At 73.1% G+C, this 52,812-nt stretch carries 54 protein-coding genes, 1 rRNA gene, 1 pseudogene and 1 riboswitch (1 of these 57 running past the window's edge); of the genes and pseudogenes, 20 read left to right on the forward strand and 36 right to left on the reverse strand.

What is annotated here, in order from left to right:
* Positions 1–225, reverse strand: the start of a protein-coding gene (locus E4U92_RS10740; protein WP_137300075.1) for a DNA alkylation repair protein. It extends 516 nt beyond the left edge of the window; the window shows 225 of its 741 coding nt (coding positions 1–225); it begins with the start codon at positions 223–225; the stop codon falls past the left edge of the window.
* 49 nt (positions 226–274) lie between these two features.
* Between E4U92_RS10740 and E4U92_RS10745 the strand changes: the two genes are divergently transcribed.
* Positions 275–1,084, forward strand: a complete 810-nt coding sequence (locus E4U92_RS10745) for a TVP38/TMEM64 family protein (RefSeq protein WP_137300076.1) — start codon at positions 275–277, stop codon at positions 1,082–1,084.
* Between the two features lie 58 nt (positions 1,085–1,142).
* On the opposite strand, the gene E4U92_RS10750 is transcribed toward E4U92_RS10745, so the two are convergent.
* The gene (locus E4U92_RS10750; RefSeq protein ID WP_137300077.1) at positions 1,143–2,312 is read right to left on the reverse strand and encodes a thiolase family protein; all 1,170 of its coding nucleotides are present in this window, start codon (positions 2,310–2,312) and stop codon (positions 1,143–1,145) included.
* A 105-nt stretch (positions 2,313–2,417) separates the two neighbouring features.
* Between E4U92_RS10750 and E4U92_RS10755 the strand changes: the two genes are divergently transcribed.
* From E4U92_RS10755 to E4U92_RS10770, 4 genes are all read left to right on the forward strand, one after another.
* Complete coding sequence (locus E4U92_RS10755) at positions 2,418–2,888, forward strand: winged helix-turn-helix transcriptional regulator (RefSeq protein WP_137300078.1); 471 nt, start codon at positions 2,418–2,420, stop codon at positions 2,886–2,888.
* A gap of 256 nt (positions 2,889–3,144) precedes the next feature.
* Positions 3,145–4,020 carry an undecaprenyl-diphosphate phosphatase gene (locus E4U92_RS10760; protein ID WP_137300079.1) on the forward strand — a complete coding sequence of 292 codons (876 nt, stop codon included), beginning with the start codon at positions 3,145–3,147 and terminating at the stop codon, positions 4,018–4,020.
* 127 nt (positions 4,021–4,147) lie between these two features.
* Positions 4,148–4,327, forward strand: a complete 180-nt coding sequence (locus E4U92_RS10765) for a hypothetical protein (protein WP_137300080.1) — start codon at positions 4,148–4,150, stop codon at positions 4,325–4,327.
* A gap of 50 nt (positions 4,328–4,377) precedes the next feature.
* Positions 4,378–5,013 (forward strand): chloramphenicol phosphotransferase CPT family protein, encoded by a 636-nt coding sequence (locus E4U92_RS10770; protein ID WP_137300081.1) that lies wholly within the window; start codon positions 4,378–4,380, stop codon positions 5,011–5,013.
* Here E4U92_RS10770 and E4U92_RS37220 read toward each other — a convergent pair.
* Both E4U92_RS37220 and E4U92_RS10780 read right to left on the reverse strand, forming a co-directional pair.
* Complete coding sequence (locus E4U92_RS37220) at positions 4,958–5,122, reverse strand: LuxR C-terminal-related transcriptional regulator (RefSeq protein WP_137300082.1); 165 nt, start codon at positions 5,120–5,122, stop codon at positions 4,958–4,960. The genes E4U92_RS10770 and E4U92_RS37220 overlap by 56 nt on opposite strands.
* Positions 5,123–5,204: 82 nt before the next feature.
* On the reverse strand, positions 5,205–5,837 hold the full coding sequence (locus E4U92_RS10780; protein ID WP_137300083.1) for a DUF4291 domain-containing protein: 633 nt from the start codon (positions 5,835–5,837) through the stop codon (positions 5,205–5,207).
* A gap of 99 nt (positions 5,838–5,936) precedes the next feature.
* Between E4U92_RS10780 and E4U92_RS10785 the strand changes: the two genes are divergently transcribed.
* Together E4U92_RS10785 and lnt are read left to right on the forward strand one after the other, a co-directional pair.
* Entirely contained in the window at positions 5,937–6,416 is a 480-nt protein-coding gene (locus E4U92_RS10785; RefSeq protein WP_137300084.1) for a nuclear transport factor 2 family protein, read from the forward strand.
* Positions 6,417–6,564: 148 nt separating this feature from the next.
* On the forward strand, positions 6,565–8,136 hold the full coding sequence (gene lnt / locus E4U92_RS10790) for an apolipoprotein N-acyltransferase (protein WP_137300085.1): 1,572 nt from the start codon (positions 6,565–6,567) through the stop codon (positions 8,134–8,136).
* Here lnt and E4U92_RS10795 read toward each other — a convergent pair.
* Entirely contained in the window at positions 8,054–8,965 is a 912-nt protein-coding gene (locus E4U92_RS10795; protein WP_137300086.1) for a Gfo/Idh/MocA family protein, read from the reverse strand. The genes lnt and E4U92_RS10795 overlap by 83 nt on opposite strands.
* Before the next feature lie 130 nt (positions 8,966–9,095).
* Here E4U92_RS10795 and E4U92_RS10800 point away from each other — a divergent pair, with 130 nt between their 5' ends.
* The gene (locus E4U92_RS10800; protein WP_137300087.1) at positions 9,096–9,614 is read left to right on the forward strand and encodes a DinB family protein; all 519 of its coding nucleotides are present in this window, start codon (positions 9,096–9,098) and stop codon (positions 9,612–9,614) included.
* A 253-nt stretch (positions 9,615–9,867) separates the two neighbouring features.
* Positions 9,868–10,188, forward strand: a complete 321-nt coding sequence (locus E4U92_RS10805; RefSeq protein ID WP_308433295.1) for a hypothetical protein — start codon at positions 9,868–9,870, stop codon at positions 10,186–10,188.
* A gap of 58 nt (positions 10,189–10,246) precedes the next feature.
* Here E4U92_RS10805 and E4U92_RS10810 read toward each other — a convergent pair whose 3' ends face one another.
* The 5 genes from E4U92_RS10810 to fabG form a co-directional block, all read right to left on the reverse strand.
* Positions 10,247–10,741 (reverse strand): hypothetical protein, encoded by a 495-nt coding sequence (locus tag E4U92_RS10810; RefSeq protein WP_137300088.1) that lies wholly within the window; start codon positions 10,739–10,741, stop codon positions 10,247–10,249.
* A 149-nt stretch (positions 10,742–10,890) separates the two neighbouring features.
* Positions 10,891–11,574: a uracil-DNA glycosylase gene (gene ung / locus E4U92_RS10815; protein WP_137300089.1), complete on the reverse strand. Its 684-nt coding sequence runs from the start codon at positions 11,572–11,574 to the stop codon at positions 10,891–10,893.
* A 78-nt stretch (positions 11,575–11,652) separates the two neighbouring features.
* The gene (locus E4U92_RS10820) at positions 11,653–13,236 is read right to left on the reverse strand and encodes an ABC transporter substrate-binding protein (protein WP_137300090.1); all 1,584 of its coding nucleotides are present in this window, start codon (positions 13,234–13,236) and stop codon (positions 11,653–11,655) included.
* 220 nt (positions 13,237–13,456) lie between these two features.
* Entirely contained in the window at positions 13,457–14,209 is a 753-nt protein-coding gene (locus tag E4U92_RS10825; protein ID WP_137300091.1) for an SDR family oxidoreductase, read from the reverse strand.
* Positions 14,210–14,221: 12 nt separating this feature from the next.
* Positions 14,222–14,983, reverse strand: coding sequence for a 3-oxoacyl-ACP reductase FabG (gene fabG, locus E4U92_RS10830; protein WP_137300092.1), 762 nt, complete (start codon positions 14,981–14,983; stop codon positions 14,222–14,224).
* Positions 14,984–15,293: 310 nt separating this feature from the next.
* On the opposite strand from fabG, the gene E4U92_RS10835 reads away from it, so the two are divergent.
* Positions 15,294–15,764, forward strand: a complete 471-nt coding sequence (locus E4U92_RS10835; protein ID WP_137300093.1) for an excalibur calcium-binding protein — start codon at positions 15,294–15,296, stop codon at positions 15,762–15,764.
* A 232-nt stretch (positions 15,765–15,996) separates the two neighbouring features.
* Here E4U92_RS10835 and E4U92_RS10840 read toward each other — a convergent pair whose 3' ends face one another.
* A complete protein-coding gene (locus tag E4U92_RS10840; protein WP_137300094.1) occupies positions 15,997–16,446 on the reverse strand; it encodes a DUF3037 domain-containing protein in 450 nt (149 codons plus the stop codon).
* Positions 16,443–17,207, reverse strand: coding sequence for a HipA family kinase (locus E4U92_RS10845; RefSeq protein ID WP_137300095.1), 765 nt, complete (start codon positions 17,205–17,207; stop codon positions 16,443–16,445). Before E4U92_RS10845 ends, E4U92_RS10840 begins: the two co-directional genes overlap by 4 nt.
* A gap of 209 nt (positions 17,208–17,416) precedes the next feature.
* Here E4U92_RS10845 and E4U92_RS10850 point away from each other — a divergent pair, with 209 nt between their 5' ends.
* Positions 17,417–17,899, forward strand: coding sequence for a Rieske (2Fe-2S) protein (locus tag E4U92_RS10850; RefSeq protein WP_137300096.1), 483 nt, complete (start codon positions 17,417–17,419; stop codon positions 17,897–17,899).
* A 117-nt stretch (positions 17,900–18,016) separates the two neighbouring features.
* Positions 18,017–18,484, forward strand: a complete 468-nt coding sequence (locus E4U92_RS10855; protein ID WP_137300097.1) for a pyridoxamine 5'-phosphate oxidase family protein — start codon at positions 18,017–18,019, stop codon at positions 18,482–18,484.
* Positions 18,485–18,521: 37 nt separating this feature from the next.
* Here the strand turns inward: E4U92_RS10855 and E4U92_RS10860 are convergent, their stop codons facing one another.
* Positions 18,522–19,424, reverse strand: coding sequence for a LysR family transcriptional regulator (locus E4U92_RS10860; protein WP_137300098.1), 903 nt, complete (start codon positions 19,422–19,424; stop codon positions 18,522–18,524).
* Between the two features lie 38 nt (positions 19,425–19,462).
* Here E4U92_RS10860 and E4U92_RS10870 point away from each other — a divergent pair, with 38 nt between their 5' ends.
* Positions 19,463–20,578: a DMT family transporter gene (locus E4U92_RS10870; RefSeq protein ID WP_373311478.1), complete on the forward strand. Its 1,116-nt coding sequence runs from the start codon at positions 19,463–19,465 to the stop codon at positions 20,576–20,578.
* Positions 20,579–20,635: 57 nt separating this feature from the next.
* Here E4U92_RS10870 and E4U92_RS10875 read toward each other — a convergent pair whose 3' ends face one another.
* Positions 20,636–21,967 (reverse strand): aminotransferase class I/II-fold pyridoxal phosphate-dependent enzyme, encoded by a 1,332-nt coding sequence (locus E4U92_RS10875; RefSeq protein WP_137300099.1) that lies wholly within the window; start codon positions 21,965–21,967, stop codon positions 20,636–20,638.
* 35 nt (positions 21,968–22,002) lie between these two features.
* Between E4U92_RS10875 and E4U92_RS10880 the strand changes: the two genes are divergently transcribed.
* A complete protein-coding gene (locus E4U92_RS10880) occupies positions 22,003–22,701 on the forward strand; it encodes a pyridoxamine 5'-phosphate oxidase family protein (RefSeq protein WP_137300100.1) in 699 nt (232 codons plus the stop codon).
* 32 nt (positions 22,702–22,733) lie between these two features.
* Here the strand turns inward: E4U92_RS10880 and E4U92_RS10885 are convergent, their stop codons facing one another.
* The 4 genes from E4U92_RS10885 to E4U92_RS10900 form a co-directional block, all read right to left on the reverse strand.
* The gene (locus E4U92_RS10885) at positions 22,734–23,732 is read right to left on the reverse strand and encodes an EamA family transporter (protein ID WP_229862373.1); all 999 of its coding nucleotides are present in this window, start codon (positions 23,730–23,732) and stop codon (positions 22,734–22,736) included.
* Positions 23,733–23,866: 134 nt separating this feature from the next.
* Positions 23,867–24,499 (reverse strand): Clp protease N-terminal domain-containing protein, encoded by a 633-nt coding sequence (locus tag E4U92_RS10890; protein WP_137300101.1) that lies wholly within the window; start codon positions 24,497–24,499, stop codon positions 23,867–23,869.
* 185 nt (positions 24,500–24,684) lie between these two features.
* Positions 24,685–25,326 (reverse strand): PadR family transcriptional regulator, encoded by a 642-nt coding sequence (locus tag E4U92_RS10895; protein WP_137300102.1) that lies wholly within the window; start codon positions 25,324–25,326, stop codon positions 24,685–24,687.
* A gap of 148 nt (positions 25,327–25,474) precedes the next feature.
* Positions 25,475–26,452, reverse strand: coding sequence for an NAD-dependent epimerase/dehydratase family protein (locus E4U92_RS10900; protein WP_137300103.1), 978 nt, complete (start codon positions 26,450–26,452; stop codon positions 25,475–25,477).
* A 185-nt stretch (positions 26,453–26,637) separates the two neighbouring features.
* Here E4U92_RS10900 and E4U92_RS10905 point away from each other — a divergent pair, with 185 nt between their 5' ends.
* A complete protein-coding gene (locus tag E4U92_RS10905) occupies positions 26,638–27,450 on the forward strand; it encodes a PhzF family phenazine biosynthesis protein (RefSeq protein WP_137300104.1) in 813 nt (270 codons plus the stop codon).
* A 70-nt stretch (positions 27,451–27,520) separates the two neighbouring features.
* Here E4U92_RS10905 and E4U92_RS10910 read toward each other — a convergent pair whose 3' ends face one another.
* Both E4U92_RS10910 and E4U92_RS10915 read right to left on the reverse strand, forming a co-directional pair.
* Positions 27,521–28,324, reverse strand: a complete 804-nt coding sequence (locus tag E4U92_RS10910; RefSeq protein WP_229862369.1) for a CPBP family intramembrane glutamic endopeptidase — start codon at positions 28,322–28,324, stop codon at positions 27,521–27,523.
* 208 nt (positions 28,325–28,532) lie between these two features.
* Entirely contained in the window at positions 28,533–30,050 is a 1,518-nt protein-coding gene (locus tag E4U92_RS10915) for a glutamate-cysteine ligase family protein (protein ID WP_137300105.1), read from the reverse strand.
* A gap of 550 nt (positions 30,051–30,600) precedes the next feature.
* Between E4U92_RS10915 and E4U92_RS10920 the strand changes: the two genes are divergently transcribed.
* From E4U92_RS10920 to E4U92_RS10930, 3 genes are all read left to right on the forward strand, one after another.
* The gene (locus E4U92_RS10920) at positions 30,601–31,179 is read left to right on the forward strand and encodes a hypothetical protein (RefSeq protein ID WP_137300106.1); all 579 of its coding nucleotides are present in this window, start codon (positions 30,601–30,603) and stop codon (positions 31,177–31,179) included.
* 381 nt (positions 31,180–31,560) lie between these two features.
* Positions 31,561–31,767, forward strand: a complete 207-nt coding sequence (locus E4U92_RS10925) for a DUF5999 family protein (RefSeq protein ID WP_137300107.1) — start codon at positions 31,561–31,563, stop codon at positions 31,765–31,767.
* A 344-nt stretch (positions 31,768–32,111) separates the two neighbouring features.
* Positions 32,112–33,125, forward strand: coding sequence for a LacI family DNA-binding transcriptional regulator (locus E4U92_RS10930; protein WP_229862472.1), 1,014 nt, complete (start codon positions 32,112–32,114; stop codon positions 33,123–33,125).
* On the opposite strand, the gene E4U92_RS10935 is transcribed toward E4U92_RS10930, so the two are convergent.
* From E4U92_RS10935 to E4U92_RS10950, 4 genes are all read right to left on the reverse strand, one after another.
* Entirely contained in the window at positions 33,098–34,159 is a 1,062-nt protein-coding gene (locus E4U92_RS10935; protein WP_137300109.1) for an endo-1,4-beta-xylanase, read from the reverse strand. The genes E4U92_RS10930 and E4U92_RS10935 overlap by 28 nt on opposite strands.
* A gap of 55 nt (positions 34,160–34,214) precedes the next feature.
* Entirely contained in the window at positions 34,215–34,979 is a 765-nt protein-coding gene (locus E4U92_RS10940; protein ID WP_229862471.1) for a carbohydrate ABC transporter permease, read from the reverse strand.
* 62 nt (positions 34,980–35,041) lie between these two features.
* A complete protein-coding gene (locus tag E4U92_RS10945) occupies positions 35,042–36,040 on the reverse strand; it encodes a carbohydrate ABC transporter permease (protein WP_137300110.1) in 999 nt (332 codons plus the stop codon).
* Positions 36,041–36,046: 6 nt separating this feature from the next.
* Positions 36,047–37,342 (reverse strand): extracellular solute-binding protein, encoded by a 1,296-nt coding sequence (locus tag E4U92_RS10950; protein WP_137300111.1) that lies wholly within the window; start codon positions 37,340–37,342, stop codon positions 36,047–36,049.
* Between the two features lie 193 nt (positions 37,343–37,535).
* On the opposite strand from E4U92_RS10950, the pseudogene E4U92_RS10955 reads away from it, so the two are divergent.
* Positions 37,536–38,493: pseudogene (locus tag E4U92_RS10955) on the forward strand (hypothetical protein).
* A gap of 89 nt (positions 38,494–38,582) precedes the next feature.
* Here the strand turns inward: E4U92_RS10955 and gcvP are convergent.
* Positions 38,583–41,468, reverse strand: coding sequence for an aminomethyl-transferring glycine dehydrogenase (gcvP, locus tag E4U92_RS10960; RefSeq protein ID WP_137300112.1), 2,886 nt, complete (start codon positions 41,466–41,468; stop codon positions 38,583–38,585).
* A gap of 176 nt (positions 41,469–41,644) precedes the next feature.
* Positions 41,645–41,739: riboswitch (glycine riboswitch) on the reverse strand.
* 122 nt (positions 41,740–41,861) lie between these two features.
* On the opposite strand from gcvP, the gene E4U92_RS10965 reads away from it, so the two are divergent.
* A complete protein-coding gene (locus tag E4U92_RS10965; RefSeq protein ID WP_174863783.1) occupies positions 41,862–42,236 on the forward strand; it encodes a PRC-barrel domain-containing protein in 375 nt (124 codons plus the stop codon).
* Between the two features lie 186 nt (positions 42,237–42,422).
* Here the strand turns inward: E4U92_RS10965 and E4U92_RS10970 are convergent, their stop codons facing one another.
* The 11 genes from E4U92_RS10970 to rrf all read right to left on the reverse strand — a co-directional run bounded on the left by E4U92_RS10970 (position 42,423) and on the right by rrf (position 52,802).
* A complete protein-coding gene (locus tag E4U92_RS10970; RefSeq protein ID WP_137300113.1) occupies positions 42,423–43,838 on the reverse strand; it encodes a DNA polymerase IV in 1,416 nt (471 codons plus the stop codon).
* Between the two features lie 100 nt (positions 43,839–43,938).
* Complete coding sequence (locus E4U92_RS10975; protein ID WP_137300114.1) at positions 43,939–44,583, reverse strand: MerR family transcriptional regulator; 645 nt, start codon at positions 44,581–44,583, stop codon at positions 43,939–43,941.
* Positions 44,584–44,862: 279 nt separating this feature from the next.
* Entirely contained in the window at positions 44,863–45,336 is a 474-nt protein-coding gene (locus tag E4U92_RS10980; protein ID WP_026253112.1) for a bifunctional nuclease family protein, read from the reverse strand.
* A 102-nt stretch (positions 45,337–45,438) separates the two neighbouring features.
* Positions 45,439–46,179 (reverse strand): transcriptional regulator FtsR, encoded by a 741-nt coding sequence (gene ftsR / locus E4U92_RS10985; RefSeq protein WP_137300115.1) that lies wholly within the window; start codon positions 46,177–46,179, stop codon positions 45,439–45,441.
* A 44-nt stretch (positions 46,180–46,223) separates the two neighbouring features.
* A complete protein-coding gene (locus E4U92_RS10990) occupies positions 46,224–47,099 on the reverse strand; it encodes an FHA domain-containing protein (RefSeq protein ID WP_137300116.1) in 876 nt (291 codons plus the stop codon).
* Between the two features lie 82 nt (positions 47,100–47,181).
* Positions 47,182–48,021, reverse strand: coding sequence for a DUF881 domain-containing protein (locus E4U92_RS10995; protein WP_137300117.1), 840 nt, complete (start codon positions 48,019–48,021; stop codon positions 47,182–47,184).
* A 5-nt stretch (positions 48,022–48,026) separates the two neighbouring features.
* Positions 48,027–48,359, reverse strand: coding sequence for a small basic family protein (locus tag E4U92_RS11000; protein ID WP_029384100.1), 333 nt, complete (start codon positions 48,357–48,359; stop codon positions 48,027–48,029).
* Positions 48,356–49,261: a DUF881 domain-containing protein gene (locus E4U92_RS11005; protein ID WP_137300118.1), complete on the reverse strand. Its 906-nt coding sequence runs from the start codon at positions 49,259–49,261 to the stop codon at positions 48,356–48,358. Before E4U92_RS11005 ends, E4U92_RS11000 begins: the two co-directional genes overlap by 4 nt.
* 99 nt (positions 49,262–49,360) lie before the next feature.
* Positions 49,361–51,856, reverse strand: coding sequence for a mannose-1-phosphate guanyltransferase (locus tag E4U92_RS11010; protein ID WP_067227379.1), 2,496 nt, complete (start codon positions 51,854–51,856; stop codon positions 49,361–49,363).
* A gap of 113 nt (positions 51,857–51,969) precedes the next feature.
* A complete protein-coding gene (clsA, locus tag E4U92_RS11015; protein ID WP_137300119.1) occupies positions 51,970–52,578 on the reverse strand; it encodes a cardiolipin synthase ClsA in 609 nt (202 codons plus the stop codon).
* 107 nt (positions 52,579–52,685) lie between these two features.
* Positions 52,686–52,802 (reverse strand): 5S ribosomal RNA (rrf, locus tag E4U92_RS11020).
* Positions 52,803–52,812: the final 10 nt, after the last annotated feature.

A 52,812-nucleotide genomic window follows, 5' to 3' on the forward strand; every position in this document is an offset into this window, starting at 1 on the left:
GGCCTCGTCGGGGCGCGGGGTGCCCGCGAGCACGGTGCGGGTGAGGGCGCGGCGCTGCGGCGCGGGGATGCCCAGGAAGGGCGCCACGTCTTTCATGTAGGCCCGCATCACCGCACCTTGGGCGGGGTCGGCCGCCGCGCCGAAGGCGCTGGTCAGCCGCTCCAACAGGGTGTCGGCCAGGGCGCTGTGCGGGACGTCGGGCGGACCGGCGGCTGTCACCGTCATGAGACGAACCATACGGCGATCACACCTGTCCTTCGGTTAGGGTCGCCGGATGCTCGATGCCACCACCCGCTCTGGGGGCACCATGACCGCCACGGCCCTTCCCCAGGCCCTGGCCACGGAGCTCACCGTCCCGTCGGCGGCCGTCGTCCCCCCGGCCACCGTCCGTTCCGCGCGAGCCCGGGGAGGTCTCGCCGCGCGCTGCACGCGCGTGCTGCTGTCCCCCTGGTCGCGCTTCGCCCTGCTGGTCGCGCTGCTCGCGGGCGCCGCGTCCTGCGTGCTGCTGTTCCAGCCGCAGCGGCTGCTCGCCGACGGCTGGCCGCCCCAGCTCGGCGGGGCCGCCGCGACCCTGGCGTTCGCCGTGGCCTACGGCCTGTGCACCGTGGCGTTCGTGCCGCGGCCGCTGCTGAACCTGGCGGCGGGCGCGCTGTTCGGCTCGCAGTTCGGTCTGGCCGCGGCGCTGGCCGGCACGGTGCTGGGTGCCGGTGCCGCGTTCGGACTGGGCCGCCTCCTGGGGCAGGACGCGCTGCGCCCGCTGCTGCGGGGGCGCTGGCTGAAGGCGGCCGACGGCCAGCTCAGCCGGCACGGCTTCCGCTCGATGCTGGCGGCGCGGCTGTTCCCGGGCGTGCCGTTCTGGGCCGCGAACTACTGCGCCGCCGTCTCCCGGATGCGCTGGCCGGCGTTCCTGCTCGCGACCGCGCTGGGCTCGGTGCCCAACACGGCCGCGTACGTCGTCGCCGGCGCCCGCGCCGCGTCGCCGACGTCGCCGGTCTTCCTGGTCGCGGTGGCCGCGATCGCCCTGCCGGCGCTGGCGGGCACCGTACTGGCCTGGCGCAAGCGCCACCACCTGCGCGCCCGGTAGCGCCCGGGCGGGCGCCGGCGGCGCCCGGACCGTGACCCGGGGACGGCCCGACAGGGTGTCAGACCGTCTCCAGGATCATCGCGTTGGCCAGCCCGCCCGCCTCGCACATGGTCTGCAGGCCGTAACGCGCGCCGCGGTGGCGCAGGGCGTGGACCAGGGTCGTCGTCAGCCGCGTCCCGCTCGCGCCGAGCGGGTGGCCGAGGGCTATGGCGCCGCCGTGCACGTTGACTCTGGCGAGGTCCGCGCCCGTCTCCTGCTGCCAGGCCAGGACGACGCTGGAGAACGCCTCGTTGACCTCGAACAGATCGATGTCGTCCAGGCGCAGCCCGGCCCGGCGCAGCACCCTCTCGGTGGCCGGCACGACGCCGGTGAGCATCAGCAGCGGGTCGGAGCCGGTGACGGCGAAGCTGTGCAGCCGGGCGAGCGGGCGCAGCCCGAGGCGGGCGGCGGTCTCGCTGGAGGTGATGAGCACGGCGGAGGCGCCGTCGTTGATGGGGCTGGCGTTGCCGGCGGTGATGTTCCACTCGATCTGCGGGAAGCGCTCGGCGAACACGGGGTCGTGGTAGGCGGGCCGCAGGCCGGCGAGGACCTCGGGGGTGGTGTCCGGGCGGACGCACTCGTCGCGCGAGACGCCCTCCAGGGGTGCGACCTCGGCGTCGAACAGCCCCTGCCGCCAGGCGGCGTCGGCCCGGTGGTGGGAGGCGACGGCGAAGTCGTCCAACTGGGCCCGGCCCAGTGACCACTTGGCGGCGATCAGCTCGGCGCTGATGCCCTGCGGGACGAGCCCCTCCGGGTAGCGCGCGGCGACGCCGGGGCCGAACGGGTCCGCGCCGGGCGGCACGTTTGACCACATCGGCACACGGCTCATCGACTCCACCCCGCAGGCGACGACCAGGTCGTAGGCGCCGGCCAGGACGCCCTGGGCGGCGAAGTGCACGGCCTGCTGGGAGGAGCCGCACTGGCGGTCCACGGTGGTCGCGGGCACCGACTCGGGGAAGCCCGCGGACAGGGCGGCGTAGCGGGTGGTGTTCATCGCCTGCTCGCCGACCTGGTCGACGGTGCCGCCGATGACGTCGTCGATGAGCGCCGGGTCGATACCGGAGCGCTCGACCAGGGTGCGCAGGGTGTGGGCGAGGAGCTCGACGGGGTGGACGTGCGCGAGGGACCCGTGGGGCTTGCCCTTGCCGATGGGGGTGCGTACGGCTTCGACGATGACTGCGTCACGCATGTGCGGGCCTCCTTGGCCGCCGGGGCGATTACCAGTGAGTAGGAAATCTGGATCCACCATAGTCGCGTGGGTTGGAAAAACAAACCCTCGCCTAGACTGGACGTCATGGCCGCCACCAAGGACCCGCGCCCCTGTTCGATCGCCGACGCCCTCGCCGTCGTCGGCGAGAAGTACTCCCTGCTCGTGCTGCGCGAGGTCTGCCTGGGCAACAGCCGCTTCGACCAGCTCGTGCGCAACATCGGCGCCCCGCGCGACGTCCTGGCCACCCGGCTGCGGCGCCTGGTCGACGCCGGGCTGCTCACCAAGCGGGCCTACCAGGACCGGCCGCAGCGCTTCGAGTACCGGGCCACGCAGGCGGGACTCGACCTGGAACCGGTCCTGATGAGCCTGATGGCCTGGGGCGACCGCCACCTGCGCGGCGACGACGACCGCCCGATGGTGATCGAGCACTCCTGCGGCAACGAGCTGCTCCCCGTGGTCACCTGCGCGGCGTGCGGGGCGGAGGTCCGCCACGAGGACCTGACCGCCCACCCCCAGGCCCCGGGGTGGACGGTGAAGGGACCGACGGCGGCCTGAGCGGGCAGGCGCGGGGCGCCGCGCCACGAGGGCCCGGCGGCTCCCCGGGTCGAGGCACGGCCGAGGCGTCCGGGTCAAGGCACGGCCAAAGCGGCTCCAAGGGCCGCCCAAGGGTCCGCCAAGGCTTCGGCCGAACCCCTGTGGCGGGCTTGTCGTACCCGGGCGCTAGGCTGCCCCCGACACACGTGATCACCGCCGCGGGCGGCCGTCGTGTCCGTCGCCCCTGTCCCGATCGGCACTTGGACTCCTTAACTCCATGTCTTGGTTTGAATCCCTCGTCCTCGGACTCGTCCAGGGGCTGACCGAGTTCCTCCCCGTCTCCTCCAGTGCGCACCTGCGGCTCACCGCGGCGTTCTCCGGCTGGAAGGACCCGGGGGCCGCGTTCACGGCGATCACCCAGATCGGCACGGAGGCGGCGGTGCTGATCTACTTCCGCAAGGACATCGGGCGGATCATCGCCGCGTGGAGCCGTTCCCTGGTCGACAAGGCCATGCGCGAGGACCACGACGCCCAGATGGGCTGGCTGGTGATCGTCGGCTCCATCCCGATCGGCGTGCTCGGCGTGACCCTCAAGGACCAGATCGAGGGCCCGTTCCGCGACCTGCGGGTCACCGCCACCATGCTGGTGGTGGTCGGCATCGTCATCGGCATCGCCGACCGGCTGGCGGCCCGCGACGAGAAGGGCGGCCGCCACCGGGCGCCCAAGCAGCGCAAGACGCTGGAGCACCTGGGCGTCAAGGACGGCCTGATCTACGGCCTGTGCCAGGCCTGCGCGCTGATCCCGGGCGTCTCCCGCTCCGGTGCGACCATCAGCGGCGGTCTGTTCATGGGCTACCGGCGCGAGGCGGCCGCCCGTTACTCGTTCCTGCTCGCCATCCCGGCGGTACTGGCCTCCGGCGTCTTCGAGTTGAAGGACGCGATGGAGAGCGACCACGTGGCGTGGGGTCCGACGCTGTTCGCGACGGTGATCGCCTTCGCGTCCGGGTACGCCGTCATCGCGTGGTTCATGAAGTACATCAGCACCAAGTCCTTCATGCCGTTCGTCTGGTACCGCGTCGCGCTGGGCATCGTGATCATCGCGCTGGTGGCGACGGGCACGCTGAGCCCGCACGCGGCGGAGTCGGCGGGCTGACCTGCGGTCACTGCGGAACGTGAGCACCGGCACGGACGGTCACCCGGGTGCGGCCGTGACCGACCCCATACGGTCTGCGTAGCCGTCCGGTAGCGCGCTGTCAGCTCTTGGCCCTACGCTGGTGCGCATGTTCCCCGATTCTGCCGACCCTGGTTCCGTGCGGTCTGCTGCCGAGTTGAACGAGCGGATCAGGGCCCTGTGGCTGCGTGCGGGCGGTTCCCTGTCCGCCGCGGAGCGCGCCGAGTACGAACTCCTGGTGGTCGAGTGGGCCGCGGCCATCCGCGGCGGCGTCGTAGAAGCAGCCTGACCGCGCCCGCTCCTCGGGACGGTCCCGTCGGGCGGAGCACACACCCACGCATGCGGCACCTCAGCACCGTCCCGCCCCGCCGGGGGACCGTCATCTTCCTGAACGGCACGTCCAGCTCCGGCAAGTCCACGATCGCGGCCGCCCTGACCCGCGTGCTCGACGAACCCTGCTTCCACATGGCGGTCGACGCCTTCCACGCGATGCGCTCGCCCGCCCCGGTCCCCGCCGACCGGCTGGACGCCGTGCTCCACCGCACCTGGCAGGGTTTCCACCGGGCGGTGGCCGGCATGGCGGCCGCCGGCAACGACGTCGTCGTCGACCACGTCCTGAGCGCCGAGTGGCGACTGCGCGACTGCCTCGCCCTGTTCGACCCCCGCGACGTCGTCCTCGTCGGCGTGCACTGCCCGTTGGCGGAACTCGAGCGCCGCGAGCGGGCGCGCGGCGACCGCCCCACGGGGCTCGCGGCCCGTCAACTCCCCCAGGTGCACGCCCACGGGCTCTACGACCTGGAGTGCGACACCGCCCGCGAGGACGCCGACGTCATCGCCCACCGCATCAAGGACTTCCTCCCCCGGCGCCCCTCCCCCACCGCCTTCGAGCAACTGGCCGACCCCGCCGTAAGGGCACGCCTCAGCCGAGGATCCCGCGGTCGTACGCCACCGCCACCGCCGCCGCACGGTCGTTGACGCCGAGCTTGGCGTACAGGTGCGTGAGGTGGGTCTTGACCGTGGCCTTGGCACCAGCGTCCCGGCCCGGCGGCACGCACCGCATCGGCCGTCGCGCTGGACACGGCATCAGCCGATCGGTTGATGCGGGGGCACGACGTCGCCGGGCACACGGGCGCTACGTGGCCGGGCAGCGCTCTGCCCGACGGGGCTCAACGCCGCAGGTGCCGCAGCGCCTCGTCGTCCGCCTCGTACGGCCGTTCCTCAGGCAACAGCGAGCGGGCACGGTCGAGTTCACCGGCCCGCACGTGCGCGTGGACCCGCCGGGCGAGGGGTGTCACGTCCGAGATGCCGACGACCCACTCGTCGGCGTAGCGGGCCGTCGCCTCACCGGCGAGGCCGAGCTGCAGGGAGCGGTGCGGGAGCGGACGCAGGTGCAGGTCCCGCTCCGGGTCCCACTGCACGCGGGCCGGGGACCGCCGCAGCTCCCGCTTCCAGGCGGCCGCGTCCCCGTGCAACTCGGGCACGTGGTGGGACAGGCACGCGTGGCGCAGCGCCCACGCGAAGCCCTCCCGGGTGATCTCCACAGCGAGGACCGTCTCCTGGCCCTCCTTGGTGCCCCAGCCGCAGCGGTACATCATCCACAGGAACGACGGCTTGATCCACGTCATCCGCTCCCGGCTCCAGGAGGACGGGAACCGGCCCGTGCGGGCGGCGGCGGTGCCGATCTCCGGGCGGTACGCCTGGTAGACGGTGATCGTGGACGCGGAGTACCGCGCACGGATGCCGAACGTCGGCTCCCGCTCGGCGAGTTGCTCCACCTGTTCGACTGACTGATCGTTCACGCCTCCAGCCTCCCCCGGGTGCGGGCGCACGGCCACCGAATAACGCGCGCCCGGCGCACGCCTCTTGGCTGTGCCGTCCCCATGCCCAACACTCGGCGCATGACGCAGCGTGCGGAACTCGCCACCGTGCTGGACCGGCTGGCCGTCGACGGACTGATCACCGACTACGCCGTGGCGGTCGACGACGGCGACTGGACGGCGTACCGGAACCTCTTCACCCCCGACGGACGCGCGGACTACCGCTCGGCGGGCGGTATCGAGGGCGGTGCCCGGGACGTCGCCGACTGGCTCGCCGGCAGCCTGCGGCCGTTCGCCGTGCGCCAGCACCTGATCGTCAACCGCCGGGTGCGGTTCGGCGTCCTGGAGCAGGACACCGGCGACACCGCGCGCGTCCGGGCCGACTACCTCATCCCGCTGGGCCGCGCGGGGGACGACGGGCGGGACGGGGGCGTGCGGGCACCCGACGTCGTGAGCGGCGGCCGGTACGCCTTCGCGCTGCTGCGCACGGACGACGGCTGGCGGGTGAGGGAGCTGGTCGTGCAGGAGAAGTGGCGCCGCCCGCCGGACCGCACGGGCTGAACCGTGCGGTGACGGACAGCGTGGCACCGCCCGCCCGCACGGGACGCCCGCCCCACCACCCCCTCCATGCCCGGGCCGGCCCGACGTCCCCTGTCGGAGATCGTCCGCAGCACGCACACTGGAGGCACGACGGGGTAGGGAGCCGCCCATGAAGACGCTCGACCGCCGGCTCGCCTCCCCCTGGCGCCGCTCGGCCCTCGCCGCCCTCGCCGGCGCCCTGCCCGTGCTGGCCTACCCCGCCCCCGCCCTGTGGTGGTGGGCGTACGTCGCGCTGGTCCCCTGGCTCCTGCTGGCCCGGGCCGCGCCGACCGGGCGCCGCGCCCTGTACGACGGCTGGAGCGGCGGCTTCGGCTTCATGCTGGCCCTGCACCACTGGCTGCTGCCGGACCTGAACGTGTTCACCCTGGTCATCGCCGCCCTGCTGGGCGTGCTGTGGGCGCCGTGGGCCTGGCTGGCGCACCGGTACCTGACCGTCGGGGCGGGCGCCTCGCGGGCGCGGGTCGGGGTGGCGCTGCTGGTGCTGCCGTCGGCGTGGCTGGCCGTGGAACTGGTCCGCTCCTGGCAGGGCCTGGGCGGGCCGTGGGGCATGCTGGGCTCCACCCAGTGGCAGGTGGCGCCCGCGCTGCGGCTCGCCTCGATCGGCGGGGTGTGGCTGCTGAGCTTCCTGGTCGTCGCCGTGAACGTCGCGGCGGCGGTGCTCGTCGCCGTGCCGTCCTCCCGGGCGCCCGCCGTCGCCGGCCTGGTCGCCACCGCGGCCGCTACCTCCGCGGCCTGGGTGTGGGCGCCGCGCCCGGACGGTGCCGGACGCACCCGGATCGCCGTCGTGCAGCCCGGTGTGATCGACGGTGTCGACCGCCGCTTCGACCGGGAGGAGCAGCTCACCCGCCGTCTGGCCGGCCAGGGCGTCGACCTGGTCGTGTGGGGCGAGAGCAGCGTCGGGTACGACCTGGCGGCCCGCCCCGACCTGGCCGGCCGGCTCGCCGCCCTGTCCCGCTCGACCGGCGCGGACATCCTGGTCAACGTGGACGCCCGCCGCTCGGACCGGCCCGGCATCTACAAGAGCTCGATCCTCGTCGGACCGCAGGGGCCCACCGGCGACCGGTACGACAAGATGCGCCTGGTGCCGTTCGGGGAGTACATACCGGCCCGCTCCCTGCTCGGCTGGGCCACCTCGGTCGGCAAGGCGGCCGGTGAGGACCGCCGGCGCGGCACCGAGCAGGTGGTGATGCACGCCGGGCCCGGGCTGCGGATCGGCCCGATGGTGTGCTTCGAGACGGCGTTCCCCGACATGAGCCGGCGCCTCGCGGACGACGGCGCCGACGTGCTGGTCGCGCAGTCGTCGACGTCGTCGTTCCAGCGGAGCTGGGCGCCCGCGCAGCACGCCTCGCTGGGCGCGCTGCGCGCCGCCGAGACGGGCCGCCCGTTCGTGCACGCGACTCTGACGGGTGTCTCCGCGGTCTACGACGCGAGCGGGCGACGGCTCGGGTCCCGGGTGGGCACCGGCGCGAGCACCGCGGCGGTGTACGAGGTGCCGCTCGCGCACGGTGTCACGCCGTACGTGCGGTTCGGCGACTGGCCCGTGCACGGGAGCCTGCTGGTGCTGGTCGCGCTGGGCCTCACGGAGGGGGCCCGGGCGCTCAGGCCGCGTCGGAGCGCTCCTGGACCGCTCGCACCACCCGCTCGCACAGTTCGTGAGTCGCCAGCGCGTCCCGGGCGCTGAGCGTCCGGCCGGCGCGCACGGCGTCGAGGAAGGCGAGCGCGGCCTGTTCGATGCCGCGCTGCCGGGCCACCGGCACCCAGTCGCCGCGCCGGCGCACCGTGGGCTGCCCCTTGTGGTCGATCACCTCGGCGAGGTTGACGACCTGGCGCTTGGAGTCCTGCCCGGACACCTCCAGCACCTCCTCGGTGGAGCCGCTGAGCCGGTTCATCACGCCGAGCGCGGTGAAGCCGTCGCCGGCGAGCTGCAGCACGACGTGGTGCAGCAGCCCGTCCTCGACCCGCGCCCGCACGGTCACGTCGTCGACCGGACCGGGCACCAGGAAGCGCAGGGTGTCGACGACGTGGATGAAGTCGTCGAGGACCATCGTGCGGGGCTCCTCGGGCAGCCCGACCCGGTTCTTCTGGAGCAGGATCAGCTCGCGCGGGTGGTCGGCGCACTGCGCGTACCCCGGGGCGTGCCGCCGGTTGAAGCCGACGGCGAGGGAGGTGCCGCGCGCCTCGGCGAGCTCCACCAGCCGCTGGGAGTCCGCGAGGTGGTAGGCCAGCGGCTTGTCCACGTACGTCGGGACGCCCGCCACCAGCAGCCGGGCGACGATCTCCGGGTGGGCGGCGGTCGGCGCGTGCACGAAGGCCGCGTCCAGGCCGGCGGCGAGCAGCGCGTCCAGGTCGCGGTGGCGCTGCGCCGGGGGCAGGTGGAGGGAGTCGGCGACCCGGTCGAGGGTGGCCGGGGTGCGGGTCTGCAGGTGCAGTTCGACCCCGGGCTGCACGCCGAGGACCGGCAGGTACGCCTTCTGCGCGATGTCACCGAGTCCGATGCAGCCGACCTTCACGGGAGCCCCTTCCCTGCTGTGTGCGGATGCGTGTTCGCATGCCTGCACCGCAGCATACGGTGCCGGTCCGGCCGGCCCCACGGGAGGAAAAGGCGTGATGGACCGGCCCCCGGCACGCCACGATGCCCGCATGACCAAGACGACGCAACGCACCATGCCCGCCCAGAACGCCGACGAGCGCGCCATGCTGGAGGGCTGGCTGGAGTACCACCGCCAGACCCTGGCCGCGAAGTGCGAGGGCCTCACCGACGCCCAGCTCAGGACCGCCGCCGTAGCACCGTCCGAACTGTCCCTGCTGGGGCTCGTGCGGCACATGGCGGAGGTCGAGCGCCACTGGTTCCGCAGGATCCTCGTGGGCGAGACCCGCGACCCGATCTACTACGACGAAGCCGACCCCGACGGCGACTTCCACACCGGCGAACAGGACACGTACGCCGAGGCGCACGGCACCTGGCAGGAGGAGGTCGAGGAAGCCCGGAAGAACGCCGCCCGGCACGCGCTGGACGACCTCTCCGTCGGCAAGGGCCGCTCCACCGGCGAGCCGTTCAACCTGCGGTGGATCTACACCCACATGATCGAGGAGTACGCCCGCCACAACGGCCACGCCGACCTCCTGCGCGAACGCATCGACGGCACGACCGGCGACTGAACCCGGCCGGCGGGACGGGCGATCACCCGTGCGGGGCAACCTGCGCCCGTCCGCTGTCGCGCGGGACGGCGCAGGCACCAGAGTGGCGCGGGTGCAGCGAACGACGACTACCGCAACGCTCCTGGTCGCGACGGCCCTCACGGCCCTCACCGGGTGTATGACCGTGCAGGACCATCCGTCGGCGCCCGGCGCCCCGCCCTCGGCGTCCTCGCGGCCCTCGCTGCCGCGGTCGGACGGCCCGGCCGGAGCCTAGGTGGCGCAGGCACCCGCACGGGAGGCGCTGGAGAGGGTCGGTCCGTCGGACCCCTCCCACCCGGCGTCCGGCGGGCCGCGGCGGGCGGCGGGCGGACAGGACAGCGCCGGGCGCCCCGCCCCGCACCCCCGTCCACCCCGTCCGGCACCGCACCGGACCGGCCGGTCCCGCGCGGAGGTCCCCGACGCCCGGAAGGCCGCGAAGAGCGCCTCCGACGCGGTGCGCCGCAGCACCGACGTGTGCGCGCTGGGCAAGCGGTACGGGGGCTGGCGCGCGGACAGCCCGCAGGCGGTGATCTGCGAGCGGACGTACGGCCGTTAGAGGGGGGCGGCGACGGCTGCGTCCGGGGGCACGTCGACGCCGCGCGCGCCCGACCGGCTCAGCCGCCTCGGCGGGACGGGATGCCGTGCTCCCCGTCCGGGCCCTCGTCGCCGAGCCGCAGCTCCAGGCGTCCGATCGCCGCGCGCACCCCGGCGCCGTAGCCGTCGTCGGCGAGGACGTCCGCCGCGGCGCGGGCCCGGCGCACATGGGTGCGGGCGGCGGCCACGCGGCCCAGCTTGGCGTAGTCCGCGGCGAGACTGAGGTGCAGCGAGGGGTACAGGGCGCGCACCGCGACCGACTCCCGGTGCTCCTCGGCCGCCGTCAGCGCCCTGAGGTCCCAGGCCAGCTCGTCCTCGGGGTCGTCGTGGGTGTCGGCCAGGTAGTGGGCGAGGGTGCAGCGGTGGAGCGGCTCGCCGTGCTCGCCCAGCTCGGTCCACAGGTCGAGGAGGCGGCGGCGGGCCTCCTCGCGGTCGCCCCCGTGGTGCAGCATCACGACCTGGCCGATCCGTGTGGGCACGCTGTCCGGCGCCGCCCGTTCCCGTTGCTCCGCCACCGCGTCCTCCGCGTCCTCGTCGGCCGTCGCACCGCTGCTGCCACCGACGCTAGCCCCAGCCGTGGGAGGGCGCGCCCGGGCGGCGGGCCGGCGCGGGGCCGGCCCGGAGGGTGCCCGGGCGCCGGACGCGGGCCGGCGCGGCCGGGGGATCAGCCGAGGTCGGGGATCGTCCAGTCGATCGGCTCGTGCCCCTGGCGGGCCACCGCCTCGTTGATCTGCGTGAACGGGCGCGAGCCGAAGAACTTCTTCGCCGACAGCGGGGAGGGGTGCGCGCCCTTGACGACCGCGTGGCGCGTCTCGTCGATCAGCGGGAGCTTCTTCTGCGCGTAGTTGCCCCACAGGACGAAGACGGCCGGGTCGGGCCGGTCGGCGACGGCGCGGATCACCGCGTCCGTGAACTTCTCCCAGCCCTTGCCCTTGTGCGAGTTGGCCTCGCCGGCGCGGACGGTGAGGACCGCGTTGAGCAGCAGGACGCCCTGGCGGGCCCACGGCATCAGGTAGCCGTTGTCGGGGACGGGAGTGCCCAGCTCCTCGTGCATCTCCTTGTAGATGTTCCGCAGGGACGGCGGGATCTTCACCCCGGGCCGCACCGAGAAGCACAGCCCGTGGCCCTGGCCCTCGCCGTGGTAGGGGTCCTGACCCAGGATCAGGACCTTCACCCGGTCGTAGGGCGTGGCGTCGAGCGCGGCGAAGACCTCCTCGCGCGGCGGGTAGACCGGACCCCTCGCCCGCTCGTCCTCGACGAACTCCGTCAGCTCCTTGAAGTAGGGCTGCTGCAGCTCGTCGCCCAGCACCCCGCGCCAGGAATCGGGCAGCATGGCGGTGTCGGTCACGTCAACGTCCTTCGGTCGTACGGTCGCTCCGGTCCTCAGAACCTACAGGCGACCACTGACAGCGGGCGGGCCCGTCCGCTACCAGCTGGTCTTGCGGGACAGTTCCCACATCATCATGATCGTCGAGGGGTCGAGGGCCCGCTCGCCGCCGGAGATGTCCTCGCTGGCGGCCACGTACGCCTTGCCCTGCCACAGCGGGAGCAGCCGGGCGTCGTCGACGAGGACCCGCTGGGCCTGCTCGAAGTCCTTCACCACCTGGCCGCGGTCGCTCTCCTGGCGGGAGCGGGGCAGCAGGGTGGCGGTGATCTCCTTGGCCGGGTAGGGCGTGCCGAGGGCGTTCTGCTCGCCGACGAAGGGGGCGATGAAGTTGTCGGCGTCGGGGAAGTCGGGGAACCAGCCGCGGCCGAACACCGGGTACTCGCCCTTCTGGTAGCCCACCACGTACGTCTTCCACGGGCGGCTCTTGAGGGTGATGCGGAACAGTCCGGAGTTCTCGAGCTGGCGCTTGAGCTCCTTGAACTCCAGGGCGGTCTCGGAGCCGTAGCGGTCGGTGGTGTACCAGAGGGTCAGCGGCACCGGCCCGTTGATGCCGGCGCTCGTGAGGATTTGCTTCGCCTTCGCGGGGTCGGGGTCGCCGAAGGTGTCGAAGTACGGCGTGGTGTGCCCGGTCAGGCCCTGCGGGACCATGGAGTACAGCGGCTCCACGGTGTCCTTGTAGATGGTGTGCGCGAGGGCGGTGCGGTCGACGAGCTGGGCGATCGCCCGGCGCACGGCGCGCTTGGCGGCCCACGGGTCCTTGGGGTTGAACACCAGGTAGTTGATGTCGGTGCCGGCGCCCTCGACGAGCTGCAGCCCCTTGTTGGCGGCGTCCTTGCGCCCGAGGGAGACGATGTCGTCGGCGGCCAGGCCGCGGTAGGTGACGTCGATCTTCTTGCTCCGCAGCGCCTTGACCATGGGGGCCGAGTCCTGGAAGTACCGGATGGTGACCGCGCCGTTGCGCCGGTCGGCGAAGCCCTTGTAGCGCTCGTTGCGGACCAGTTCGGCGCGCTTGCCCTCCTGGTAGTCCTGGAGCTTGTACGGCCCGGAGCCGACGACGCCGGAGTCCTTGCGCAGCGCGTCGGCGGGGTAGCCCTTGGGGTCGACGAGGGACATGGCGGGCGTGGCGAGCACGAACGGGAACGTGGCGTCGGCCTTGTTGAGCCGGAAGACGACCTCGCGGTCACCGAGCGCCTGCACGTGGTCGAGGCTGCCGAGCAGACCGGCCGGGCCGCTGGGCGCGTTGATCTCGCGGATGCGGTCGAAGGAGTGCTTCACGGCCTGCGCGTCGAGCTTGTCGCCGTTGGAGAAGGTCAGGCCCGGGCGCAGTTCGCAGCGGTAGGCGCGGTTGGTGGTGTCGGTGAACGCGCAGCTCTTGGCGGCGTCGGGCTCGGGCGTGGACGCGCCGCTGGGGTAGGCCAGCAGGGTCTGGTAGATGTTGCGGAACAGCTCCCAGGAGCCGTCCCAGGAGGCGGCGGGGTCCAGCGTGCTCGGGGCGCTGGTGGTGCCGACGACGATCGGCCCCTGGTCGTCGGAGCCGCTGCCGGAGAAGTAACCGCACCCGGCGACCATGCCTATGGATGCGATCGCCGCCACTGGCCGAAGGCTTCGCTTCCGGTTGAACACGCGCACGCTCCTCGATCTGCCGTACCAAGGGTCGGCCGACCATACCGCAGTGCCACGGGGGTTGAACCTGGTTCGGGAGGGGGTCTTGATCCACCCGTTGCCGACTACGTTGTCAGGCCCCCGCGGGCCTTGCGGGACATGACGAAGGCGCCGTTCCCGTCAAGGAAACGGCGCCCTTCGTGAGCCCTTCGTGACCGCTCGGCGGGCGGGCCCGGGACGGTCAGCCGACGCCGGCGTTGAGGAAGATGCCGCCGTCGACGACGAGGGTCTGACCGGTGACCCAGTCGGACTGCCCGGACGTCAGGAAGGCCGCGGCGCCGCCGATGTCGGAGGGCACCCCGAGGCGGCCCAGCGGGTAGGCCGCGGCGGCCTCCTCCTCGCGGCCCTCGTACAGGGCCTGGGCGAACTTCGTCTTCACCACGGCCGGCGCGATCGCGTTGACCCGCACCTTGGGCGCGAACTCGTGGGCGAGCTGCTGGGTGAGGTTGATCAGCGCGGCCTTGCTCACGCCGTAGGCGGCGATGAACGGCGAGGGCGCGATGCCCGCGACGGAGGCGATGTTGACGATGGCGCCGCCGTTGTCCTTCTGCCAGGCGTGCCAGGTCCGCTGCGCGAAGCCGAGCGCGGAGATCACGTTGGTCTCGAACACCTTGCGCGCCACGTTCAGGTCGAGGTCGGCGATCGGCCCGAACACCGGGTTGGTACCGGCGTTGTTGACCAGGTAGTCGACGCGCCCGAAGGCTTCCATCACGCGGTCGACGGCCTCGGCCTGGTGCGCCTCGTCGTGGGCCTTGCCGGCGACGCCGATGACCCGGTCGGCGCCGAGCTTGTCGACGGCCTCCTTGAGGGCGTCCTCGTTGCGGCCGGTGATGCAGACCCGGTCGCCGCGGGCCACGAGGGCCTCCGCGACGCCGTAGCCGATGCCGCGGCTGGCGCCCGTGACCAGGGCGACCTTGCCGGAGAGTTCAGTCATGTCCGTCTACCTTCAGTTGAGCGGGCCGCCGGCCACGTACAGCACCTGGCCGGAGACGAAGCCGGCCGCCTCGCCGGTGAAGAACGCGATGGCGTTGGCGATGTCCTCGGGCTCGCCGACGCGCTGCACCGGGATCTGCGTGGCGGCGGCCTTCTTGAAGTCGTCGAAGCCCATGCCGACGCGCTCGGCGGTCGCGGCGGTCATGTCGGTGGCGATGAAGCCGGGGGCGACGGCGTTGGCGGTGATGCCGAACTTGCCCAGCTCGATGGCGAGGGTCTTGGTGAAGCCCTGCAGACCCGCCTTGGCGGCCGAGTAGTTGGCCTGGCCGCGGTTGCCGAGCGCGGAGGACGAGGAGAGGTTGACGATCCGGCCGAAGCCGGCGTCCACCATGTGCTTCTGGACCGCCTTGGTCATCAGGAACGAGCCGCGCAGGTGCACGTTCAGGACGGTGTCCCAGTCGGAGGCGCTCATCTTGAACAGCAGGTTGTCGCGCAGCACGCCCGCGTTGTTGACCAGGATGGTCGGGGCCCCGAGCTCCTCGACGATCCGGGCGACGGCCGCCTCGACCTGCGCCTCGTCGGAGACGTCCGCGCCGACCGCGACCGCCCTGCCGCCGGCCGCCGTGATCTTCTCCACGGTGTCCTTGCAGGCCGCCTCGTCGAGGTCGATCACCGCGACCGCGCGCCCCTCGGCGGCCAGCCGTACGGCGGTGGCGGCACCGATGCCGCGCGCCGCACCGGTGACTACTGCGACCCGCTGTTCTGTGGTGGACATGTGCTGGATCTCCTCGCCGTCGAGAACGCCTGGGAACACCTGGGAAGGTCCGGCACCGGCACCCGGCCGGGGCCGCGGCCCCGACGGTACGCCCCTCGGTGAGCGACCGCTTAGTACCTTCCGCAGAGCGACGCTAGAAGCCCTGGCACGCGGTGTCAACGGGACGCCCTGCGGTGTGACCGATCACCCGCCCGCCGGAGTCGTCCCGCACCGCGTCCGCGCACCCGATCGGCCTACCGCTGCGCGCGGTGGGGGGATCGCGCTCCTAGCGTCGAAGAGCGGCCCGCCCGGGCCGGGAAGGAGGCACCCCGTGCTCCGCAGAACCGGTGCCGTCGGCACGTTGTTCGCCCTCGCCGCGCTCGTGCCGTCGGCCGTCCCCGCTCACGCGCAGGACCTGGACTGCCACGACTTCGTGTACCAGGAGGACGCCCAGGCGGTCTTCGACGCGGACCGCACCGACCGCAACCGCCTGGACGAGGACCAGGGGCCGGACGACGGCATCGCCTGCGAGGCGCTGCCGCGGCGGGCCGGCGCGACGACGTCCTCCACCTCCCGCCCGAAGCCCACCCCCACGGCCGTCCCCACCGCGCTCCCCACCCGGACGGTCGCCCCCACCGCGACGGTCCGGCCCACGTCGGTCGTGCCGACCCGGGGCGTGCAGGGCGGCCTGGGCGGCAGCTCCGCAACCGGCCCGACCGGCTGGGACCTGGCCATCGGCGCGACCTTCGTCGCGGGAGCGGCCGTCGCGACCGGGTTCGTAGTACGCCGCCGGCGCGGCTGACGACCCGCCGCCGGGCCGCGCCCGGGGGCTGGGCCCGACCGCGCCCCTTGCCCGGCCGCCCCCGGCAGCTCGGCCCCGCCGTGCCCTGGGCCCGCGCCCGACCGCAGCCCGGGGGCCGAGCCCAGCCCGGCCGGGCGAAGGGGCCGAGCCCGCCCGAGCCCAGTGGCAGAGCCTGCCCGAGCGCGGACGCCGAGCCCGGCCGCGTGCCGAGGCCGAGCCCCGCCAGGGGAAGTCAGCGCACCAGCAGGTCCAGCAGGCGTTCCGTCTCCGCCGACGGGTCCGTGGTCAGACCGGTGTGCACCGGGCCGGGCTGGACGACCGCCGAGCGGGGGGCGACCAGCCAGCGGAAGCGGCGGCCGGGGTCGTCGCCCGCCGCCTGACCCGCCGCGTCTCCCCCGCCGCACACCGCCTCCACCGCGCCGAGCGCGGCCCGGACCGCGGCGACGTCCGCCCCCGGGTCCAGGGCCAGCAGCCGCGCCTCGTCGAGGTGGGTGCGGGCGCCGACGTACCCCCGGGCCCGGCAGTAGACCAGCACGCCCGCGTTGACGCACTCGCCGCGCTCCACGCGCGGGACGACGCGCAGCAGGGCGTACTCGAAGACGTCCCGGCCGCCGCCCTGCCCGGCCCGGGTGATGTGCCGTTCGGTCAGGTGACCGGCGACGTTGATGTGGTTCCGGGTCATGCTGCCCCCTCGATCCCCGTGATGCGGTCCTGGATGACGGCGGCCCGCGCCAGGAGCGGCCGGGCGTAGCTGCGGCGCAGGTCGTCCGGGTGGTCGAAGCCGGGCTCGTCGGCCAGCCAGACGTCCGGGACCGCGGCGGTGACCTCGGCGAGCAGCTCCTCGGTGACGAGCGGTGCGAGGTCCGCGGCGGCGCCGCGCACGTCCGGTGCGAAGCGCGCCAGGGCGTGGTCGCGGGCGTCGTAGGGGCGGGCGGCGGAGGTCTCGGCGGACGGCCAGTTGTGCTGCCAGATCATGGTCGCGCCGTGGTCGATGAGCCACAGGTCGCCGTGGTGCACCAGCAGGTTGGGGTTGCGCCAGGACCGGTCGACGTTGTTGGTCAGCGCGTCGAACCAGACGATCCGGCCGGCCTCCCCGGCGTCCACGGGGAAGGCGAGCGGGTCGTAGCCGAGGGCGCCGGAGAGGAAGTCCATGCCGAGGTTGGTGCCGCCGCTGGACCGCAGCAGGTCCTGCACCTGCTGGTCGGGCTCGCCGAGGCCCAGTACCGGGTCCAGCTCGACGGTGACCAGCCGGGGCACGCGCAGGCCCAGCCGGCGGGCGAGCTCCCCGCAGACGACCTCCGCGACGAGCGTCTTGCGGCCCTGTCCCGCGCCGGTGAACTTCACGACGTAGGTCCCGAAGTCGTCGGCCTCGACGAGCCCGGGGAGCGAACCGCCCTCGCGCAGGGGCGTGATGTAGCGCGTCGCGATGACGTCCTTGAGCATCGCCCCAGGTTACTGGTGGTGCGCGGGCGGCCCCGACCGGGCCGACAGCTCCGCGACAGCTCCGGCTTACGCCCCGCTCATGCCGCGGCGGCCAAGCTCTGGAGGTCGCCCGGGGCCGGGCCGCGGCCCGCTGAACGCGCGGCGCCCGCGGCGCGTACCTCCTGGCACATCACGATCACGTCATCCTCCCCCGGAAGGGAAGCGTCAGCATGACCAGCGCATCGCTCAACCCCGCGTCGGGTCCGGCCCGTCGTACCGTCGTGGCGGCCGCCGGAGCGGCCGGGCTCGCCGTCGCGCTGACCGCCTGCGGAGGCTCCGGCGACGACTCGTCGGACGCGCAGAGCGCGACCGGCGGCGGGTCCGCGAGCAGCGGCGGCACGGGCGGCGGGGACAACGCCGCGGCCGGTGCCGCCCTGACCACGACGGCCGACATCCCCGAGGGCGGCGGGAAGGTCTTCGGCGACGAGAAGGTCGTCGTGACCCAGCCGGCCGCGGGTGACTTCAAGGCGTTCTCGGCGGTGTGCACCCACCAGGGCTGTGCCGTGAAGAGCGTCCAGGACGGGGTGATCCACTGCCCCTGCCACAACAGCAACTTCTCCATCACGGACGGCAGTGTGAAGTCCGGTCCCGCGACCAAGGCGCTGCCGTCGGTGCCGATCAAGGTGAGCGGGGACTCGATCACCCTGGCCTGAGCCGGGTGGCCGCCGGCCGGTCGCGGACCGTTCAGGGACGCGCCGGCCTGGACACCGCCGTGCCCGGGCGGCGAGAGTGCCCCGGGACGTCACCAGCAGACGAGGAACGGGGGCCGTATGACGGTCGGTCAGCGCCGGGGCCGCAGGATCATGATGACGCCCGGTGAGGTGGACGCGTTCCTCACCACGCAGCGCACCTGCCGGGTCGCCACCGTGTCCGCCGGGGGCGCCCCGCACGTCAGCGCGCTGTGGTTCCTGTGGGACGGCACCGCGCTGTGGCTGTACTCGGTCGTCCGCAGCAGGCGCTTCGCCGACCTGCGCCGCGACCCCCGGGTGGCGGTCGTGGTCGACACGGGCGAGGAGTACGGCCAGCTGCGCGGTGTCGAGCTGTCCGGCGCCGTGGAGTTCGTCGGCGAGGTGCCGCGGACCGGGGAGCTGTGCGCCGAGCTGGACGCCGTGGAGACGCTGTTCGCCCGCAAGAACTTCGGCCTGGACGCGATCCCGCACGACGGCCGGCACGCGTGGGTGCGGCTGAGGCCGGAGAAGGTGGTCTCCTGGGACTTCCGCAAGCTGGGAGACGCCTGACACCGGCGCCCCGGCGGCGGCCGCGGCCCGCCCGGCCTCAGCGGATCTTCTCCGCGGCCTCCTGCAGCGCCCGCACCGCCGCGCGGATCGAGGGCCGGCGGTCGGCGTCGGCCCGCCAGACGACGTAGACGTGCCGTCGCACCCGCTGTCTGAGGGGCACCATGACCACGCCCTCGGGCACCGGGTGCCGGCCCAGCAGCGGGGCGATGCACACGCCCAGTCCCGCCTGCACCAGGTTGAGCTGGGTGTGCGTCTCGGCGGCGCGGTGGCCGACGATCGGCTCGACGCCCCGGGAGCGCAGCGTGAACATCAGCCACTCGTGGCAGAACTCGCCCTCGCCCCAGGTGATCCACTCGTCCTCGGCGAACTCGGCGAGGTCGACCTCGTCCCGGTCGGCGAGCCGGTGCCCGGCGGGCAGGGCGACGTCGGCCGGATCGTCCAGGACGGGTGCCTTGACCAGGCCGTCCGGCAGCGGCATCGGCTTGTTGTACCAGTCGAGGACCACCGCGAGGTCGAGGTCGCCGCGCACCACGCCCGCGACGCCCCCCTCCGGCTCCAGCTCGCGCGAGCGCAGCCGCAGCGCGGGGTGCTCCCGGCGCAGCGCGGACAGGGCCACGGGGAACAGGCCCCGCGCGGCCGTGGGGAACGCGGACAGCCGCAGCTCCCCCGCCACCTGGCCGCGCTGGGCCTCCAGGTCGGCCTGGGCGAGTTCCACCTGGGACAGGATGCGGGAGGCGTGCTCGGCGAGCAGCCGCCCGGCGTCGGTGAGCCGTACTCCCCGCCCGTTCTTGGCGAGGAGCTGCTGCCCGACCTCCCGCTCCAGCTTGGCGAGCTGCTGGGAGACGGCGGACGTGGTCACGTGCAGGCCCTCGGCCGCGCCGCTGACCGAGCCGTGCCGGGACACGGCGTCGAGGGTGCGCAGGCGCTCCAGGTTCAACATGTAAGCGATGCTACGCGGTACCGGCATCGAATTCTCGATTGTGCTACGAGGTTCTCTCGCGCATCGTAAGGACCATGAGCAGCGCCACCGACACGCCCGCGTCCGCCGGGCCGCCCCCCTCCGGCACGCCCGGCCCCTCCCCCGCGGCCATCACGGCCGACGCCACGGCCCCCGCCCCTGGGCTCGCGGCCACCACCCCGGCCCCCCTGGCCGCCGCCTCCCCCGCCGCCTCGCCGCACCGGGCTCCCGCCGCGAGCTCCGGCGCCGCGCCCGGCCGCCCGCGCCTGGACTGGCGGCTGCGCTTCGGCGCCCTGTCCCTCATCTGGGGCTTCAGCTTCCTGCTGATCAAGGTGGGGACCGACGGCTACGCCCCCTTCCAGGTGACGTTCGGCAGGCTGGCGTTCGGCACGGCCGTGCTGGTGGCCGCACTCGTGGTGAAGCGGGAGCGGCTGCCGCGCGGGGCGCGGACGTGGGCGCACCTGACGGTCGCCGCGCTCCTGCTCAACGCGCTGCCGTTCTCCCTGTTCGCCTACTCCGAGCTGACGATCCCCTCGACGCTGGCCGGGATCTGCAACGCGACGTCGCCGCTGTGGGGCATGGCGCTGTCCCTGGTCGCGCTCTCCGAGGACCGCCCGACCCGGGTCCGGGTCGCCGGACTGGGCCTGGGTTTCCTCGGCGTCCTGACCGTCCTCGGCGCCTGGCAGGGCTTCTCCGGCCTGGACGCGAAGGGCACCGCGATGGCCCTGCTCGCGTCGCTGAGCTACCCGGTCGGCTGGATCTACGTCCGCCGCACGCTGGCCGGCACCGGGCACTCGAACCTGTCCCTGACCGGAGCCCAGTTGGGACTGGCCACGGTGCAGCTCGCCCTCGTGACCCCGCTGTTCACCTCGCTGCCGACGCACCTGCCGGTGCTGCCCCTGCTGGCCGTGGCCGCGCTGGGCGTGCTCGGCACGGGCGTGGCGGTGCTCGTCCAGTACGGGCTGGTGGTCGAGGTGGGGCCGACGACCGCGCAGATGGTCACGTACTTCATCCCGGTGATCGCGACGGCCGCCGGGGTGGCGATCCTCGGCGAGTCGCTGCGGTGGAGCACCCCGGTCGGAGCGGTGATCGTCCTGCTGGGTGCGGCACTCACCCAGGTGAAGCCGCGGGCTTAGCAGCGGGCCGTCCCGCGGGGTCCGCCGCTGCCGCGCACGCGACGTCGCCCCGCCGCTTCACACGTAACTCCGCGACGGCGCCGGACCCACCGCCGACGCCACCGCGTCCGCCAGCGGCGCCGCCTCGGCCTCGGTGAGGGTCGACACGGTGATCCGCACGGCCGGCGGCGAGGACAGGCGGAAGCGGGCGCCGGGGGCGACCGCCCAGCCCGCGTGCAGGAGGCGGGCCACCGCCGCGGTCTCGTCGGGGACCGGCACCCACACGCTCATGCCGCTGCGGCCGTGCGCCGTGACACCGCGGGCGGCGAGCGCGGTGATCAGCGCCTCGCGGCGGTCCCGGTACGCGGCCGCGACCGCCGCGCCGTCCAGGACGCCGTCGCTCCAGAGCCGGACCACCGCCCGCTGGAGCAACAGGCTCACCCAGCCGGGGCCGAGCCGGTGCCGGCCGCGCACCCGGTCCACGGTGACGTCGTCGCCGGTGAGCAGGGCGAGCCGCAGGTCGGGGCCGTACGCCTTGGCGACCGAGCGGACCAGCGCCCAGTGGCGGGTGACCCCGGCCAGCGGGTGGAACGGCAGGTCGACGATGCCGTGCCCGTGGTCGTCCTCGATCAGCACGGTCTCGGGGTGCTCGGCGAGGACCGCGCGCAGCTCCCGCGCGCGTGCCGCGCCCACACAGGCGCCGGTGGGATTCTGGGCGCGGTCGGTGACGACGGCGGCGCGCGCCCCGCCCTCCAGGGCCCGGCGGAGGTCGGCGGGCAGCGGCCCCTCGTCGTCGACGCCCACCGGCACCGTGCGCAGTCCGAGCGCCGGGACGAGGTCGAGGGTGCGGCCCCACCCGGGGTCCTCCACGGCGACGGCGTCACCGGGCTTGAGGTGGGCGGCGAGGACCCGTTCGACCGCGTCCAGCGCCCCGGAGACCACCGTGAGCGGCCCGGGCGGCACCCCGTCGGCGTCGAACTCGGCGCGGGCGATGCGGGCCAGCTCCGGCTCGACGGGCTCGGCGCCGTAGAGCACCGGCGCGCGGTCCTGCTGCGCGGCGGCGGCCGCGAACGCCCCGGACAGCGGGGGCAGCAGCGCGGGATCGGGGTTGCCGTCCGCGAGGTCGCGCACGCCCGGCGGCACGTCGAGGCGGACGTTCTCGCGGCCGGTGGTGGCGGGCTTGGGCCGCACCCGGCTGCCCCGGCGCCCGTCGGTCTCGATGACCCCGCGCTCGCGCAGGGTGCGGTACGCGGCCGCCACCGTGTTGGGGTTCACGCCCAGCGTCGCCGCCAGTTCCCGCATCGGCGGCAGCAGTCGGCCCGGCTCCAGCGCACCGGTGCCGACCGCGCGCTCGATGCTCGCGGAAATCTCCGCCGCACGCCGTCCCTGGATCGGATACTCTCCTAGCACAAAACCGATTATGCACTAGTGCAATGGAGAACGCCATGCAGGGCACCGCACCTTCGAGCGCCGACCGGCCGGCGACACCGCCCGCCGCCTATGCCCGGACCGACCGCACGGTCCCCACGCGCTCCGCGGACCGGGCGTCGTACGACCGCGAACTGGTGCACGCGATACTCGACGAGGGCTACGTCTGCCACCTCGGCTTCGTGCGCGACGGCGCGCCGGTGGTGCTGCCGACGCTGTACGGCCGGGTCGGCGAGCGGCTGTACGTGCACGGCTCGACCGGCTCGCGGCCCCTGCGCATGACGGGCCAGGCCGACCCGGGGCTGCCGGTGTGCCTGACCGTGACCCACGTGGACGGGCTGGTGCTGGCCCGCTCGGCCTTCCACCACTCGATCAACTACCGCTCCGTCGTGGTGCACGGCATCGCCCACGACGTGACCGACCCGGAGGAGAAGCGGGCCGCGCTGGACGCCCTGGTTGACCACGTGGTGCCGGGCCGGGCCGCCGACGCGCGCCCCGCCAACCGCAAGGAACTGGCCGCCACCGCGGTGATCCGCCTGGACCTGGACGAGGTCTCCGCCAAGCTCCGCACGGGCGGCGTGAACGACGAGCGGGAGGACTACGCCCTGCCCCACTGGGCCGGCGTGCTCCCCCTCCGCAAGGGCTACGACGCCCCCGTCCCGGACGAGGCCCTGGCACCCGGTACCGACGTACCCGGCTACCTCACGGCGCTGTGACGCACCGCCCCGCCGGGAGGTGACGGTGCGGTTCAGGCCGCCGTGCCGCGGGCGGACAGCTCCCGTTCGGGGGTGCCGCCCGCGACCGGGTCCGAGGCGGCCCTGACCGGCGTGGTCGACTGGGCGATGAACGCGCCCAGCAGCACCACCGCACCCCCGGCGATCTGCGGAGCGGACAGGTGCTCGCCGAGCAGCACCCAGGCGAGCACCGTCGCGACGACCGCCTCCAGACAGGCCACCACGGTGGCGACCTGCGGGGAGAGCCGGCGCACCGAGAGCACGCCGGTGCCGTAGGCGAGCACCGTGGCGACGAGCACGATCCAGGTGAGGAGCACCCAGGAGGGGACCCGCGTGCCGTTCATGCCGGCGGTGCCCGCGAGCACCGACCAGTCCATGCCCCAGGGCCGGGCCACCGCGGTCAGCACGACGGTGCCGACGAGCAGGCCGTAGGCGATGACGCCCAGCGGGTCGGGGGCCTCGTCGGCGGAGTCGGTGCCCTGGTCGGACAGGACGAAGTAGCCCACCTGGCAGCAGGCCGCGCCGAGGGCGAGCAGCAGGCCGAGCGCGTCGAAGCCCAGCCCCGACCACACCTCGACGACACAGGCGAGGCCCCCGACCGCGAGGACCACGCCGACCGCGGCCGCGCGCGTCACCGGGCGCCGCTGCACGAACCGCACCCAGCCCAGCACGAGCGCCGGGGCCAGGTACTCCACGAGCAGCGCCACGCCGACCGGGATGCGGGAGAGGGAGGCGAAGTAGAAGGCCTGCACCCCGGCCACGCCGAGCAGCCCGAACCCGGCCAGCAGTGCCGGGCGGCGGCGCACCAGGGCGCGGTGGCGCACGGCGAGCGGCAGCATCACCACAGCGGCGCCCGTCACCCGCAGCCACACCACGTGCAGCGGGTCGAGCCCCGCCTCGATCAGCGGCTTGGCCGCGACCCCCGACCCGCCGAAGGCGACGGCCGACCCCACCGCGAGGGCCAGCCCGACGCCCTTGCCGCGGCTGCCCTGACTGCTCACTGACGTACGCACCGGGCCATGATGACAGGCGTTGACATGAGCGTCACCCCCGATGACACCTGTCTCGCCGACTGGACGGCCCACGGCCGTCGGCGGACCGGACCGAGCGCCGGGACCCGCGGGATCGGCGGGACCGGCGGGACCCGTCACCGGGCGAGGTCGCCTCCCCGGCCGCACTCGACCGAGGCACCGGCGCCGCACGCGCCCCGGATCCGCTCCAGCAGTTCCCGCGGATCGACCCCGGCCCGCCCGAGGACCTCCACGGCCCGCGCCTGCGGATCCGCGACGAGCGCGACGAGGAGGTCGAGGCCGTGCGTCCCGGCGGCGCCCCGGCGCGCCGCCCGGGCCCGGGCGTGGGCCATGGCCGCGGCGGCTAGCGGTGAGAGGCACTCGCCGGGCTGGCCGCCAGTGCCGCCCGCCGCCGGTGGCACGCTCACGGACCCGGGAGCGGAGCCCTCCAGGGCGCTCTGCCAGTGCAGCCCGTAGCCGATGCTGCGCTGGACCAGGTAGCCGAGCAGCCGGGCGATCCGCGCGCCGTCCCCGAGGGCGGCCCGCACCTCCGTGTCGTGCTCCAGCAGGGAGTGCAGCAGGTGGGCGGTGTCGATCTGCCGGTCCCCGTCGCGGACCGCCCTGCGGCGGGCGCCGTCGACCACCTCGGCGAGCTCGCCGTCGAGCCCGCTCACGGGGTCCGCGCCGGACCTGGCTGGTTCCTGCTCCGGCTGCCGGGGGATGGGGAAGTGCACACCCCCCACCCCATCAGGCCCGGCCGGCCCGGTCATCGGCGCAGCGGAGCATGTCGGCGTCCCACGGACAGCGGACGGCACCGGCCGGAATCTCCTCCCCAAGGAGGAGATCTGGCCACGCCCCGACGCGCGGACGGCCGTGCCCCGGCGCACCGAAGGCGCCCCGCGACGGTGCGCGGGGCGCCTTCGGGCCGGGCGGCCGTGCGGCCGCCGGGCGTGGCTCAGTCCTCGTCGGCGAGGATGAGGTAGAGCTTCTTGCGGGCGTCGTTGATGACGGTCAGCGCCTTGTCGCGCTGTTCCTTCGTGCCGGTCTTCCAGACCTGCCCGAAGGCCTCCATCAGGCCGAAACCCGCCTGGCGGATCTCGCCGAGGGCCTCGAGGTCGATCCCGCGCGAGGCCTCCTCCCAGGGGGCCTCGGGACCGGACTCGGCCGCCGTCCGTCCCGCCTCGGTGAGCGAGAACAGCTTCTTGCCGCCCTCGGTCTCACTGGTGATCAGACCCTCGTCCTCCAGCAGTTGCAGGGTGGGGTACACCGAGCCGGGACTCGGCTTCCACGCGCCGCCGCTGCGTTCGGCGATCTCCTGGATCATCTCGTAGCCGTGCATCGGGCGGTCCCTCAGCAGGGCCAGGATCGAGGCCCGCACGTCACCGCGCCGCGCCCGTCCCCTCGGTCCGCCACGGCCCCGGCCCCAGGGTCCGGGGCCGAACCCCGGTCCGCCGGGCCCGAAGCCGCGCCCGCCGGGTCCGCCCGGGCCACCCGGCCCGAAGGGACCGAAGGCCGCGCGCCGCCCGTCGAAGCCGCCCCGGCCGCGGCCGAAGGGGTGTTCCTGTCCGTGTCCACGCTCGTGTCCGTGGGTACGCATCGCCATCACTCCATCCATCGTTGATCTGTCGCGATGCGTCAACGATATATCGGAAGAGTTCGCATGGCAAGACCCGTCGACCGGTGGACCTTCCCCGTGCCCTCTCGCGGAGCAGCGACCCCGTTCCCGGTCCGCCGCTCCCACGCCCTCAGCCCGCCGCCCCCGGCGACCGCCGGTACCACGTGACCGCGTCGGCCAGCCGGGCCAGCGGCCCCGGACCGGGCGCGCAGTCGGCGAGCGACCAGATGTCCTCCGACCGGTACCAGTGGTCCCGGGCCACCAGCGCGAACTGGCGCTCCGAGGCGCGGCCCGGCGTGCTCCGCAGCGCCTCGAGGCACAGCGCGTAGGGCCAGTCCTCGTCCCGCACCGGGGGCAGCAGGCCCAGCGCGGCCAGCTCGCCCAGCAGGTCGGCGACGCGTACCGGCTCCGGGTGGCTCGCGTGGTACACCCCGGGCGGCACCGGGCGCGGTCCCGTGGCGAGCCGGGCCACCAGGCGGCCGAGGTCGCCCACGTCGACCACCGACAGCAGGGCGCCGCCGCCGTCCCAGACCGCGGGCACCCGCTCGACCAGTTCCCGCAGTCCGGAGACGACCCACCGGTCGCCGGGGCCCGTCACGATCCCGGGGCGCAGGACGACCGCCCCCGCCTCGCGCGCGTGCCGCTCCCCCGCCAGCCGTGTCCGGCTCGCCGCCGAGACCGGCTCGGGGGGCACCTCGTCCACCGTGATCCCGCGGTGCGGGCCGACGCCGTACACCGCCGCCGTGGACAGGTGCACCACCCGGGGCACCCCGGCCCGTGCCGCCTCCGCCATCACCGCCCGGGTGCCGGCGACGTTGACCGTCTCGCCCTGTTCCTCGTCCGGGCCGACGTACGACGCCAGGTGGAGCACCGCCGTCGCGCCCTCGCAGAGCCCGCGCAGCGACACCGGGTCGGTGACGTCCCCGCGCACCCACTCCACGTCGTCCCGCGGGGCGGCCGGGATGCGCCGGACCAGCGCCCGCACGCGCGGGACGTCACCGCCGTCACCGCAGTCGTCGCCGACGCCGTCGTCGCCCGTCCCGCCGTCCCGCAGCAGGGCCCCGAGCGCGGCCCCGCCGATGAAGCCGGTGGCCCCGGTGACCACCACGGTCCCGCCGCTTCCCGGCACCCCACCACTCGTCGCACCGCGTCCCCCGGTGCCCTCGCCGTTCACGTCCGGTCTCCCTCCTGTCCTCCTCCAGACGCCTGCTGTCGATCTTCCCGCACGGATCGGGGCCAGCCGTCGGGAATTGGCCTTGGCCGGGCCCTCCGCCCTGCCCCTACCGTCGGACCATGCGCATCCGAATCGTCGACGCCTTCACCGACCGTCCCTTCGCCGGCAACCCCGCGGGGGTCGTCCTGCTGGACGGCGCCTTCCCCGGCGACGCCTGGCTCCAGAACGTGGCCCAGGAGGTCAACCACGCCGAGACCGCCTTCGCGCACCGCCTCCCGGAGGGCGGCGAGGCCGACTGGGCGCTGCGCTGGTTCACGCCGGTCACCGAGGTGGCCCTGTGCGGCCACGCCACGCTCGCCACCGCGCACGTGCTGCACGGCACCGGCGCGCACGAGGGTCCCGTGCGTTTCACCACCCGCAGCGGCGTCCTGGTCGCCACGCCCGCCGGGGACGGCTCGATCACGCTGGACTTCCCCACCGCGCCGCTCACCCCCGCGGAAACCCCGGCCGGGCTCGCCGAGGCCCTCGGCGCCGAGCCCCTCACCGTCCTGGACACCGGGCCGAACATCGACGACCTGCTCGTCGAGCTGGCCGACGAGAAGACGGTGCGCGCCCTGCGGCCCGACCACCGGGCGCTCGGCGCCCACTCGGCCCGCGGCGTGATCGCCACCGCCCGCGCGGAGGACCCGGCGGGCCCCTACGACTACGTCTCGCGCTGCTTCTTCCCGAACGTCGGCATCGACGAGGACCCGGTCACCGGCAGCGCGCACACCGCGCTGGCCCCGTTCTGGTCCGAGCGGCTGGGCCGGCCCGACCTCACGGGACTGCAGACCTCCGCCCGCTCCGGCCTGGTGCGCACCGGGCTGCGCGGCGAGCGCGTCCTGCTCACCGGGTCCGCGGTGACCGTCATCGACGGGGAGCTGCTGGCCTGACGGTGGCGGGGGGCCGACGGCCGGCCCTCGGGCGGGCGGCGGACCGTGCGGGCGGCCGGCCGCCCGGCGCTCACGCGGTGGGCAGCCAGCCGACCTTCCCGGCGAGCAGGGCGTAGCCGACGAACGCCCCGATGTCGAGCAGGGAGTGCGCGACCACGAGGGGTCCCACCCGGCCCCAGCGGCGGTACAGGCAGACGAACACCACGCCCATCACCATGTTGCCGAGGAAGCCGCCGACGCCCTGGTAGAGGTGGTACGAGCCGCGCAGCACCGCGCTGGCCACCAGCGCGGTGCCCGGCGTCCAGCCGAGCTGGCCGAGCCTGCGCAGCAGGTAGCCCACCACGATGACCTCTTCGAGGACCGCGTTCTGCAGGGCCGACAGGACCAGCACCGGGTACTTCCACCACACGTCGGGCAGCGCCTCGGGCACCACCGTGAGGTTGAAGCCGAGGCCGCGGGCGGCCAGGTAGAAGGCGATGCCGGTGCTGCCGATGACCGCCGCGACGAGCGCCCCGCGGCCCAGGTCGGGCCAGGGGCGCGTGCGGTCGAAGCCGAGCGTGCGCAGGCTGCGGCCCTCGCGCACCAGCAGGTGGGCCACGAGGGCGACGGGCACCAGCGAGGAGGCGATCCCGAAGAGCTGCCAGGCGAGGTCGAGCCAGGGCCTGCCCGGTGCGGCCGACGCGTTGAGGGTCGCCGCCTGGTCCTTCAGACCGCCCGGCTTGGTGACCGAACCGATGAAGCTGATCAGCGCGGACACACCGCTCGCGCCGAGGGAGAGGCCCAGCACCAGCAGGGTCTCGTCCCTGAGCAGTCGGCGCGTGAGCCGCTCCGGGGGGCGGCCCACGTCCACCGGACCCGCCGAGCCTGCCTCCACCTGCCCACCTGCCTCATGTCGACGACCGCGTGCCCCCGCGGGGCGCCCCCAGCCTCGCACGACCGTCGACCGGTTCCGCTTCCGGGCTGACCGCCGGTGGCCGGGGCACGACGAGGGGCCGACACAGCATGCCCGATCATCCTGACCGCGGCCGCGTCGGCCCCTCCTCGTACCGCCGGTTCACCGAGCCGGTGGCTCGTACGGCGGCTCATCCCATGGGCACGGGCTCCCGGAGTCCCACCGGCCACAGATGCACCGGCTCGCCCTTCTGCATCAGCTCGCGGTAGCGCCGCGTGGTGGCCGCGAGCGCCTCCTCGCGGGACAGCCCCGCCTCCAGCCCCTGGTGGAAGGTGGCCGCCTGCCAGGACGCCCCGTTGGTGCGTCGCCGGCACCGCTCCTCGATGACCCCGAGGTACAGGTCCCGGTCGGCGGGCTCCACACCCCACGCGTCCAGGCCCGCCTCGGCCAGCGGCAGCAGCTCGTCCCGTACGAGGCTCACCGCGTCGACCTCCGCGAGGCCCCCGAGCCGCCCGCGCCGCGGCCACTGCAGGCGGGCGTCGATGCCGTGGCGGCAGGCGGCGTCGAAGTTGTCGGCGGCCGTCTCGAAGGGCATCCGGGTCCACACCGGGCGCGTCTCCTCCGCGAGGGCGCGGACCACGCCGTAGTAGAAGGCCGCGTTGGCGAGGACGTCGGTGACGGTGGGACCGGCCGGCAGGACGCGGTTCTCCACCCGCAGGTGCGGCACGCCGTCGGCGACGTCGTAGACGGGCCGGTTCCAGCGGTACACGGTGCCGTTGTGCAGGACGAGTTCGGCGAGCTTCGGCACCCCGCCCGCGTCGAGGACCTCCAGCGGGTCCTCCTCGTCGCAGATCGGCAGCAGGGCCGGGAAGTAGCGCAGGTTCTCGTCGAACAGCTCGTGGGCGGAGGAGATCCAGCGCTCGCCGAACCAGGTCCGCGGCCGCACGCCCTGGGCCTGCAGCTCCGGCGGGCGGGTGTCGGTGGACTGCAGGAACAGCGGGGGCCGGGACTCGCGCCACAGCTCGCGCCCGAACAGGAACGGCGCGTTGGCGCCGACGGCCACCTGCGCGGCGGCCACCGCCTGCGCCGCGTTCCACACGGCGGGGAAGCGGGCCGGGGTCACCTGCAGGTGCAGTTGCACGGAGGTGCAGGCCGCCTCCGGGGTGATCGACTTCGCCGTGCAGGACAGCCGCTCCACGCCCTCGATGTCGAGGGTGAACTCCTCGCCCCGGGCGGCGACGATCTGTTCGTTGAGCAGGGCGTAGCGGTCGACCTCGGAAAGGTTCGAGGAGACCAGGTCGTCCCGTTCCAGCGTCGGCAGAATGCCGATCATCACGATTCCCGCGTCCACCTCGGCCGCCTTGCGGTCCGCATAGGCCAGGGAGGTGCGCAGTTCCTCGGCGAGCCGGTCGAATACCCGGCCGCCGAGCCGGTGCGGGGCGATGTTGACTTCAAGGTTGAACATGGCGAGTTCCGTTTGGAAATCGCGGCTGGCGATCCTCTCCAGCACCTCGCCGTTCAGCATTCTCGGCATGCCGTCGTCGCCCGCGAGATTGAGCTCGATCTCGAGCCCCATGAGGTTCTTCGGGCGGTCGAAGCGCTCTTCGGCCAGGAGTCGCTCCAGCCCCGTCAGACACTGCCGGAGCTTGTCGCGGTAGCGCTGACGATCGGACAGGTCGAACCCGCCTGCCTCGATCTTCTCCCCCATCGAAGGGTCCTTCCTCGCCTGGGCGGGCCGCGGGCGCGGCCGCCGGTGTCCCGGTCACGGTGGATGATGCCCCGCCGCGACGATCGATAACGTCCCCGCGCCGCCCGATCGCCCGCTACGCTTGCACAGTGACCGGAGGCACATTCACGGGGCATGACGCAGATCGTGTTTTCACGGGGCCGGTAACTCGTGAAAAACACCGACAAGAATTGGCCGACCGTTGTACGTGCATATCACGAGGTCACCGCATTGCCTCCCCGGAAGAATCGGGATGATTCCCCACTTTTCCGCGACCGAATTCACCCTTGCCGCGTGCCCCGGAATCGACTAGCTGAAACACGGTGTGAACACGTGTCGTATAAACTCCGCGGCAAGGCAGAAGGTGGGCGCCCACGTCGCAACAGCCTGTCGTCGAGGTGACGGACGGCAGGCCACACCTGTCTCCGCGACCGACCACGACCGAGGCCCCTGCCCGACTGCCCCCGCGAGCTGACAGCGCCGTCCGCCCCCGCCCTCGCACCGTGGCCTGTCGATTGAGAGGCGACCCACCATGCCGTTGCACGTTCCCCCGGCTCCCGCGCCCGCCCTGCGCTCCGTCCTCACCGCACTCGGATCACCCACCGCCGTCCGAGAGGCCCGGACCCCGTCCCTGCGCGCCGCGCAGGGCCCCACCACGCCCGAACTCCCGCTGCCCGTCCACGTCCTGGACCGGATCACCCCCGAGGGCCAGGCCGTGACCCGGCTGGCCGGCTGGCGGTTCCTGATCCGCAGCGGCGACCGTGCGGTGGCCGCGGCAGAGACCCGGCTGACCCCCGACGGCTGGACCTTCGCGTACTTCTTCGAGGGCCCCTACATCGCCTCGACCGAACGCGCCGTGCGCCAGGCGGAGTCGACGGCCCAGCCGTACCAGGCGCGCCTGCTGTCCGTGCCGGGCCTGTACATGCTCACCCTGTGGCTGCACGGCGACTGCGCCTCCGACGGCACCGGCGGTCACCCCGCCGCGACCGACCTGCTGGTCCCGCTCGCGCCCGCCCCGCCCGGCATCGCGGCCCACCGGCCGCACCGCGTCGCCGAGTTGCTCCCGCTGCTCACGCTCCGGGTGACACCCGCGCCCCTGCTGTCGGCCTGACCGGCCGGTCCGCACCGCTCCGAACGACGGGCCCCCGTACGTCCCCGTACCCCGCCGCCGTGATCCGGGCGGCGGGGTACGGTGCGTCGAGGCGCGGGCCCACCGCCGCCAACTCGGCGCGCGGACCGGGGACTAGTCCCTTCCGGCCCCCCAGAAACCCCCCGAAGTGACCCCGCGGCGCCACTGAACCGCCCGCCCGGGTGACGCGTCATGAACCTGTGAGAAGCGGTGCCGCGAAATCCCTGCGGAACGACGCCCGTGGGGCAACACTGGACTCCGACCGACTTATCACAACGGGGGGCGGCCATGAACGACGTTTCACGCCGCGGGACGACGACCACGCACCTTCCACACCTCACGTCAGAGCGAGAGATCCCTTCCATGTGCCAGCACCAGCCACCGTGTCCGACCGCAGACTCCGCCGACCGGGAATCCGCCCGCCTCGTGGCGCACCACCCGGAGCAGGGCTGGAGCCTGCTGTGCAACGGCGTCCTCCTCTTCGAGGACACCGGTGAGCTCCTGCCGGACGGCCAGATCATCGCCCCGCACCGGCCGCTGGCCACCGGCCGGGTCGTGACGGCCGCCTGATCACCGCCGGGCGCCCACCGCGGCACCCGGTCGGCACCGGGCGGCCGACGCGCCGCCCAGCGGCACCGACGAGACACCCCTTAAGGGCCGGACGCAGACCGTCGCTGCGCGCCGGCCCCGACGCATGAGGACCCGCGGTCACTCCCCGTAGCCGCCGTTTCCCCCTGGGCCCGCCTTCCCAGCGCCGCCCCGCTTCCGGAAGACTCCTCGATGGTCCGGACTGGACGGCGCGGCGCGGCGGGGCGCCCGCGGTGACGGAGGTGGTGGCAGTGGCAGCGTACGAGGGCGACGGCGAGGGGCCGTCCACGGCGTCCGGCCCGCCGGCGCCCCGGGGGAAGGTCACGATCACGGAGATCGCCCGCGAGGCCGGCGTCTCCGTGCCGACCGTGTCCCGGGTGGTCAACGGACGCTCCGACGTCGCCCCCCGCACCCGCGCCCGCGTGGAGGACCTGCTGCGCCGGCACGGCTACCGCAAGCGCTCCCCGGCACCGTCCGCCGGCGCCGCCCTGCTCGACCTGGTCTTCCACGACCTCGACAGCCCGTGGGCCGTGGAGATCCTGCGCGGCGTCGAGGAGGTCGCGCACGCGGCCGGGGTCGGCACCGTCGTGTCGGCCATCCACGGCCGCTCGGGCGCCGCCCGCGAGTGGATGCGCAACCTGCGCGCCCGCGCCTCCGGTGGGGTCATCCTGGTCACCTCCGCCCTGGAGCCGGGGCTGCAGGACCAACTGCGTGTCCTCGGCGTCCCGTTGGTCGTGGTGGACCCGACGGGTTCGCCCGCCGCCGACACCCCGACCATCGGCGCCGCCAACTGGGCCGGCGGGCTGGCCGCCACCGAGCACCTGCTGTCCCTGGGCCACCGCCGGATCGCACTGATCGGGGGCCCGTCCCGGCTGCTGTGCTCGCGGGCCCGCCACGACGGTTACCGCGCTGCCCTGGAGGGCGCCGGGCTCACCGTCGACCCGGACCTGGTGGTGCCCGGCGACTTCCGCCCCGAGTCGGGCTTCGCCGGCTGCACCGCCCTGCTCGACCTGCCCGAGCCGCCGACCGCGGTGTTCGCCGCGAGCGACCAGATGGCGCTCGGCGCGATCGAGGCGCTGCGCCGGAGGGGGCTGCGTGTCCCGGAGGACATGAGCGTGGTCGGCTTCGACGACCTGCCCGAGGTCCGCTGGTCCGCGCCGCCCCTGACCACGGTCCGCCAGCCGCTCGCGGACATGGGCCGGCTGGCCGTCCGCACGGTGCTGCGGCTGGCCCGCGGCGAGCACCCCGGCTCGCCGCGGGTCGAGCTCGGCACGGACCTGGTGGTGCGCTGCAGCACCGCACCGTCCGCGGCTCAGTCCAGCGCCTCCCGGATCGCGTAGTACGCCGGTTTGGGCGCGAGCTGCTCGTCCCAGGGCAGGGCCGCCCCCTCGCCGGGGAAGAAGGCCGGGATCCAGGAGTACTTGTCGGTGTAGTCCCAGACCGTGATGCCGGCGCAGCGGCGCACCGCCAGGCACGCCTCGGTCATCCACCGGTACCAGTCGGCCTGTTGGGCGAGCTTGTCCGCGGTGGCCGGGAGCAGCATCCGCACGTCGACCTCGGTGAGGGCGGTGTCCAGGCCGAGGCGGGAGAACCGGCGCAGGTTGTCCTCCAGGGTGGCCGGATAGCCGTACTGCAGGGCGAGGTGGGCCTGCAGGCCGATGCCGTCGAGCGGGACGTGCTGGGCCCTGAGCTGCTGTGCGAGGGCGTAGTAGGCGTCGCTCTTGGGGCCGACCGCCTCGATGTTGTAGTCGTTGAGGTAGAGCTTGGCGTGCGGGTCGGCCTCGTGGGCCCAGCGCAGGGCGTCGGCGATGTAGCCGGGGCCGAGCGTCTTGTAGAAGAGGGTCTCCCGGTAGGTGCCGTCCTCGTTGAACGCCTCGTTGACGACGTCCCAGGAGTAGACCTTGCCGCGGTAGTGGCGCACCTCGGTCCGGATGTGGTTCTTCAGCACGGCGCGCAGCTCGTCGGCGGTCCAGGTGCGGCTGGTCAGCCAGTCCGGGAGCTGGCTGTGCCAGACGAGTGTGTGGGCGCGGACCCGCTGGTGGTGCGAGCGGGCGAGGTCCACGACCTCGTCGCCGGCGGTCCAGTCGAAGACTCCCTGCCGGGGCTCGGTGGCGTACCACTTCATGCCGTTGCCGGGCGTGATCATGTCGAACTCGTGGCCGAGGACGCCGGTGTAGGCCGTGTCGGTGAGTTCGGGGTTGTCGGTGGCGCTGCCGAAGTAGCGGCCGTGGCGCTCGGCCAGGCCGGCGAGCGTGGGCCGGGGGTGGTGGCGTTCGCCGGCCTGCGCGGCCGGGCCGGCGGCGGTCCCGGCGGCGACCAGCACGGCGGCGAGCGCCCCGGCGAGTCTGAGACGGGTCCGGACGGTGCTGCGCATGGTGCGACTCCTCACGACGGGGTGCGGGCAGGGGCCGAACGTCCGCGGGCGCGGGTCATCCCTTGGTGGCGCCGGCGGTGAGGCCGCCGACGAGCTGCCGCTCGGCGACCGAGTAGAAGGCCAGGGCCGGGACCATGGCGAGGACCAGGTAGGCGAACACCCGGGCGGTGTCCGAGGAGTACTGGCCCTGGAACTGCTGGACGCCGATCGGGACGGTCCACCAGGTGTCGTCGGTGAACACCAGCAGCGGCAGGAGGAAGTTGTTCCAGCTGGCCACCACGGCGAGCACCGAGACGGTGCCGAGGGCGGGACGGGCCATGGGCAGCAGCACCCGCCAGAAGAAGCCGAGCGGGCCGCAGCCGTCGAGGGTGGCCGCCTCCTCCAGCTCGGCCGGGATCTCCCGGAAGAAGCCGCGCAGGATGACGATGGTCATCGGCAGTGCGAACGCGGCCTGCGGCAGGATCACCCCGAGGGGGTTGTCCAGCAGGCCCATCGAGCGCAGCAGCAGGAACAGCGGCAGGGCCGCCACGGCGAAGGGGAACATCAGGCCGATCGTGAACAGGGTGAACAGCACCTCCCGTCCGCGGAAGGCGAACCGGGCGAAGGAGAACGCCGCGAGCGCGGACACCGCGACGGCCAGCACCGTCGTCCCGACGGCGATGAAGGTGCTGCTGCCGACCAGCCGCCAGAAGCCGCCGGAGCCGAGGATGTCGGTGTAGTTGGAGGTGACCCACGGGTCGGGCAGGCCGACGGGGTTGCGGGAGAGCTGGTCGGTCGACTTGAAGCCGGACAGCACCGCGTACAGCAGCGGTACGGCCATCACCGCGCCGACCACCACCAGGAGGGCGTGCAGCGACAGGGTCCTCGACGTCCGGGGGGCCTTCACGCGCCGCCTCCTCGCATGGTCGTGGTGGCGCCCGCCAGGTCGCGGCGGAGCACGAACCGCTGGTAGGCGAGGGCGAAGACGAGGCTGATGCCGAACATGACCACGCTGATCGCGCTGGCGTAGCCGACCTGGTAGCGCTTGAAGCCGTACTGGAACATCGTCACGGCCATCGTCTCGGAGTGGTGGTCGGGTCCGCCCGCGGTGATCACCCACACCAGGTCGAAGAGCTGGACGGAACCGATGACCGACAGGAAGACGCTGATGCGCAAGGTGGGCGCGAGCAGCGGCAGGGTGACGTGGCGGAAGCGCTGCCAGGGCCCGGCCCCGTCGATCAGCGCGGCCTCGGTCAACTCGGCCGGGACGGACTGGAGTCCGGCCAAGTAGAGCATCATGTGGAAGCCGAAGTACTTCCACATCATGACGAGGAACAGGGTGGCCATGACGGTGGACGGGTCGGAGAACCACTTCCCGGCCGGGCCGTCCAGCCCGACCGCGCCGAGGAGGTGGTCGGCGAGCCCGTCACCGGGCGCGAAGAGCATGCCGAACAGCACGCCGGTGATCGCCTCGGACAGGACGTACGGCGCGAAGAACAGCATGCGGTAGACGGCCCGGCCGCGCAGCCGCTGGTCGAGCGCGACCGCCAGCGCCAGCGCGAACGGCAACTGCAGGCCGAGCGACAGCAGCACGAGGACCAGACAGCGCCACAGGTCGCCCAGGAACACCGGGTCCTGGAACAGCCGGGTGAAGTTGTCGCCGCCGACGGCGTCCTCGGGCATGCCGAAGCCGCCCCAGCGGAAGAACGACGCGTACAGCGCGAACAGCAGCGGCAGCAGCACCAGGGTGCCGAACAGCACCAGGGCGGGCACCTGGAGGCCGTACGCGGTGAGGTGGTGCGCCGCGCGCCGCCGCGCCCGCCCCGGGGGCCGTCCGGCGGCCGGGGCCGGGGCGGCGAGGCCGACGCCGCTGCGCTCCTCGGGGAGGTAGGTGGAGGCCATCGCCTGCTACTGCTCTTCCTTCGCGGCCCGGGTGATCGACTCGGCCACCTGCCGGGGCGACTTGGAGCCCGCGACGAGGGCGGCGACGCTGTCGTTGACCTCCTGGCCGACGGCGGGCGCGTACGCCTGGTCGAGGTAGAGCTGGAAGCCGGTGGCGGCCTTCAACTGGGCCTGCACCGCCTTGAGGTTGGGGTCGGTCAGGGCTCTCTCGGCGGACGGGACGACGGGCAGGGCGCCGGTCTTCCTGACGAGGGTGGTGTCGGTGGCGGCGGAGGCGAAGAACTTCAGGAACTCCACCGCCGCCTGCGGGGCGCCCTTGCGCAGGGCGTGTCCGCCGCCCCCGCCGAACACCTCCGTGATGGACCCCTTGCCGCCCTCGACCGCGGGGAAGGGGAAGAAGCCCAGGTCGGCGCCGAGGCCCTTGCCGGCGTCGGCCTCCACCACCGGGGCCCACTGGCCCATGAGTTCCATGGCGGCCCTGCCGTTGCCGACGCTGGCCGCCTGGCCGGTGGGCGTGGAGTAGGCGGCACCGAGGAAGCCCTTCTGGAAGGGCCGCAGGTCCACCAGTTCCTGGAGGTGCTGCCCGGCCTGGACGAAGCCGTCGCCGGTGAAGTCCTTGGCGTCGTTGGCCTTCTCGAGCGCGTCGGCGCCCGCGGTGCGCATGGCCAGGTAGGCCCAGTAGTACATGCCGGGCCACTTCTCCTTGCCGGCCAGCGCGATGGGCGTGACGCCGGCGGCCTTCAGCTTCCGGACCGCGTCGAGGAACCCGCTCCACGTGGTGGGCGGCGCGGCGATCCCGGCCCGCCGGAAGAGGGCCTTGTTGTACCAGAAGCCGATCATGCCGATGTCGAACGGGATGCCGTAGACCTTGTCGTCGATCAGGTACGGCTCCTTGGCGACCTTCAGCAGGCCCTCGGACCACGGCGCGGTCCGGTCTCCGAGGTCCTCGACGAGTCCGGCCTCGACCTGCTGTCTGAGCACCCCGCCGCCCCACGTGTGGAAGATGTCGGGGAGCTTGCCCGAGGCGGTCAGTGCGGTCATCTTCGACTTGTACGCGTCGTTCTCCAGCTGGACGATCTTGACCTTGATGCGGGGGTTCCGCGCCTCGAACTGCCGGGCGAGGCCGGCCCAGACGTCCTTGGTGGGCTGGGTGGTGGCGATGTTCCACCACTCGACGGTGGTCGTCCCGGACGACGACCCGCCGTCCGAGTCGCCGCCGCAGGCGCTCAGCGCCGTCATGCTGACGCCGGCGGCGGCGGAGGCCGCCAGGAAGGCGCGGCGGGACAGTGCCGGGTCACCCATGGGTGCTCCTCGAAAGTTTCGGTCGTCATCCAGAAATCTTCGCTGCTGCCGCACCCTAGAGACGCATTCCGAGGGGTGACAACCCTTGGGACACGGTGAATCTGCGACCGGACAGCCGCGCCACCGACCGCGGCGAAACATTCGTTCAGCCCCTCGAACATCACGTACACGCCCCAGTCGTCTGCGGTCCTGGATGCTGGAGGGACTGTCCGACATGGGCAAGGGCCAGAGCGTCACGGGACCGCACGCCACGCCGGAGCCCCCGCACCGCGGTCAGTCCTGGTACCGCGTCATGTGCCTGACGGGCGTCGACTACGTCTCCACCCTCGGCTACCAGCCGGGCATCGCCGCCCTCGCGGCCGGCCTGCTCTCCCCGTCGCGACCGTCGTCCTGGTGATCGTGACCCTCCCGGGCGCCCTGCCGGTCTACCGCCGGGTCGCCGAGGAATCACCGCGCGGCGAGGGCTCGATCGCCATGCTGGAGCGGCTGCTCACCTTCTGGAAGGGCAAGCTGTTCGTCCTGACCCTGCTGGGCTTCGCCGCCACCGACTTCCTGATCACCATCACCCTGTCCGCGGCGGGCGCCTCGACCCACCTGGTGGAGAACCCGCACCTGACCGACGCCCTGCACGGCCGGCGGATGCTCATCACCCGACTGCTGGTGGCCCTGCTCGGCGCGGTGTTCCTCAAGGGCTTCCTGGAGGCGGTCGGCGTCGCCGTCGCCCTGTTCGCCACCTACCTCTGCCTCAACGCGGTGGTCGTGGCCGCCGGCTTCTGGCACGTGGTCACCGCCGGTCACGTCGTCACCGACTGGTCCCACGCGCTGTCGTCTTCGCCGAGGTCACGGTCACCGACCCGTCCGAGTTCGAGGGCCGGCTGGGGGTGCGCGGCGAGGTCCTGCACGGCCGCTACCGCGTCCTGACCCTGGAGTCCTCCTCCATCCCGAACGCCCTGGCGGCCCTGCTCCTGCACGTGCGCGACACCACCGGCTGCACGCCGCACATCTACTTCGAGTGGACCGAGGGCAGCCCGTTCACCAGCTTCCTGCGCTTCTTCCTCTTCGGCCAGGGCGAGGTCGCCCCGGTCACCCGTGCGGTGCTGCGCGAGGCGGAACCGGACCCGGCCCACCGGCCGCGCGTGCACACGGGCTGACACGCCCGAGGGCTCCCCACCGGCCGGTGGGGAGCCCTCGGTGCGCCGTCGAGGGGGCCCGGCGCGCAGCGCCCCGCCCGCCCGCCGGATCAGTCGTCGTACGCGTCCAGCGGCGGGCAGGAGCAGACCAGGTTCCGGTCGCCGTACGCCTGGTCGATGCGGCGCACCGGCGGCCAGTACTTGTCGGCGGCGGACACCCCGCCCGGGAACACGGCCTCCTCGCGCGTGTACGCGTGCTCCCACGCCCCGCCGAGCGCGGCGGCGGTGTGCGGCGCGCCCCGCAGCGGGTTGTCCTCGGCCGGCCAGTCGCCCGCGCCGACCTTCTCGATCTCGGCGCGGATGGCGATCATCGCGTCGCAGAAGCGGTCCAGCTCGGCGAGGTCCTCCGACTCGGTCGGCTCGATCATCAGCGTGCCGGCCACCGGGAAGGACATCGTCGGCGCGTGGAAACCGTAGTCGATGAGCCGCTTGGCCACGTCGTCCACGCTCACGCCGGTGGCCTTGGTGATCGGCCGCAGGTCGATGATGCACTCGTGGGCGACCAGCCCGCCGGGGCCGGTGTAGAGCACGGGGTAGTGCGGCTCCAGGCGCTTGGCGACGTAGTTCGCGGACAGCACGGCCACCTGCGTGGCCCGCTTGAGCCCCTCGCTGCCCATGAGGCGCACGTAGGCCCAGGAGATCGGCAGGATGCCCGCGGAACCCCACGGTGCGGCCGAGATCGGCCCGACACCCGTCTCCGGCCCGGCGGCCGGCTGCAGCGGGTGGTTCGGCAGGTACGGCGCCAGGTGCGACCGCACGGCCACGGGGCCGACGCCGGGACCGCCGCCGCCGTGCGGGATGCAGAACGTCTTGTGCAGGTTCAGGTGGGAGACGTCGCCGCCGAAGTGGCCCGGCTTGGCGAGGCCGACCAGCGCGTTGAGGTTGGCGCCGTCGACGTACACCTGGCCGCCCGCCTCGTGCACCTGCGCGCAGATGTCGGCGACGTGCTCCTCGAACACGCCGTGCGTCGACGGGTAGGTGATCATCAGCACGGCGAGCTGCTCGCGGTGCTGCTCGATCTTGGCCCGCAGGTCCTCGACGTCGATCTCGCCGTCCTCGGCGGTCTTCACGACGACGACCTTCATGCCGGCCATGACGGCGCTGGCGGCGTTGGTGCCGTGCGCCGAGGACGGGATGAGGCAGACGGTGCGGCCCTCGTCGCCGTTGGCGCGGTGGTAGCCGCGCACGGCCAGCAGACCGGCCAGCTCGCCCTGCGACCCGGCGTTGGGCTGGAGGGAGACCTTGTCGTACCCGGTGACCTCGGCGAGCCGCTCCTCCAGCTCACGGATCAGCGTGAGGTAGCCCTCGGCCTGCTCGGCGGGCGCGAACGGGTGAAGCTGCCCGAACTCCGGCCAGGTGACCGGCTCCATCTCGGTGGTCGCGTTGAGCTTCATGGTGCAGGAGCCCAGCGGGATCATGCCGCGGTCGAGCGCGTAGTCCCGGTCGGCGAGCCGGCGCAGGTAGCGCAGCATCGCCGTCTCGGAGCGGTGCTGGTGGAACACCGGGTGGGTCAGGTAGTCGTCGGACCGCAGCAGCCCCTCGGGCAGCACGTCCCCGGCGGACGCGTCCAGCGCCTCGACGTCGCCCTGGACACCGAAGGCGTCCCAGACCGCGGCGAGCTGCGCGCGCGTGGTGGTCTCGTCGCAGGCGGCCGACACGTGGTCGGTGTCGACGAGCCGCAGGTTGACCCCGTTGTCGCGGGCGGCGGCCACGACCTCGGCGGCCCTGCCGGGCACCCGCGCGGTCACCGTGTCGAAGTAGGCGCCGTGCACGACCTCGACGCCGCCCGCGGTCAGCCCGGCGGCCAGGATCGAGGCGTACCGGTGGGTGCGCCGCGCGATCGCCCGCAGCCCGTCGGGGCCGTGGTAGACGGCGTACATGCCGGCCATGACGGCCAGCAGGACCTGCGCGGTGCAGATGTTGCTGGTGGCCTTCTCGCGCCGGATGTGCTGCTCACGGGTCTGCAGCGCGAGCCGGTAGGCGCGGTGCCCGTCCGCGTCCACGGACACCCCGACGAGCCGCCCGGGCAGGCTCCGCGCGAACTTCTCCTGGACGGCCATGTAGCCGGCGTGCGGCCCGCCGAAGCCCATCGGCACACCGAACCGCTGCGTCGTGCCCACCGCGATGTCGGCGCCCAGCTCACCGGGCGACGTCAGCAGGGTCAGCGCCAGCAGGTCGGCGGCGACCGTGACGACCGCGCCCAGCTCGTGGGCCTGCTCGATCACGGGCCGGATGTCGCGCACGGCACCGGAGGCACCCGGGTACTGGATCAGCACGCCGTTGATCTCGCGGCCGGCGACCTCGGCCGGGATGCCCTCGGCGAGGTCGGCGACGACCACCTCGACACCGGTCGGTTCGGCCCGGGTGCGGATCACGGCGACGGTCTGGGGCAGCGCGTCCGCGTCGACCAGGAACAGGCCCTTCTTGTTCTTGCCCATGCGCCGGGACAGGGCCATCGCCTCGGCGGCGGCGGTGCTCTCGTCGAGCAGCGAGGCACCGGAGGTCGGCAGCCCGGTCAGCTCGGCGACCATGGTCTGGAAGTTGAGCAGCGCCTCCAGGCGGCCCTGGGAGATCTCCGGCTGGTAGGGCGTGTACGCCGTGTACCAGGCCGGGTTCTCCATGACGTTGCGCAGGATGACGGGCGGCGTGAACGTGCCGTGGTAGCCGAGCCCGATCATCGAACCGAGCACCTGGTTGCGGTCGGCGAGGGAGCGCAGCTCGGCCAGCACCTCGGCCTCGCTGCGCGCGCCGGGCAGGTCCAGGGCGTCGGCGTTCTTGATCACATCCGGCACCGCGGCGGCGGTCAGCTCGTCGAGCGAGCCGTACCCGACCTGCGCGAGCATCTTGGCCCGCGCCTCCTGGTCGGGCCCGATGTGGCGCTGCTCGAAGGGGATGCCCTCTTCGAGCTCGGAGAGCGGTATGCGGTGGGCGGTCATTGCGGAGGCCTCCTGGTCTGACGCGACCTTCGAGGGACACCACGGCACGGGTGCCCCGACGGCCTCCCCCTCTGTCATCTCAACCTGAGAGCTTCACCGGACGGCCCGGGGGCGTCCGGCTTTCACCGTCGGTGAGAGCGGACGCCGTCGACACCCGCCCTGCTTTCCAGAGTGACCTCGTCCGTGCGGTACGTGGGCCTGAGAGATTCCGGGGAGGATTTGCTCCTTCGGCGCCTCCATGGAGCTCGGAGGACTCTCCCGCACGGGGTCAGCAGCCGCTGTCAGCGTACCAGCGAGGTCAACGCCGTGGCCTTCGAGTGGCCGCCGGGGCGAATGTGCTCTTTCGTAGTGCTGACGGACGAGGTGCGCCCATTGCGACCATATGGAGGGACCGTGCAGACCGACATCGATCCGCGCCACCTGATCGGCCGCAAGGCGTTCGACCGCAACGGCACCAAGATCGGCACCATCGACGAGGTCTACCTCGACGACGCGACGGGCGTGCCGGAGTGGGCGGCCATACGGACCGGTCTGTTCTCCCGGGACGCGTTCGTCCCGCTGGAGCCCAGCGAGCTGGTCGACGGCGCCCTGCGGGTCCCCTTCGACCGGGCCCTGATCAAGGAGGCCCCGGACTTCGGCGTGGGCCGCCACCTCTCCCCCGAGCAGGAACTGCAGCTCTACCACCACTACGGCCTCGACGTGGCCGCCACGCCCCTGCCGCCGGACCACGACTTCGGCCGCCTGGCGAGCAACCCGGACGAGGTCTGAGAGGCCGCACGACAGCGCCCCCACCCGGCCGCCGGCCGACACCGACCGCGCCCCGAGCCACCGTCGACCGATGCCGACCGCATCCCGAGCCACCGTCGACCGGCCCTCCGGCACCTTTCGCGGCGGTCCGCCCGGACCGGCCCTCCGCCCTCGACCGGAGCTCCGGCCCGCCTCCCCGCGCCCCGCTCAGCCCCCCACCGCCCCGCTCCCCACCCCCTTCTGCTCCGGCCCGGCCCCGCCGTCCGGCCCGCCCGCGTCGGACGGCCGGACCGGCACCAGCGGCAGGGGGTCGGCCGGTTCCAGGTCGGGATCGTCGACGCGGAACGTCCGTACCCGCCCGGGCTCCGAGTCCGGTGTCTCGAACCGCACGGTGACCCGGCCCAGCCCGCTGCCCTGCACCCACCCGTGCCCGAGCGAGGCGTGCCGTACGTCGTGGCCGGGCCGCCAGGAGTGCTCGGCGGGAGCCGGCTCGGCCGGCCGGGGCTGCTCCGGTGCCGCCGTCTCCTCCTCGGGCGCCTCGGCGTGCTCGCCCGCGGCCTGCGCGAACAGGTCCTCCTGTGTGTAGTCGGCCAGTCCGGAGACGCCGACCCCGAGCAGCCGCACCCCGCCGGTGGTGTCCACCGAGTCCAGCAGCCGGGCCGCCGCCTCCCGCACCACGGCCGGGTCGTCCGTGGGCCCGCGCAGGGTCTCCGAACGGGTCAGGGTGGAGAAGTCGTACCGGCGCACCTTGAGCACGATCGTCCGCCCCGACAGCCCGGCGCCGCGCAGCCGCCGCACGCACCGGTCGGCGAGCCGCTGCACCTCCAGGCCCACCCGGAGCCGGTCGTGGATGTCCACGTCGTAGGTGTCCTCGACCGAGACGGACTTGGTCTCCCGCTCGGCCACCACGGGCCGCTCGTCACGCGCCAGCGCCATGGCGTACAGGCCGTGCCCGTGGGCCTTGCCGAGCAGCCGCACCAGCTCGTCCTCGCCGGCCTCCACGATCTCGTCGATCGTGGTGATCCCGGCCCGGCGCAGGTGGTCGCCCGTCGCCGGGCCCACACCCGGCAGCGTCCGCACCGACAGCGGCCCGAGGAGCGCCCGCTCGGTCCCCGGCTCGATCAGCACCAGGCCGTTCGGCTTGGCCTGCTCGGAGGCGATCTTGGCGAGCATCTTGGAGGCGGCCAGCCCGACCGACCCGGTGAGCCCGGTGACCGCCCGGATGTCGGCGCGCAGCCGGGCCCCGGCCAGCCGCGCCGACTCGGCGTCCCAGGCCGCTCCCCCGGCCTCCAGGTCGACGAACGCCTCGTCCAGGCTCAGCGGCTCCACCAGCGGCGACAGCGCCCGCAGCAACGCCATGACCTGGTCGCTGATCGCCCGGTAGAAGGTGAAGCGGGGGGTGAGGTAGGCGGCGTTGGGGGCGAGGCGGCGCGCCTGGGCCATGGGCATCGCCGAGTGCACCCCGAAGACCCGTGCCTCGTAGGAGGCGGTGGCCACGACGCCGCGGGGCCCGAGGCCGCCCACGACCACCGCCTTGCCGCGCAGGCTCGGCTTGGACGCCTGCTCCGCCTGGGCGAAGAAGGCATCCATGTCGAGATGCAGGATGGTGGGCGCGTTCCGCACACCTCTGATGCTGCACCACACCACTGACAACGGCAGTCAGCGACCCCGCGCCACCCGCGGGCACGCCCGGCCGTCTCCGCGTAGGCGGCTGTACGGTGCTTCAGACCGCCCGGTTGCGCCTGCGCGCCAGCTCGTCGGCCGGGTTGTGCCCGACGAGGGTCTCGCCGGTGTCCACGCGCTCGCCGTGAAGCTGCGACAGGGCGCTCTCGACATCCCGCCACACCACGCCCACGGCGATGCCGAAGATGCCCTGGCCGCCCTGGAGCAGGGCGTGGACCTCGTCGGGCGAGGTGCACTCGTAGACGGTGGCGCCGTCGCTCATCAGCGTCATGCGCTCCAGGTCGCGGAAACCGCGTTCCCTGAGGTGCTGCACGGCCGTGCGGATGTTCTGCAGGGAGACGCCCGTGTCCAGGAAGCGCTTGACGATCTTCAGGACGACGACGTCCCGGAAGCTGTACAGGCGCTGGGTCCCGGAGCCGTACGCGGGCCGCACGCTCGGTTCGACGAGGCCGGTGCGGGCCCAGTAGTCCAGTTGGCGGTAGGTGATGCCGGCGGCCGCGCAGGCCGTCGGACCGCGGTAGCCGATCTCCTCGGACGCCATGGACGTCGCCCCTCCGCCGCTCGGCACGGCCGTCGGTCGTTGCGGAGCGTGATCGGCCGCGCCGCCGTGGAGCGCATACGGACCGCTTCCCCCGACTCCGCGTCCGGGGGCACCCCCAGCCGTACCGTCGCCGCTGCTTCTCACGCCGACCTCCGTCCTTGAACTGCCGTCTCGACGGTAGGCAGTCACCAGGGGTGCGTCAACGATCGCCACACTCGGCACGCCGAGTGATAATCACCCTGAGAGTGGTTTCCCGTACCCCACCGCGGGGAAAGGCTAGCCGAATGCGCTCGGGGACGAGCCGTATGACGCTCCCCCTGGCCGACGGCATATACCGAAACCCCACGTGAGCGCTCCGCGCGCCCGACGACCGGCCCGGCGGCGTGCTGCAGGCCGCCCGGCCCTGGTGCGCGCCTCCCGCGGCTACTGGCTGCTGGTGCCGAAGTCCTCGGGCGAGATCTGGTCGAGGAACTCGCGGAACTTCTCCACCTCGTCCTCCTGCTCGTCCGGGATGGCGATACCGGCGTCGTCGAGCACCGTGTCGCTGCCGTAGATCGGCGTCCCGGTGCGCAGGGCCAGCGCTATGGCGTCGGACGGGCGGGCGCTCACCTCGACGCCGCTGGCGAAGACCAGCTCCGCGTAGAAGACGCCCTCCCGCAGATCCGTGATGCGCACTTCGGTTAGCTCCTGGCCCACCGCCTCCAGCACGTCCTTGAACAGGTCGTGGGTCAGCGGCCGTGCGGGAGCCATGCCCTGCTGGGCGAAGGCGATCGCCGTCGCCTCCCCCGGTCCGATCCAGATGGGGAGGTAGCGGTCGCCTCCCACTTCACGCAGGAGCACGATCGGTTGGTTGGAGGGCATCTCGACCCGGACACCTACGACATCGAGCTCGTTCACACAGCAACCCTAGGCCGTGTCCGAGACGTTTGGGTAGTCGGGCCGGGATCGGCCGGCCGATCCGCCCAGGGCGAACGGTGCCGGCGGGGCACTTTCCGGCCGTCAGGGCAGCCGTACGCCGAGCGCCGTCTGCACCAGCGCGGCGTGCAGCCTGACCGTCAGACCGGCCAGTTCCTTGGTGCGGGCCTCGGCGTGGGCCCGGGTCTGCGGGTTGCGGTGCCGCCGGAGCGGGGAGACCACCTGGTCCACCAGACCGGCCTCACGGTCGGCCGCCGCCTTCATCACCCGCAGGTGCCTCGGTTCGATGCCGAACCGCCCCAGCTCGGCGATCAGGGAGGCCACGGTGGCCGCCTCCGCGTCGTAGACGCCGTCCTCCAGCGGGACGACCAGGCCGTACGACTCCCACTCGGTCAGCTCCGCCTCGTCGATGCCGGCGGCCGCCAGCAGCTCGGCCCGTCCGATCCGGGCGGCGGTGGGCGCCTCGGACGGCTCGGCGGGGGCCGTCTCGCCGTCACGCTGCCGGCCGAGCTTCGGCAGCGGGCCGACCTCCCCGCGCTCCATGGCGTCCAGGTGCTCGCGGATGACCTTGAGCGGCAGGTAGTGGTCCCGCTGCATCCGCAGCACCTGGGCCAGCCGCTCGACGTCCTCGGCGCTGAACTTGCGGTACCCCGACGGGGTCCGCCGCGGCTCGACCAGGCCCTCGGACTCCAGGAACCGGATCTTGGAGATGGTGACCTCGGGGAACTCGTCGCGCAGCGCGTTCAGCACCGTGCCGATGCTCATCAGCCCGGTGTCCGCGGCGGCGGTGCCGTACCCGGCACCGCCCCTCGGTGTTCGCAGCATGGACCTTCCCCAGGGGTGTCCCCCGGACCGGAGTCCGGGGAGGGTCAGTAGCCTCGCTGGCTCGCGTAGAAGACCAGCCGGTACTTGCCGATCTGCACCTCGTCCCCGTTCGACAGGGCGACCTGGTCGATCCGCTCGCGGTTGACGTACGTGCCGTTCAGGCTGCCGACGTCGGCGACCGTGAACGTCCCGTCCGGGCTGCGGCGGAACTCCACGTGGCGGCGCGAGACCGTCACGTCGTCCAGGAAGATGTCGCTCTGCGGGTGACGCCCGGCCGTCGTCAGGTCGCCGTCCAGCAGGAAGCGGCTGCCCGAGTTCGGCCCGCGTCGCACGACCAGCAGCGCGGAGCCCAGCGGCAGCGCGTCCACCGCGGCCTGCGCCTCGGGCGACAGGGCGGGCAGCTGCGTCTGGCCGGTGGCCTCGGCGTCGTAGGCCTCGAGACCGGAGATCGAGATGGTGGACGTCGTCTCCGACGGGCGCTCGGCCCCCGCCCGCAGCGGGGCACCGCAGTTGGAGCAGAAGCGGCTGTTCTCCGCGTTGCGGTTACCGCACCTCGTGCACACCAGGGCCGACATAGGGGAAAACCCTCCACCCGTACTTGAGGTTGACGGTTGTCCGAAACCTATGCCGCCGGACTGTGCAGGGTCAACAGACGGCGCGCCCTGACCATGGGAAATGTCACCCGGACCAGCCACCTGGTCCCGGAACAGCGGCCGCTGGCCCTCCGCGTCGGGCTGTGCGCGATGGCGGGCGGTCGCGTTGTCGCTGCCCTCTCGCGCGCTCTTGCCGAACAACTTCGCAAACAACTTCACGGGCGATTCCCCTTGACCGAAACAGACCCGCCCGTGGGGCAGGACGAACCCTGACTGAACACACCGGTCGACCCGGACACCTTCACAACGTCCGTATCCACCAGACAGTTTCCACCACGCACCACCGGATCGGTGCGCCGACCCCCCGCAGCCTCATGCCCTTGCCGGACGTCCCCCATGCACCCCCGGTTCACGGGGAGGACGACCGAGCGTAGTCAGGCTGCTTCGCTGCTCGCAAGGCGTCCACGACGATCTTGTCCGACCGCTCCACCGTAACGGTGGCCTGCTCCTTCTCCAGGGTCTGCACCACGCCTCCGGGGATGTTGAGCGCCGGCTCGAGGTCCTGCGGCTTGCCGATGACCTTGAAACGATACGGCGCGTTGATCTTGTTCCCGTCGACGCTCACGCTCTTGCCGGTGTCCGTCAGGTACGTATTGGCGACCACCCGCACGCCGTTGACCTGGATCGCCTCCGCCCCGGCCGCGCGCAGCTCCTGGATCGCGTCGAGCAGCATGTCCGCCTCGACCGTCCCCTTCGTGTCCTCGATGGTCATCGTGATGCCGGGACCCTGGGCCGCCACCGTGCCCGCCAGGATGCCGAGTTGCCGTTCCTTCTCGACCGTCTGCCGGCGGGCCTCCTCGGCCTGGTCGGAGCTGTTCTCCAGCTCCTGCTGCTGCTTCTCGAGTCCCTGCTTCTCGTCACCAAGACGCTGACTGCGGTCGTCGAGTTCATCGAGGATGCGCACGAGATCCTCCTGGCGGGCGCCGCGCAGCGCGCTGTCGCTGTCGCTGTTCGACGCGACCTGCACCGCCAGACCGAACCCGAGGCCGAACAGCAGCACCGCCACGATGAGTTGGGCGCGGCTCGCCCGCAGCGGCCACAGGCCCTTCACCAGCCGCTGCCGCCCGGTCAGCCGGTCCTGCTCCCGGCCGGCCGCCTGCGGCGCCTGCGGCCCGGCGGGCGCCGCGGGCACCTCCTCGGGCAGTTCCCTGCGCAGCGGGTTCTCGGGCGTCCTGTCCTGGTCGCTCATCGGCGTCACGCCCGGAACACGTGCCGGCGGATCGCCGCGGCGTTGGAGAAGATGCGGATGCCCAGCACCACGACCACGCCCGTGGACAGCTGGGCCCCCACGCCCAACTTGTCGCCCAGGAACACGATCAGCGCGGCCACGACGACGTTCGACAGGAACGACACCACGAAGACCTTGTCGTCGAAGATGCCGTCCAGCATGGCCCGCAGACCGCCGAAGACGGCGTCCAGCGCCGCCACGACGGCGATGGGCAGATACGGCTCGACGGCCGCCGGAACCTCGGGCCGGACCAACAGTCCGGCCACGACTCCGAGGACCAGGCCCAGTACGGCGATCACGATGTGCCCTTCTCCGTCTCAGTGCTCGGCTGTGCTGTTCGTACGATCACACTCGGGGCCGCGGGCAGCCGGACGTCGTCCTCCACGGAGATCGCGGTCCGGATGCCGAAGTTCTCCCGCAGCGCGTCCAGGTACAGGCCGTCGGCGCTGTCCTGGAACCGGGTGCTGAGGTTCTTCCCGTCCCCCACCGCGAGCACCGTGTACGGCGGCACCAGCGGCTTGTTGTCGACCAGTATGGCGTCGCCCGCCGCCCGGATCGCCGACAGGGACGTCAGCCGCTGTCCGTTGATCGAGACCGCCTCGGCGCCCGACTCCCACAGGCCGTTGACCACGCGCTGCATGTCGCGGTCGCGCACGCGCCCGGTGTCGGAGAAGTCGGCGGTCTCGCGGGGATCGCCGTTGCCGCCGCTGCTGGCTTCCTTGGCGTCGTCCACGACGAGCTTCACACCCGGGCCGTGCACGGCGACGGCGCCGGACAGGACGCCCACCAGGTCACCGCGGCCACTGCCGCCGCTCTTCTCCAGGGCCGCGCGCTGGCGGGCGCTCACGTCGTCGCGGAGCTTGTCGACGGACGCCTCGAGCTTGTCGGCCGCCTCGGTCTCGCGGTCGATGCGGTCGATCAGTTCCTCGCGCTCCTTGGCGACGACCGGCGCGGCGACGCGCGCCTGGGCCGCGCCGACGGTCACGACGAGCGCCGCCAGCACCAGGCCGGCGGCGAGACCCAGCTTCGCCCGCAGGGTCTTGGGCATGCCACCGCCGCCCTGCTTGCGGGCGGCCGCCTCGGCGTAGCCGTCGTCGAGGCTGTGGTCCATGACGTTGGTGAGCAGCGACATGGACGCGTCCGGGCGCGCCGGACGCGCGGGTGTGCTCCGAACGGGGGGCTGCTGCGGCATGCCGCACATCGTCGCACGTCGCGACCGGTACCTCCGAACGGGCCCACCCGCGTGCCGGACAGGCCCCCTTGGGGACACTTGTCCGGCACGCGTGCGTACGGCGGTCCGTCAGCGCCCGGCGCTGTCCACGACCGCCGCCCACTCGTCGAGCAGGGCCTGCGCGGAGGCGTCGTCGGGGCCCTCGGCCCACAGGTGCGTGACCGCCTCGGCCGGGTCGGGCAGCACCATCACCCAGCGGCCGTCGGCCTCCACCACGCGTACGCCGTCGGTGGTGTCGACGAACCGGTCGCCGGCCTCCTCGACGACCCGGCGCATGACCAGGCCCTTGACGGCCCACGGCGTCGCCAGGTCCCGCTTGAGGACGTGCGCCCGCGGGATCCGCGCGTCGATCTGGCTGAGCGTGAGCTGCGTACGCGCCACCAGGCCGATGAGCCGCACGAACGCGGCCGTGCCGTCGAAGACGCTGCTGAACTCGGGGACGATGAAGCCGCCCTTGCCGTCACCGCCGAAGATGGTCGACTCGTCCGCGCCGACCCGGGTCAGGTCGTCGGGCGACGTGGTCGTCCACTCCACCTGCGTCCCGTGGTACGCGGCGACCTGCTCGGCGATCCGGGTGGTCGTCACCGGCAGCGCGACCCGCCCGCTGCGCCGCTCGGCGGCCACCAGGTCGAGCAGCACCAGCAGGGCACGGTCGTCCTCGATGATCCGGCCCTTCTCGTCGACGAGCGACAGCCGCTCGCCCACGGGGTCGAACCGCACGCCGAACGCCGCCTGCGAGGACGCCACGATCTCCCCGAGCCGCACGAGGCCCTTGCGGCGCATCTCGGCGGTCTCCGTCGGACGCGACTCGTCCAGACCGGGGTTGATGGTCAGGGAGTCGACGCCCAGCTTGCCGAGCAGGCTCGGCAGGACCAGTCCGGCGCTGCCGTTCGAGGCGTCCACGACGACCTTCAGCCCGGACTCGGAGATCCCGGTCGTGTCGACGTTGCGCAGCAGCGACCCGGTGTACGAATCGAAGACGCTGGACGGGAAGTGCAGGTCACCGATCTCGCCCGGGAACGCACGGCGGTACTCCTGGCGCGCGAACACCCGGTCGAGCTTGCGCTGGCTGCCCTGGGAGAGGTCGGCGCCCTGGGAGTCGAAGAACATGATGTCCACGGAGTCGGGCACCCCGGGCGACGTCCGGATCATGATGCCGCCGGCGCTGCCGCGCGCGGTCTGCTGCCGCGCCACGGGCAGCGGCACGTTCTCCAGGTCGCGTACGTCGATGGCGCTGGCCTGCAGCGCGGAGATGACCGCCCGCTTGAGGGCACGGGCACCGCGGGAGTGGTCGCGGGCCGTGGTGACCGTCGCGCCCTTCTTCAGGGTCGTCGCGTAGGCGCCGGCGAGGCGTACGGCGAGCTCGGGCGTGATCTCGACGTTCAGGATGCCGGAGACGCCACGGGCGCCGAAGAGGTTCGCCTGGCCGCGCGACTCCCAGATCACCGAAGTGTTGACGAACGCGCCGGCCTCGATGGTCTTGAACGGGTAGACGCGGACGTTGCCCTGCACGATCGATTCTTCACCGATCAGGCACTCGTCACCGATGACGGCGCCGTCCTCGATCCGGGCGGCCCGCATGATGTCGGTGTTCTTGCCCACCACACAGCCGCGGAGGTTGCTGTGCGGTCCGACGTACACGTTGTCGTGGACGACGGACTTGTGCAGGAAGGCCCCGCTCTTGACGACCACGTTCGAGCCCACGACGCTGTGCTCGCGGATCTCGGCGCCGGCCTCCACCTTGGCGTAGTCACCGATGTAGAGCGGGCCGCGGAGCACGGCGTCCGGGTGCACCTCGGCACCTTCGGCCACCCACACCCCGGGCGAGATCTCGAACCCGTCGAGCTCGACGTCGACCTTGCCCTCGAGCACGTCGGCCTGGGCCTTCACGTAGCTCTCGTGGGTGCCGACGTCCTCCCAGTAGCCCTCGGCGACATAGCCGTAGATCGGCTTGCCCTCCTTCATCAGCTGAGGGAAGACGTCGCCGGACCAGTCGACGGGCACATCGGCCTCGACGTAGTCGAAGACCTCGGGCTCCATCACGTAGATGCCGGTGTTCACGGTGTCCGAGAACACCTGGCCCCAGGTCGGCTTCTCCAGGAAGCGCTCGACCTTGCCCTCTTCGTCGACGATGGTGATGCCGAATTCCAGGGGGTTGGGCACGCGCGTCAGGCAGACGGTGACGAGGGCGCCCTTTTCCTTGTGGAAGTTGATCAGCTCGGTGAGGTCGAAGTCCGTCAGGGCATCGCCGGAGATGACGAGGAAGGCATCGTCCTTCAACGCCTCCTCGGCGTTCTTGACGCTTCCGGCGGTACCGAGTGGCTTCTCCTCGTTGGCATACGTGAGCTCCATCCCGAGCTCTTCGCCGTCACCGAAGTAGTTCTTGACCAGCGAGGCCAGGAACTGGACAGTGACAACGGTCTCGTTGAGCCCATGCCTTTTGAGCAGCCGCAGAACGTGCTCCATGATCGGCCGGTTGGCCACCGGCAGGAGCGGCTTGGGCATGCTCGAGGTCATAGGGCGAAGGCGCGTGCCTTCGCCTCCGGCCATCACGACGGCCTTCATGTCGGAAGCGTCCTCCTACAGAGACGACGGTGAGCCGACTTCACCCGTCAAGATTGTCCCGCACTTTCACGCCGCGGGCTTCTCGAGCGATTGCACACCGCTACGCTGCGGGATCAGTCGGCCATGGCGTCCGCGCGGACAAGGCGGCGGACCTGCACCACATACAGCACTCCTGCCCACCAATAGAGGGTTGTACCCCATCCGGCGAACGCCCATCCGAAAATAGCTGCGAGTGACGAGATCCATCCGCTTCCGTCACTGAGCAGCAGCAACGGGAACGCGTACATCAGGTTGAACGTGGCCGCCTTCCCGAGGAAGTTCACCTGGGGCGGCGGATAGCCGTGGCGCCGGAGGATGCCCACCATCACCAGCAGGACCAGCTCCCGCGCCAGCAGGACGGCGGTCAGCCAGAGCGGCAGGATCTCCCGCCAGGTGAGACCGACCAGCGTGGAGAGGATGTACAGCCGGTCGGCGGCCGGGTCGAGCAGCCGGCCGAGGCTGCTGATCTGGTTCCAGCGTCGCGCCAGCTTGCCGTCCAGGTAGTCGCTGATCCCGCTGAGAGCGAGCACGAGCAGGGCCCAGCCGTCGCTCTTGGGGCCGCCGAACTCGGGCCTCAGAATGAGCCACAGGAACAGGGGCACGCCGAGCAGGCGAGCCATGCTCAGGATGTTCGGGATGGTGAGGACCCGGTCCGTCTGGACGCGGGTCTCCTGGACCTCCACCCGGGGGCCTCCAGTGGGAAACGAGCCGACGATGCTCACTGACCTTACCGCAACGCAAAAAAGCGCCGGCCCCTGGGCAGTGCCCAAGAGCCGGAGCTGTAAAAGGAGTTCGGCGGTGTCCTACTCTCCCACAGGGTCCCCCCTGCAGTACCATCGGCGCTGTAAGGCTTAGCTTCCGGGTTCGAAATGTAACCGGGCGTTTCCCCTACGCTATGACCACCGAAACACTATGAA

It is taken from the genome of Streptomyces galbus (assembly GCF_005280195.1).
Classification (GTDB): Bacteria; Actinomycetota; Actinomycetes; order Streptomycetales; family Streptomycetaceae; genus Streptomyces; species Streptomyces galbus.

Coding starts and splice junctions, on each gene's coding strand:
- E4U92_RS10745 (WP_137300076.1), top strand. CDS start 275: ATGCTCGATGCCACCACCCGCTCTGGGGGCACCATGACCGCCACGGCC.
- E4U92_RS10750 (WP_137300077.1), bottom strand. CDS start 2,312: ATGCGTGACGCAGTCATCGTCGAAGCCGTACGCACCCCCATCGGCAAG.
- E4U92_RS10755 (WP_137300078.1), top strand. CDS start 2,418: ATGGCCGCCACCAAGGACCCGCGCCCCTGTTCGATCGCCGACGCCCTC.
- E4U92_RS10760 (WP_137300079.1), top strand. CDS start 3,145: ATGTCTTGGTTTGAATCCCTCGTCCTCGGACTCGTCCAGGGGCTGACC.
- E4U92_RS10765 (WP_137300080.1), top strand. CDS start 4,148: ATGTTCCCCGATTCTGCCGACCCTGGTTCCGTGCGGTCTGCTGCCGAG.
- E4U92_RS10770 (WP_137300081.1), top strand. CDS start 4,378: ATGCGGCACCTCAGCACCGTCCCGCCCCGCCGGGGGACCGTCATCTTC.
- E4U92_RS37220 (WP_137300082.1), bottom strand. CDS start 5,122: ATGCCGTGTCCAGCGCGACGGCCGATGCGGTGCGTGCCGCCGGGCCGG.
- E4U92_RS10785 (WP_137300084.1), top strand. CDS start 5,937: ATGACGCAGCGTGCGGAACTCGCCACCGTGCTGGACCGGCTGGCCGTC.
- lnt (WP_137300085.1), top strand. CDS start 6,565: ATGAAGACGCTCGACCGCCGGCTCGCCTCCCCCTGGCGCCGCTCGGCC.
- E4U92_RS10800 (WP_137300087.1), top strand. CDS start 9,096: ATGACCAAGACGACGCAACGCACCATGCCCGCCCAGAACGCCGACGAG.
- E4U92_RS10825 (WP_137300091.1), bottom strand. CDS start 14,209: ATGACTGAACTCTCCGGCAAGGTCGCCCTGGTCACGGGCGCCAGCCGC.
- fabG (WP_137300092.1), bottom strand. CDS start 14,983: ATGTCCACCACAGAACAGCGGGTCGCAGTAGTCACCGGTGCGGCGCGC.
- E4U92_RS10840 (WP_137300094.1), bottom strand. CDS start 16,446: ATGACCCGGAACCACATCAACGTCGCCGGTCACCTGACCGAACGGCAC.
- E4U92_RS10845 (WP_137300095.1), bottom strand. CDS start 17,207: ATGCTCAAGGACGTCATCGCGACGCGCTACATCACGCCCCTGCGCGAG.
- E4U92_RS10850 (WP_137300096.1), top strand. CDS start 17,417: ATGACCAGCGCATCGCTCAACCCCGCGTCGGGTCCGGCCCGTCGTACC.
- E4U92_RS10855 (WP_137300097.1), top strand. CDS start 18,017: ATGACGGTCGGTCAGCGCCGGGGCCGCAGGATCATGATGACGCCCGGT.
- E4U92_RS10860 (WP_137300098.1), bottom strand. CDS start 19,424: ATGTTGAACCTGGAGCGCCTGCGCACCCTCGACGCCGTGTCCCGGCAC.
- E4U92_RS10880 (WP_137300100.1), top strand. CDS start 22,003: ATGCAGGGCACCGCACCTTCGAGCGCCGACCGGCCGGCGACACCGCCC.
- E4U92_RS10890 (WP_137300101.1), bottom strand. CDS start 24,499: ATGACCGGGCCGGCCGGGCCTGATGGGGTGGGGGGTGTGCACTTCCCC.
- E4U92_RS10895 (WP_137300102.1), bottom strand. CDS start 25,326: ATGCGTACCCACGGACACGAGCGTGGACACGGACAGGAACACCCCTTC.
- E4U92_RS10905 (WP_137300104.1), top strand. CDS start 26,638: ATGCGCATCCGAATCGTCGACGCCTTCACCGACCGTCCCTTCGCCGGC.
- E4U92_RS10915 (WP_137300105.1), bottom strand. CDS start 30,050: ATGGGGGAGAAGATCGAGGCAGGCGGGTTCGACCTGTCCGATCGTCAG.
- E4U92_RS10920 (WP_137300106.1), top strand. CDS start 30,601: ATGCCGTTGCACGTTCCCCCGGCTCCCGCGCCCGCCCTGCGCTCCGTC.
- E4U92_RS10925 (WP_137300107.1), top strand. CDS start 31,561: ATGTGCCAGCACCAGCCACCGTGTCCGACCGCAGACTCCGCCGACCGG.
- E4U92_RS10935 (WP_137300109.1), bottom strand. CDS start 34,159: ATGCGCAGCACCGTCCGGACCCGTCTCAGACTCGCCGGGGCGCTCGCC.
- E4U92_RS10940 (WP_229862471.1), bottom strand. CDS start 34,979: ATGGCCGTACCGCTGCTGTACGCGGTGCTGTCCGGCTTCAAGTCGACC.
- E4U92_RS10945 (WP_137300110.1), bottom strand. CDS start 36,040: ATGGCCTCCACCTACCTCCCCGAGGAGCGCAGCGGCGTCGGCCTCGCC.
- E4U92_RS10950 (WP_137300111.1), bottom strand. CDS start 37,342: ATGGGTGACCCGGCACTGTCCCGCCGCGCCTTCCTGGCGGCCTCCGCC.
- gcvP (WP_137300112.1), bottom strand. CDS start 41,468: ATGACCGCCCACCGCATACCGCTCTCCGAGCTCGAAGAGGGCATCCCC.
- ftsR (WP_137300115.1), bottom strand. CDS start 46,179: ATGCTGCGAACACCGAGGGGCGGTGCCGGGTACGGCACCGCCGCCGCG.
- E4U92_RS10995 (WP_137300117.1), bottom strand. CDS start 48,021: ATGAGCGACCAGGACAGGACGCCCGAGAACCCGCTGCGCAGGGAACTG.
- E4U92_RS11005 (WP_137300118.1), bottom strand. CDS start 49,261: ATGTGCGGCATGCCGCAGCAGCCCCCCGTTCGGAGCACACCCGCGCGT.
- E4U92_RS11010 (WP_067227379.1), bottom strand. CDS start 51,856: ATGAAGGCCGTCGTGATGGCCGGAGGCGAAGGCACGCGCCTTCGCCCT.